The 57,671-nt window shown below is 33.6% G+C and carries 51 protein-coding genes and 1 riboswitch (2 of these 52 cut by a window edge); of the genes, 7 read left to right on the forward strand and 44 right to left on the reverse strand.

The genetic code is table 11. The features are described 5' to 3' along the window. From LNP27_RS01820 to LNP27_RS01855, 8 genes are all read right to left on the reverse strand, one after another. Window positions 1-191 carry the beginning of a 7-carboxy-7-deazaguanine synthase QueE gene (locus tag LNP27_RS01820; RefSeq protein ID WP_229942818.1) on the reverse strand. 442 nt of this gene lie to the left of the window's left edge, so 191 of the gene's 633 nt are visible here — the first part of the coding sequence; its start codon is at window positions 189-191; the stop codon falls past the left edge of the window. Window positions 192-407: 216 nt separating this feature from the next. Continuing rightward, window positions 408-2,084, reverse strand: a complete 1,677-nt coding sequence (locus tag LNP27_RS01825) for a tetratricopeptide repeat protein (protein ID WP_229942819.1) — start codon at window positions 2,082-2,084, stop codon at window positions 408-410. Between the two features lie 10 nt (window positions 2,085-2,094). Continuing rightward, on the reverse strand, window positions 2,095-3,024 hold the full coding sequence (locus tag LNP27_RS01830; RefSeq protein ID WP_229942820.1) for a PstS family phosphate ABC transporter substrate-binding protein: 930 nt from the start codon (window positions 3,022-3,024) through the stop codon (window positions 2,095-2,097). 2 nt (window positions 3,025-3,026) lie between these two features. Beyond that, window positions 3,027-3,257, reverse strand: coding sequence for a hypothetical protein (locus LNP27_RS01835; RefSeq protein ID WP_229942821.1), 231 nt, complete (start codon window positions 3,255-3,257; stop codon window positions 3,027-3,029). Continuing rightward, a complete protein-coding gene (locus LNP27_RS01840) occupies window positions 3,257-4,057 on the reverse strand; it encodes an energy transducer TonB (protein WP_229942822.1) in 801 nt (266 codons plus the stop codon). The genes LNP27_RS01835 and LNP27_RS01840 overlap by 1 nt, the downstream gene beginning before the upstream one ends. 33 nt (window positions 4,058-4,090) lie before the next feature. After that, complete coding sequence (locus tag LNP27_RS01845; protein ID WP_229942823.1) at window positions 4,091-4,660, reverse strand: ExbD/TolR family protein; 570 nt, start codon at window positions 4,658-4,660, stop codon at window positions 4,091-4,093. Between the two features lie 18 nt (window positions 4,661-4,678). Beyond that, entirely contained in the window at window positions 4,679-5,290 is a 612-nt protein-coding gene (locus LNP27_RS01850) for an ExbD/TolR family protein (protein WP_229942824.1), read from the reverse strand. Window positions 5,291-5,326: 36 nt separating this feature from the next. Continuing rightward, entirely contained in the window at window positions 5,327-6,145 is an 819-nt protein-coding gene (locus LNP27_RS01855) for a MotA/TolQ/ExbB proton channel family protein (protein WP_229942825.1), read from the reverse strand. A gap of 373 nt (window positions 6,146-6,518) precedes the next feature. Between LNP27_RS01855 and LNP27_RS01860 the strand changes: the two genes are divergently transcribed. Together LNP27_RS01860 and LNP27_RS01865 are read left to right on the forward strand one after the other, a co-directional pair. Continuing rightward, window positions 6,519-8,039, forward strand: a complete 1,521-nt coding sequence (locus tag LNP27_RS01860) for a helicase HerA-like domain-containing protein (RefSeq protein ID WP_229942826.1) — start codon at window positions 6,519-6,521, stop codon at window positions 8,037-8,039. A 59-nt stretch (window positions 8,040-8,098) separates the two neighbouring features. Continuing rightward, window positions 8,099-8,458, forward strand: a complete 360-nt coding sequence (locus LNP27_RS01865; RefSeq protein WP_229942827.1) for a cupin domain-containing protein — start codon at window positions 8,099-8,101, stop codon at window positions 8,456-8,458. Between the two features lie 129 nt (window positions 8,459-8,587). Here LNP27_RS01865 and LNP27_RS01870 read toward each other — a convergent pair whose 3' ends face one another. Next, complete coding sequence (locus LNP27_RS01870; protein WP_229942828.1) at window positions 8,588-9,925, reverse strand: FAD-dependent oxidoreductase; 1,338 nt, start codon at window positions 9,923-9,925, stop codon at window positions 8,588-8,590. 62 nt (window positions 9,926-9,987) lie between these two features. Beyond that, entirely contained in the window at window positions 9,988-12,378 is a 2,391-nt protein-coding gene (locus LNP27_RS01875; protein ID WP_229942829.1) for a penicillin acylase family protein, read from the reverse strand. A 166-nt stretch (window positions 12,379-12,544) separates the two neighbouring features. Between LNP27_RS01875 and LNP27_RS01880 the strand changes: the two genes are divergently transcribed. Together LNP27_RS01880 and LNP27_RS01885 are read left to right on the forward strand one after the other, a co-directional pair. Next, window positions 12,545-13,186: a flavin reductase family protein gene (locus tag LNP27_RS01880; RefSeq protein ID WP_229942830.1), complete on the forward strand. Its 642-nt coding sequence runs from the start codon at window positions 12,545-12,547 to the stop codon at window positions 13,184-13,186. Between the two features lie 2 nt (window positions 13,187-13,188). Then, a complete protein-coding gene (locus LNP27_RS01885) occupies window positions 13,189-14,721 on the forward strand; it encodes a cryptochrome/photolyase family protein (RefSeq protein ID WP_229942831.1) in 1,533 nt (510 codons plus the stop codon). Window positions 14,722-14,787: 66 nt separating this feature from the next. Here the strand turns inward: LNP27_RS01885 and LNP27_RS01890 are convergent, their stop codons facing one another. Further along, window positions 14,788-15,237: a YMGG-like glycine zipper-containing protein gene (locus tag LNP27_RS01890; protein ID WP_229942832.1), complete on the reverse strand. Its 450-nt coding sequence runs from the start codon at window positions 15,235-15,237 to the stop codon at window positions 14,788-14,790. A gap of 190 nt (window positions 15,238-15,427) precedes the next feature. On the opposite strand from LNP27_RS01890, the gene LNP27_RS01895 reads away from it, so the two are divergent. After that, window positions 15,428-16,990: a hypothetical protein gene (locus LNP27_RS01895; protein ID WP_229942833.1), complete on the forward strand. Its 1,563-nt coding sequence runs from the start codon at window positions 15,428-15,430 to the stop codon at window positions 16,988-16,990. A gap of 73 nt (window positions 16,991-17,063) precedes the next feature. On the opposite strand, the gene kynU is transcribed toward LNP27_RS01895, so the two are convergent. Next, window positions 17,064-18,344 carry a kynureninase gene (gene kynU, locus LNP27_RS01900; RefSeq protein WP_229942834.1) on the reverse strand — a complete coding sequence of 427 codons (1,281 nt, stop codon included), beginning with the start codon at window positions 18,342-18,344 and terminating at the stop codon, window positions 17,064-17,066. A 149-nt stretch (window positions 18,345-18,493) separates the two neighbouring features. Between kynU and LNP27_RS01905 the strand changes: the two genes are divergently transcribed. Further along, a complete protein-coding gene (locus tag LNP27_RS01905) occupies window positions 18,494-19,228 on the forward strand; it encodes an SIMPL domain-containing protein (protein WP_229942835.1) in 735 nt (244 codons plus the stop codon). A gap of 194 nt (window positions 19,229-19,422) precedes the next feature. Here LNP27_RS01905 and queA read toward each other — a convergent pair whose 3' ends face one another. The 15 genes from queA to LNP27_RS01980 all read right to left on the reverse strand — a co-directional run bounded on the left by queA (window position 19,423) and on the right by LNP27_RS01980 (window position 34,385). Beyond that, complete coding sequence (queA, locus tag LNP27_RS01910; protein WP_229942836.1) at window positions 19,423-20,472, reverse strand: tRNA preQ1(34) S-adenosylmethionine ribosyltransferase-isomerase QueA; 1,050 nt, start codon at window positions 20,470-20,472, stop codon at window positions 19,423-19,425. A gap of 180 nt (window positions 20,473-20,652) precedes the next feature. Next, a complete protein-coding gene (locus LNP27_RS01915; protein ID WP_229942837.1) occupies window positions 20,653-21,882 on the reverse strand; it encodes a 3-phosphoshikimate 1-carboxyvinyltransferase in 1,230 nt (409 codons plus the stop codon). Window positions 21,883-21,981: 99 nt separating this feature from the next. Continuing rightward, on the reverse strand, window positions 21,982-22,308 hold the full coding sequence (locus LNP27_RS01920; RefSeq protein ID WP_229942838.1) for a nucleotide pyrophosphohydrolase: 327 nt from the start codon (window positions 22,306-22,308) through the stop codon (window positions 21,982-21,984). A 198-nt stretch (window positions 22,309-22,506) separates the two neighbouring features. After that, on the reverse strand, window positions 22,507-23,748 hold the full coding sequence (locus LNP27_RS01925) for an ATP-binding protein (protein WP_229942839.1): 1,242 nt from the start codon (window positions 23,746-23,748) through the stop codon (window positions 22,507-22,509). Between the two features lie 100 nt (window positions 23,749-23,848). Next, entirely contained in the window at window positions 23,849-23,995 is a 147-nt protein-coding gene (locus LNP27_RS01930) for a hypothetical protein (RefSeq protein ID WP_229942840.1), read from the reverse strand. After that, window positions 23,983-24,399 carry a DUF7793 family protein gene (locus tag LNP27_RS01935; RefSeq protein WP_229942841.1) on the reverse strand — a complete coding sequence of 139 codons (417 nt, stop codon included), beginning with the start codon at window positions 24,397-24,399 and terminating at the stop codon, window positions 23,983-23,985. The genes LNP27_RS01930 and LNP27_RS01935 overlap by 13 nt, the downstream gene beginning before the upstream one ends. Then, a complete protein-coding gene (locus LNP27_RS01940; protein WP_229942842.1) occupies window positions 24,396-24,797 on the reverse strand; it encodes a DUF7793 family protein in 402 nt (133 codons plus the stop codon). Before LNP27_RS01940 ends, LNP27_RS01935 begins: the two co-directional genes overlap by 4 nt. A 39-nt stretch (window positions 24,798-24,836) precedes the next feature. After that, complete coding sequence (locus LNP27_RS01945) at window positions 24,837-27,119, reverse strand: aminotransferase class I/II-fold pyridoxal phosphate-dependent enzyme (protein ID WP_346432401.1); 2,283 nt, start codon at window positions 27,117-27,119, stop codon at window positions 24,837-24,839. A gap of 271 nt (window positions 27,120-27,390) precedes the next feature. Beyond that, on the reverse strand, window positions 27,391-27,843 hold the full coding sequence (gene dtd / locus LNP27_RS01950; protein ID WP_229942843.1) for a D-aminoacyl-tRNA deacylase: 453 nt from the start codon (window positions 27,841-27,843) through the stop codon (window positions 27,391-27,393). Between the two features lie 37 nt (window positions 27,844-27,880). Beyond that, a complete protein-coding gene (rsgA, locus tag LNP27_RS01955) occupies window positions 27,881-28,858 on the reverse strand; it encodes a ribosome small subunit-dependent GTPase A (RefSeq protein WP_229942844.1) in 978 nt (325 codons plus the stop codon). A gap of 220 nt (window positions 28,859-29,078) precedes the next feature. Further along, a complete protein-coding gene (locus LNP27_RS01960) occupies window positions 29,079-30,161 on the reverse strand; it encodes a bifunctional 3-deoxy-7-phosphoheptulonate synthase/chorismate mutase type II (RefSeq protein ID WP_229942845.1) in 1,083 nt (360 codons plus the stop codon). Between the two features lie 60 nt (window positions 30,162-30,221). Continuing rightward, entirely contained in the window at window positions 30,222-31,073 is an 852-nt protein-coding gene (locus LNP27_RS01965) for a prephenate dehydrogenase (RefSeq protein WP_229942846.1), read from the reverse strand. Next, window positions 31,074-32,222: an aminotransferase class I/II-fold pyridoxal phosphate-dependent enzyme gene (locus tag LNP27_RS01970; RefSeq protein ID WP_229942847.1), complete on the reverse strand. Its 1,149-nt coding sequence runs from the start codon at window positions 32,220-32,222 to the stop codon at window positions 31,074-31,076. It lies immediately after the preceding gene. Window positions 32,223-32,262: 40 nt separating this feature from the next. Further along, window positions 32,263-33,090, reverse strand: a complete 828-nt coding sequence (locus LNP27_RS01975) for a prephenate dehydratase (RefSeq protein WP_229942848.1) — start codon at window positions 33,088-33,090, stop codon at window positions 32,263-32,265. Between the two features lie 371 nt (window positions 33,091-33,461). Further along, window positions 33,462-34,385, reverse strand: a complete 924-nt coding sequence (locus LNP27_RS01980; protein ID WP_229942849.1) for a M20/M25/M40 family metallo-hydrolase — start codon at window positions 34,383-34,385, stop codon at window positions 33,462-33,464. A gap of 161 nt (window positions 34,386-34,546) precedes the next feature. Between LNP27_RS01980 and gldA the strand changes: the two genes are divergently transcribed. Further along, the gene (gene gldA / locus LNP27_RS01985; RefSeq protein WP_229942850.1) at window positions 34,547-35,446 is read left to right on the forward strand and encodes a gliding motility-associated ABC transporter ATP-binding subunit GldA; all 900 of its coding nucleotides are present in this window, start codon (window positions 34,547-34,549) and stop codon (window positions 35,444-35,446) included. 4 nt (window positions 35,447-35,450) lie between these two features. Here the strand turns inward: gldA and LNP27_RS01990 are convergent, their stop codons facing one another. From LNP27_RS01990 to thrA, 17 genes are all read right to left on the reverse strand, one after another. Next, the gene (locus LNP27_RS01990) at window positions 35,451-36,758 is read right to left on the reverse strand and encodes a TIGR00341 family protein (protein WP_229942851.1); all 1,308 of its coding nucleotides are present in this window, start codon (window positions 36,756-36,758) and stop codon (window positions 35,451-35,453) included. A 317-nt stretch (window positions 36,759-37,075) separates the two neighbouring features. Next, window positions 37,076-38,032: a methylenetetrahydrofolate reductase [NAD(P)H] gene (metF, locus tag LNP27_RS01995; protein ID WP_229942852.1), complete on the reverse strand. Its 957-nt coding sequence runs from the start codon at window positions 38,030-38,032 to the stop codon at window positions 37,076-37,078. Between the two features lie 81 nt (window positions 38,033-38,113). Then, window positions 38,114-40,792, reverse strand: a complete 2,679-nt coding sequence (metH, locus tag LNP27_RS02000) for a methionine synthase (protein ID WP_229942853.1) — start codon at window positions 40,790-40,792, stop codon at window positions 38,114-38,116. Between the two features lie 368 nt (window positions 40,793-41,160). Continuing rightward, window positions 41,161-42,162 carry a homocysteine S-methyltransferase family protein gene (locus LNP27_RS02005; protein ID WP_229942854.1) on the reverse strand — a complete coding sequence of 334 codons (1,002 nt, stop codon included), beginning with the start codon at window positions 42,160-42,162 and terminating at the stop codon, window positions 41,161-41,163. A gap of 245 nt (window positions 42,163-42,407) precedes the next feature. Then, a riboswitch (SAM riboswitch) is annotated at window positions 42,408-42,527 on the reverse strand. 92 nt (window positions 42,528-42,619) lie between these two features. Then, window positions 42,620-43,672, reverse strand: a complete 1,053-nt coding sequence (locus LNP27_RS02010) for an NAD(P)/FAD-dependent oxidoreductase (protein WP_229942855.1) — start codon at window positions 43,670-43,672, stop codon at window positions 42,620-42,622. Between the two features lie 224 nt (window positions 43,673-43,896). Further along, the gene (locus LNP27_RS02015) at window positions 43,897-44,475 is read right to left on the reverse strand and encodes a precorrin-2 dehydrogenase/sirohydrochlorin ferrochelatase family protein (protein WP_229942856.1); all 579 of its coding nucleotides are present in this window, start codon (window positions 44,473-44,475) and stop codon (window positions 43,897-43,899) included. Continuing rightward, window positions 44,462-45,253 carry a uroporphyrinogen-III C-methyltransferase gene (gene cobA, locus LNP27_RS02020; RefSeq protein WP_229942857.1) on the reverse strand — a complete coding sequence of 264 codons (792 nt, stop codon included), beginning with the start codon at window positions 45,251-45,253 and terminating at the stop codon, window positions 44,462-44,464. The genes LNP27_RS02015 and cobA overlap by 14 nt, the downstream gene beginning before the upstream one ends. Then, window positions 45,243-47,336, reverse strand: coding sequence for a nitrite reductase (locus LNP27_RS02025; protein ID WP_229942858.1), 2,094 nt, complete (start codon window positions 47,334-47,336; stop codon window positions 45,243-45,245). The genes cobA and LNP27_RS02025 overlap by 11 nt, the downstream gene beginning before the upstream one ends. 125 nt (window positions 47,337-47,461) lie before the next feature. Continuing rightward, window positions 47,462-48,706, reverse strand: coding sequence for a sulfate adenylyltransferase subunit 1 (locus tag LNP27_RS02030; protein WP_229942859.1), 1,245 nt, complete (start codon window positions 48,704-48,706; stop codon window positions 47,462-47,464). Between the two features lie 88 nt (window positions 48,707-48,794). Further along, entirely contained in the window at window positions 48,795-49,529 is a 735-nt protein-coding gene (locus tag LNP27_RS02035; RefSeq protein ID WP_229942860.1) for a DUF2490 domain-containing protein, read from the reverse strand. Between the two features lie 3 nt (window positions 49,530-49,532). Further along, window positions 49,533-50,432 (reverse strand): sulfate adenylyltransferase subunit CysD, encoded by a 900-nt coding sequence (gene cysD / locus LNP27_RS02040; RefSeq protein WP_229942861.1) that lies wholly within the window; start codon window positions 50,430-50,432, stop codon window positions 49,533-49,535. 74 nt (window positions 50,433-50,506) lie between these two features. Continuing rightward, a complete protein-coding gene (locus tag LNP27_RS02045; protein ID WP_229942862.1) occupies window positions 50,507-51,208 on the reverse strand; it encodes a phosphoadenylyl-sulfate reductase in 702 nt (233 codons plus the stop codon). 14 nt (window positions 51,209-51,222) lie between these two features. Beyond that, entirely contained in the window at window positions 51,223-52,125 is a 903-nt protein-coding gene (locus tag LNP27_RS02050; RefSeq protein ID WP_229942863.1) for a sulfite exporter TauE/SafE family protein, read from the reverse strand. 107 nt (window positions 52,126-52,232) lie between these two features. Then, on the reverse strand, window positions 52,233-52,643 hold the full coding sequence (locus LNP27_RS02055) for an RrF2 family transcriptional regulator (protein ID WP_229942864.1): 411 nt from the start codon (window positions 52,641-52,643) through the stop codon (window positions 52,233-52,235). A gap of 130 nt (window positions 52,644-52,773) precedes the next feature. After that, entirely contained in the window at window positions 52,774-53,946 is a 1,173-nt protein-coding gene (locus tag LNP27_RS02060) for a trans-sulfuration enzyme family protein (RefSeq protein WP_229942865.1), read from the reverse strand. A 72-nt stretch (window positions 53,947-54,018) separates the two neighbouring features. Then, complete coding sequence (locus tag LNP27_RS02065) at window positions 54,019-54,453, reverse strand: OsmC family protein (RefSeq protein WP_229942866.1); 435 nt, start codon at window positions 54,451-54,453, stop codon at window positions 54,019-54,021. Window positions 54,454-54,572: 119 nt separating this feature from the next. Beyond that, window positions 54,573-57,671 carry the 3' portion of a bifunctional aspartate kinase/homoserine dehydrogenase I gene (gene thrA, locus LNP27_RS02070; RefSeq protein ID WP_229942867.1) on the reverse strand. Its footprint extends 288 nt past the window's final position, so 3,099 of the gene's 3,387 nt are visible here — the last part of the coding sequence; the start codon falls outside the window, past its right edge; it ends in the stop codon at window positions 54,573-54,575.

The raw sequence follows: 57,671 nt of genomic DNA on the forward strand, positions 1-57,671 counted from the left end.
GGCGGATGCAGCTCCGCGTTCCAACTTTCCTTAACATCACACCAATGACAACCTACATCACACCCACCAATTCTAATGAAGTATGCCGCTGTACCAGTGTGAAATCCTTCACCTTGAATAGTATAGAACTCTTCCATTAAGGGTAACATTGCTCCTTTGTTAACTTCTAACTGTACTTCTTTTGATAACATTTATTAAATTTAAAGTGCAAAGATAGTTAATTAGAAAAGGAGAGAAATTGAAAACACTGAGTAATTTGATAAATTTTAGTATGAAGTGAAGTAAACTTACAAATACTAATGTCCCACAACTCTAAAAAAGACAAACAAAGTTACCCTTGAAAACAACAGACATAAAAAAAACCGGTAGTTAGACAACTACCGGTTTTTTAATTATAAAAAATTATATTATTTTAAAATCTTGATTGATTCATTAGCATAAGTATTAGCAGCATCTAGTGCTAATGTTTTGTTGAAATATTCAATAGCCTTAGCTTTATCAGTATTAGCATAACTAGCAGCTATATTATTGTAAGATTCAATTATTTTTGCCTTCACTGCATCTTTCGCTACCTCTTCAGCACCTGCCTCCATTGTTTTAGCAACGTAATCTTCATAGTTTTTAACCATTGCATCATCTTTGTCAAGCAATCTGTTTGTTCTTGCTAAATACAGATAAGCTTCTAAGTAGCTTGGAGAAGCTTCTAAAACTTTATTGAAAGCAACAATTGATTTTTCCAACGCTACTGTATCTACTTTAGCATCTTTTGCCTTATAAACATTTGCATAATAATACGCTAGACCATAGTAAATATTGTCATCAAGAAAAGTTGTAGACTCTTTAGTATTTGCTCCAAACTCAAATAAAGCAGCAGCTTCGCTATAAAGTTTTTTAGAGAACATATTTTTACCCACTTCACTAAGATCTTGCACTGCTAACGGTTCCATTTCGATAGCTTTTTTAATATCAACTAGACCTGCTTGCAAAGCAGCAGCCTCGATTGATGATCCATCAGCGCTTGTTCCTTTTTTTATTTTAGTCAAACCCAAATATAAATAATCTAATGCAATTGCCTTATTTCCTGGTGAATTAATAAAATTTTCAAGCGACTTAATAGCCAAATCAACATTGCCGTTTTTGTATGCTGCGTAACCTAAATAACGATAGATTCTTGGATTAACTTTGTCCAATTCAATCATCTTATTCGCTTCAACCTCTAACGCTACATAATCCTCCACTAGAATCATAAAGTCAGCACGACGCATTCTTGAATGAATAGAATAATCCGTTAATGACATGTATTTATCATAATACCCCATTGCAGTTTTATAATTAGCTGCGGCTTGAGACGGTTTATTACGTGCAATCTTATAATACGTTTCAGCTAGCTCTCTATAAACAGGGCCGTAATTAGGATTAATTGCGATCACTTCGTTGTAAGCTTTTAAAGCTTCATCGTATGATTTAGCACCTTTTAACAAAACACCTAATTGCATTTTAGCTCTTAACAAAGTATTATCAGCTTGGAATGCATTCCTGTAAGCCACATAAGCCTCATTTTGCTTTCCATTACCGTAATAAGCATCACCCAAAGTTAATTGTAATTGAGCATCAGATGAATTAATTGCTACTGCCTTATTCAAAATGTCAATAGCACTTTTATAATCAGGTTTTTCAGCATTAATATAAGCTCTACCTATATAAATATATTCTTGAAAATCCTTTTTTCTCATTTCTTTAGTTACCAAAGCAAATTTAGCTTGAGCTGCAGCACTGTTATTAGCGTCTAGATCCATTTGACCAAGACCGATATTGTTCAAAAGACCTTTATCCGAAACACTTAGCCCATTTTGAAAATATAATTTTGCTGAATCCTGTACTTTTTGCGTTAAATATACATTCCCCAAAGTAAAAAACGCCTCTCCATTTGAAGGCTTTTCTTTAATAATTGATTTCAATAATGATTTTGCACTTTCATATTGCTCAGCATCAATTGCTCTTTTAGCTTGGTTAATATCTTGCGCTTGAACTGATATTGCAGAAGCAAATAATGCAACACCTAATGTAAATTTACTTATATTCATTGTATTTAATTTAATTTTCATCATCTTTAGATTTTGTCTTTATTAAAAGTTTTCTTCCTGGAGTTCTAACAGGTACCAACCCTGATTTCAAAATTATTCTTTGTCCAATATCTCCCCCTATAAAAGAGGCGAAACCCATACCTAAACCAGAATAACCCTGACAATTTATTATATACAAATCACGTGCCAAAGGATATTTCTTTTCTGCTATATCATTTTGTGTTGGCAAAAAAGATGCGTCACCTGAAAGACCTTTTACTCTTAAAGTATTTACTTTTTCAACATATTTTTTCATTCCTGGTTTTGGCTCATAAAGCCAATTAACACCCACAACCCCAATCATATTATCATTTTCTGATACGTACTTTATAACTTCATCATTAGTTTTAAAGGAGAATATTCCTTTTTGACTACTTCTTTCTATTCCAGCAAGTGCATTAACATATCTCAATGTACTTGAATTAAGATTATCAAACACCAATCCTTTAATTGAAGGAGTGTTTTTTCCTTGCACAAAACTAATAATATCCTTTAAAGCTACCAGAGAATCTGCACTATTTTTATTAATTATAAACGCTACTCCATCGGTAGCAAAAGGAGTTATTTTAGGATTAATTTTTCTTTGTTCAAATATCTTAATCTCCTCTGGAGTCAAATTTCTGGACAAAATTGCAATGGCACTCTTTTCATTAAACAAGGAATTAAGCGTTTCAGATTCTGACTTTGAAACTAATTTTATCGTAGCTGGATATTTATTTTCAAACACCTCCGCTTGAGCTTCAATAATTGGAGTCAATGTTTCATCTACATAAATAGTTACATTCCCTTTCAAAACAGTTTCCTTTTTCTTTGAATTTTCTTTTTGATTACAAGAAAAAATAAAAACGACAACCGCCATTAAGATTAAAGCAAAATAAGGAAGATTAGTAAATTTTCTCATACCTAGTTTTTATTATCATTAATTATTCTGAAAAATCGGAACGCTGCATAAGTGATTAATATAATTCCAAAAGCTACTCTATACGGAAACGTCATTGCTAAAGGAAAATTATCCATAAATATAATAAATAAACCTAAAACGAAATAAACTAGAAAAAACAAAATTCCTAAAACAAGAAGAAATCGCTCTTTAAGCGATTTCTTCTTACTATTATTTGATATTTTATTCAACATTATTCTGCAGATTGAATCGTAATAGGTAGTGAATAAAGTACTCTTACCTTTTTACCGTTCTGCTCTCCCGGTGTCCATTTTGGACATTTTTTCAAAACACGGATTGCTTCTTTTCCAGTTCCGTAACCTATATCTCTAATAACTTTGATATCTGTTAAAGAACCATCCTTTTCAACAACAAAAGTAACGTAAACTTTACCTTTAAGACCTTCTTCTTCTGGTGTTTGATAATTACTACCCACAAATTTATAGAATTTCTCAATACCACCTGGGAAATCAGGTTTAACCTCAATTCCTGCTGTGTTATAGATTTGATTATCATCAGCAGCCTCAACTACTGCAGCCTTACCAGTTCCAACTGGCTCAACAGTTAATACTGCATCAGGATCTCCTTTAGTATTATCAGCACCAATTGTTTTGTTTTTAACTTCAACAATTTTTGGCGGCTCTTCCGTAACCTCATTTGCTTTTGCCACTACTGGCTTCACAAACTTAACCACATCAACTTTAGGTGCTGGTGGTGGCGGTGGCGGAAGGTTTAATTTAGGCTTCTCTTCCTTAGGAGGCAATTTAATTGCAGTTATCTTAATGTCCCTGTCAATTTCTTTTTCCTCGCCTTTCGGAATCAAGTTTATGATAAGCGGCGCAGCAACAGCAACACTAAAAAATATTGCACCAATGATAAGCGCTTTAATAGTGGTTTTCCTGTTGGTTTGTCTTAATTGATAAGCCCCATAACTTTTGTTACGCCCCTCAAATACGATATCAAGCCATTGGTTTTTTAATATGTCTAATTTCATTTTTCTTAATTATTAGGTTATTAGGAAATAAGATTACTCTTTTTTTCCTTCTAACAATTTTTGTTCTTCAGGAGAAAACTCAGGAACAATTGCGTAATTACCAAAATCTCCAACACCAACAATTGCCATTTCATCAAGTATGTCAATTAAATTCTTGTAATTTGCTTTCTTACTTGGTTTAATAATTACAATCAGTCCGTTTTTAGGTTTACCTAAACCTGCAGAATATGCCAAAACTGATTTTTGCCTAGACAACAATTCTTTACGAATTCCATCTTTTCCGTAAGTTAAATCTTTAGGCCCCGCAATTGGAGTAGCTAATAAACCTACGTAATAAACCAACTTATTGTTATCACCTAATAGAATAGTCATGGTACGATTTTCGTCCACTTTCATATCCACATTATCTTTAGTTGGATCTTTATCTGGCAAACCCAAGCTCATCGATTGAGGTTTAGACAAGGATGTGGTTAACATAAAGAATGTAATTAGTAAGAAAGCTAAATCCACCATAGCAGTTAAATCTACTTTAGAGTTTAGTTTTTGACTTCTTACTTTACCACCTTTCTTGCCTCCACCGTCGCCGGTATTTAATTCAGCCATTTTAGTGTATTTTTTTTATTAAAAATCTTTTCCTCTTAAACCAGTAACTAAACTAAAGCTATTGATTTTTTGATCTTGCAAAATATCCATCACTTTTCTAATGGCTGGATATTCTTCTTTTGCATCCCCTTTTATAGCAATTTGCAACTCTTTATCGTTAATCTCGATATTTGCTAATCTTGCATTACGAACCCAATCCTTCAATTGATTGTTGAGAGAGTCTGTAGGAATTCCAGGTTGACCTGCCTTGCTTCTATCTGAAGCCTTCATTTCGATGATTTGCTTTAGATTAAGAATTGGCACACCAAAATCATCCATCCTTGAAAACGTAAGTTTATCCTCTTCAGTAAAAGTAACACCATACTGTGTAGCCATCAACTCTAAAGTTTTTGCGCGCACTTCTTTTCCTTTCAAATCAAAGAACACTTTCCCTTTACCTACAGTTAATGTAGCCAAATCAGTTTCAGGCAATTTAGTCTGAACTGTTGAAGCAGGAGTATCTACAGGCAAAGCTTCGGGAATTTTTGCCGTTGAAGTCATTACAAAGAAGGTAAGTAAAAGGAACGCTACATCACACATCGCTGTCATATCTGTAGATCCCGGATTTTTCTTTATTGCTATTTTAGCCATTCTTTTTGTTTTTTATTTGATAAAAATTATCAAAAATTATTGCTTCAAACTTCCTCTGAATCTTCTGTAAGTACTTACGATAGATACCGCAGCCTCATCAATTGAATATGTTAAATCATCAATTTTAGATGTAAAGAAATTGTAAGAGATAATTGCTACAGCTGAAGTTCCAATACCTGTTGCAGTATTAATAAGTGCTTCAGAAATACCACTTGCAAGTGCAGCTTGATCTGGAGTTCCAGCAGAAGCTAATGCACCAAACGCTTTAATCATACCTGATACTGTTCCTAACAACCCAATAAGTGTACCTAAAGAAACTAATGACGAGATAATTGTCATGTTCTTTTGTAACATTGGCATTTCAAGAGAAGTTGCTTCTTCAATTTCTTTGTGAATAGTCTCTGAAGCTTCTTCACTATTAAATCCTTCTTTTTTAACTTCTTGATATTTGATTAGAGCTGATTTAATTGCATTTGCAACTGAACCTTGTTGTTTATCACAAGCCTCGATAGCCTCTTCAATTTGACCAGATTTGATACTAGCCTGTATCTTAGTCATAAAGCTATCTAATTTAGTTTTACCAGCTGCTTTAGAAATTACAGCATATCTTTCAATAGAAAATACAAGAACCATTAATAACATCCCTAATAATACTGGCACAATCGCACCTCCATGATAAACTTGACCTAAAGTATTCAATGGTACCCCTGTCTCGATATTACCGCCTTCAAAGTTTGAAGGATCACCCATCACAAATTTCCAAATTAATACCCCAACTAGAATACAAGCAACAATAATGATTCCAGAAACCATTCCTCCACCGTTTGTACTTTTTTCTTTTTTAACGTTTGCCATTTTTTTTAAATTTTAATAGTTTTTTAATAAATTATCTTAGTTATATAAAACTTGTAGTGGAGCAAATTTATATTTTTAGTTCAAATAAAAAAACTTTTTTTTATTTAATTACAATTAATTTTTTTTTCAGGATCCCATTTCAGGTATTTCCATTACACATATAGCAATATATATAAAGCAATCTAATAAATCACAAAATTTAATTTACTAATTTATGAGTAAATTACATAATAATCTAATATCAGCAACTCAAATCAAGAAACTATTAATTTATCATATAAGTAATAGAAAAGCATTAAAACTGCAGTATGCACTAAAATTGTTACTTAAAAAAAAATATAATATCTTGCGTGTATTATAAAATTAAGCAATTATGAGCAGAAAAGAGGATTTCGTTACATATATTTCAGATGGATATAATTTCAAAGGTGAAAGCATTATTTTGGGTGGGGCCATACTAGAAGGAGAAGCTTTACCTAATGCGACAGTGAAAGTTCCATTAAAAACACTGAATCGCCATGGCTTAATTGCGGGTGCTACTGGAACTGGAAAAACTAAAACCATTCAAGTACTTTCAGAACAATTGTCTAGTTTTGGAATTCCTGTTTTAATGATGGATATAAAAGGAGATTTTAGTGGAATTGCGATGCAAGGCGAAGAAAAATCTTTTATTACCGAACGTCATGCTAAAATAAACATTCCTTACACTACAGCTAGTTTTCCAGTCGAGCTGTTGACGCTATCTGAACAAAATGGAGTTCGTCTTCGTGCTACGATATCTGAGTTTGGACCCATATTGTTTTCAAGAATCTTAAATCTTAATGATACTCAAGCGGGTGTGATTTCTGTCATTTTCAAATATTGCGATGACAACAAAATGCCATTACTCGATTTAAAGGATATAAAGAAAGTTATCAATTATATTACTGAAGAAGGAAAAGCCGAAATTGAACAAGATTACGGTAAGATTTCTACTTCGACAACCGGAACAATTCTTCGAAAAATAATCGAACTCGAGCAACAAGGCGCTGATCTTTTCTTTGGGGAAATGTCATTTGATATTGATGATTTAATGCGAATTGACAGAGACGGAAAAGGGTACGTAAGCATCATTAGACTTACTGATATCCAAGACAAACCGAAGTTATTCTCTACATTTATGCTTAGTTTGTTAGCTGAGATTTACCAACAAATGCCTGAAAAAGGAGATTCTGACCAACCGGAACTTGTTATTTTCATCGACGAAGCCCACTTAATTTTTAACGAAGCTAGCAAAGTTCTATTGGAACAAATAGAAACTATTGTAAAATTAATTCGTTCGAAAGGAATAGGAATATACTTTATTACTCAAAACCCAATGGATATACCCAGTGGTGTATTAGCGCAATTAGGTTTAAAAATCCAACATGCATTAAGAGCTTTTACTGCCAATGATAGAAAAGCAATTAAGCAAACAGCAGATAATTATCCTACGTCTCAATATTACAAGACAGATGAAGTACTGACTAGCCTCGGAATAGGAGAAGCACTGGTGACTGCGTTGAATGAAAAAGGAATACCAACTCCGCTTGCAGCTACAATGATGCGAGCTCCTATGAGTAGAATGGATGTTTTAACTGAAAGTGAGATTCAGGAAATTAACAACAAATCGAAATTAGTAAAAAAATATAGCGAACTCATTGATCGCGAAAGTGCTTATGAGATGCTTAATAAAAAAATCTCCCTAGCGGAAGATGAAGTTGCTGAAGAGTTAGAAAAAAAGCAGACTGAAAAAAAACAAACTCAAGAGCCAAGTACGGCAACTGTAGTTGGAAAATCAGTTCTAAAAGTATTAACTAGTGCCACTTTTATTAGAGGGGCTTTCGGTGTATTAAGCAAAATGTTTAAAAAATAGAATTTTTAATGCCTTTATACAATCAAATTTCACGAGGGTATTAATGAAAATAATATAAAATGAAAAAGTATTTCATACAAAAAAGTCCTTTTATAGTTCCTACCACCGATGGAAAATTAATCGAAGAATATCATGGAATTCCTACGACAGGAAATAAAGAAATATCTATTGCTCACATGATTGCACCGCCAAACTGGTCAGAACCGTTTCAAACACCCGAGTTTGCAGAATATACTTATATTATTTCCGGTAAAAAACAATTTATAATAGAGGATGAAATAATTGTTTTAGAAGCAGGTGAATCCATAAAAATTGAAGCTCAAACTCGAGTTCAATACTCTAATCCTTTTGAAAACCCTTGTGAATATATTGCTATATGCACACCGGCTTTTGATTTTAATAAAGTTCATAGAGAATAATCTCTCCTAAAAGCAATTTTTGTGCTTCATAAATACGTTGTTAAAATAAAATGAGCGCGATAGGTTGTCGCGCTCATTTTATTTATTGAAATACTTAATCATTTGATTCTATTATCGTCAATCTACTTTCTACTTTAATAATTCTAAAATCTTGTTTTCAACTGCTTCTGAATCCCAAATTTTATCAATATCCTTCAATTTCAAAACCTCCTCCATTATTTCGTTTTGATAATCTCCTATTGCTAAAGCCTCAGAATAAGGACGATCACTAAAGGTTACGCGACTGTATAACGGAATCCACTTTTCTGGATGTTTATCTGAGAATAACTTTTCGATTTTCTTTTGTAAAAGAAAATTTTCATCAGCAGTTTTAGAGCTCATTTCCATAAAATTGCGATACGAAAGCTCTGCAATGGCATCAGCGTTTGGTTTGCGTGATTTTTGATATTCAGAGAAAATAGTTTCCCAATCGTCTCCATACTTTTCCATCATTTCATAAATCACTGTAATATCTTCAAAACCGGCATTCATTCCTTGACCATAAAATGGAACAATGGCGTGGCTAGCATCGCCTATTAAAGCTACTTTATCCTTGTATGTCCATGGAAAACATTTCATAGTTACCAATGTACTTGTTGGATTTTTGAAGAAATCATCAGCTAATTTTGGAATTACATCAATTGTATCCGGTAGATTTTTTACAAAAAAAGCTTCCACCGCTGCTTTATTACTCAACGATTCAAAGGAGTTTTCACCCGTGAATGGCATAAATAAAGTACAGGTAAAACTACCGTCTAAATTAGGTAAAGCAATTAACATGTACTCACCGCGAGGCCAGATATGAAAAGAGTTTTTATCTAATTTATGAGTTCCGTCAGCATTAGCAGGAATGTTTAATTCTTTATAGCCAATAGGTAAAAATTCCTGAGAGTAATCAAACATACTTTGACGTTGCATGCGATGACGAATTCTTGAAAACGCACCATCAGCACCAAAAACGATATCGTATTTTTTATCTTCCCATGCACCACGCTCCGTTTCACCGCTATGTAGTGTGGCATCATCAAGAGAAACATCCCAAATTTTTTGTTCGAAAAAGAATTCAGCTCCTGCGGCTTCCGCCAAATCAATCATTTTTCTATTCAAAATTCCTCTCGAAATAGAATAAATTGATTCTCCTTCTTGCCCGTAATTTTGAAAATTAAGCTTGTCAACAAGATGAATAGCACGCTTATCCATAGGAATTGCTATTTCACGTATAGTATCCCCTATTTCCACAGCATCTAATGCTTTCCAACCACGGTTTGACATTGCTAAATTAATCGAACGACCCGAAAACTGTATTTTTCTGATGTCTGGACTTCTATCATAAACGTGTACTTGATGTCCAGCTTTACGAAGATAAATAGCGAGTAATGAACCGACTAAACCAGATCCTACAACAGCTATTTTTTTTGAATTTTGCATTAATTTACTTTAAAAAGTTATGCGAAAGTACTAATTAATTAATTTACAGACTTTAAAAGCGATTACTTTTTACTAGGTTTAAACACCAATTTTGTTGAAGTCCTAACAATCTCTTCTTTATTCAACATCATGCGCCTGAATTTACCAGCATTATACAAATCAGCTTGATCCTTGTAATGCGCACTAAATGGGTTTCCAGATTGTCCCGTAGGTAAAACACTCCAACTGTTTTCAATATCTGAGAAATCTACAATTCGCCTCGTTGATGGACCACCTTTTACTTTGTAATTTCCATCCGCTGTAAAATCAAAAAACAAGTTGTTGATTACCTCCATAGATCCTGAAACCTCAAAAGGACCAACATTAAAAATGCTTCGTAAAGCAGCAACTTTCCCTAATGGATGTTCATGCTCTAGTGTATGAACTTTGTTCCAAGTCCAATCAGTTACTTTATCTCCTAATTGCTTATCTAACGCTACAATCGATTCAGTGAACGATTTTGATATGATTTGACTTCTCGTTTCTTTACTATTTTTGGTATTTATATCGTCCCACCAAGGTGATTTTTCGTTTTTAATTTGATTTGCTATTAACTGTTTTACAACATGCGTTCCTAAAAATTGTTTAAAATTCTCAGCAACTAATTCATCTTCAAACGTGTTTTTTAAATAATTAAAAATCCATTTATTGTAAATTGTAGGCGCTATATCGTACAAATTATTCGAACCTTTCCAATTTTTTAATATCTCTACTGCTTGTTTTTCGTTTTGAGAGAGTGATTTATCATTTAAATTTTCGAGTAAATTTTTAACAACATCTGGAGCAACTGGTGATGTATTATCATAAAGCATCTTTCCTACTGCAGCTATGTCCCAATCTGATTTTGGATTTAATAATTGAGTAATTCTTTTAGCACGATCTTCTGGAAGGTAATAGCCGGGATAATTAAAACCATCGATAGCTTCAGGCTGATTATTCGCAGAGTAGACATAATTCCAGCTTGGGTTTTCAGCCGAAGGATTTTTGGAGAAATCCAAGTATTCCTTAATATCATCTTTGCCACTAGCACCATCTAAAATAAAGTTAGTGTTTACACCTTGGTCATGTTTGTACAATTTTCCAGTTGCCCACCAAGCGACATTTCCTTTAGCATCGCCGTACATAACATTCAGTCCAGGAGCGGCAATTAATGAAACTCCTCTGTGAAAATCTGAAATACCTTTAGCGTGCGACAGTGTGTAAACTGCTTCTAAAATATGTATGGGTTGTTGCGTGTAAATCCATGACATAGATACAGGTTTATCCTTTTTTAAACCATCGATCAAATCATTCATAACTGGGCCATGTCTTGTTACTTTTACGTTAAAAACGACGTCAGTAGAATCCTTTACCTTAATTGTTTTTTTACGAATCTCATAAGCACTATAACCTTTAGGCGTTTTGTAGGAGTTACTATCCTTAGGATTATTTTGTTCTTGGTACATATCAACATCATCGTTTTCAAACATTGTCAAACCATACGCATAGTCACGATTATGCCCTAATAAAGGATAGGGAGTTCCCGCTAAATACGAACCGTACAACTCAAAATCAGGAGTTACAATATGTGCTTCGTACCAAGTTCCGGGTTGAGAAAAGCCAATATGAGGATCATTAGCAAAAATCACTTTTCCATTTTTAGTTTTCTTAGGACTTATTACCCAACTGTTGCTTCCAACAAAAGGAGAAACTGGCGATTGATCTAAAATTGCAGCTACTGTTTTTGAAATAGCGGCATATTGCTGCGAACTATTCTTTGCATTTTTGATTTTAGTGGTATTAAATGATCCATCAATTCCTAGATCCTTAAGATATTCAATTCCGTATTTATTACGAATATCAGTCATTAGCGGATCTGATTTTTGAGCCATGGCAAAACTGAAAGACATGTAACCAAAAATATTGTAAACGTCTTTTATAGAAAATTTTTCTTTTGTAATTCCAAGAATACTAAACTCAATTGGAGTTTTTCCTTCGTCGAGATATTTATTGATTCCTTCTAGATAGGACATTGCTAATTGATATTCAGGACTATTTGTATCTAATGAAGCAATTGCTTTTGCAGAAGCCTCTTCTATTCCGAGTCCAGCAAAAAACTGATCGTTTTTTAAAGTGACTGATCCAAAAATTTCTGAAAGTCTTCCGGGCGCTATACGACGCATCACTTCCATTTGCCACAATCTGTCTTGTGCATGCACATAACCTAACGCCACCATTGCATCCTTAGAATTATTAGCGTAAATGTGTGGCACTCCAAATTCATCAAAGTACACTGTTGTCTCCTTCTGAATCACATTTAATTCTAATTCGCCTTCATATTTTGGTTTTAAATATAGTGCGTAGGCAAATACAGTAATACATAAAATAATTACTAATAAAAGTACAAGGAGAAGTGCTCTTTTAAATATCTTCATCTTTAAATAAATTGAAAAACAAATATATAGGATTTTAAAGTATTAACTATAATGCCCAAAAAAGAAACAAAAGTAAAAAATTATTCATAATAGCTGCATTATTTTTTGTTTAATTTATTTTAAAATTAATTAAACAAAAAGTATATTTGCTTTAAATTAAAAAATTATGAAACACATTTCTAGAGATGGTATTTCTCAGATGGAGAAAATCGAAAGATTAAATTTAATCAATTCTTGCACAGGTTATAAATCTGCCAATCTACTTGCTACAAAATCTGTTGAGGGAAACTCAAATGTTGCTATTTTTAGCAGTGTAACACATTTAGGAAGCAATCCGGCGATGATAGGATTTATTATGCGTCCTACAACGGTACCAAGAGACACGTACAAGAATATAAAAGAGACTGGCTTTTTTACAGTAAATCACATTACGGCTGATATGATTGAGGATGCGCATCATACATCAGCAAATTATGAACTGGGGATTTCTGAATTTGATAAAACAAACTTACAAGAAGAATATAAAAACGGCATTAAAGTTCCATTTGTAAAAGGCAGTCCTGTGCAATTGTATTGCAAATATGTGAATGAATATTACATTAAAGAAAATGATACTATTCATGTCATTGCATCCATTGAAAATTTATTTTTCGAGGAAGAATTAGAGCATAAAGATGGTTGGCTACAAATTGACAAAGGAAATGTTGTGGCTCTAAATGGACTTGATGGGTATTGTTTACCCAAATTAATAGAGCGTTTTGAATATGCTCGTCAAGAAATCCCAACTACACCATTTCCTAAAAAGTAAAAATGAGAAAACTGCGATTAATTCTTGGTGATCAGTTGAATTTACAGCACTCTTGGTTTCAACATATCGACGAAAACACCATTTATGTTTTAGCCGAAATGCGTCAGGAAACGGATTATGCGAAACATAATATCCAGAAAGTTGTTGGTTTTTTTCTATCAATGAGGAATTTTTATACAACCATAAAAAAATTAGGACATCAAGTAACTTATTTTCATATTAACGATACTAACAATCCACAGGATTTAGAAAAAATTATTTTTTTGTGCATTGAAAAATATAAAATCGAGAAGTTCGAATATCAACTTCCAGACGAATATCGATTAGACGAACAATTAAAATCAATTTGTAGTCGTTTAAAAATTCATTGTGAAGTTTTTGATTCGGAGCACTTTTATACCACTCGAAACGAACTAACGGATTTTTTTAAAGGTAAGAAATTATTATTAATGGAAAATTTCTATCGAAACATGCGTAAAAAGCATTATGTGTTGATGGATGATTCAGCTCCATTGGGGAATCAATGGAATTTTGATGCTGATAATCGTAAAAAATATAAAGGAGAAGTTCCAGTTCCTTCCGAGAAAAATTTTCATACAGATGTTTCGGAAGTAGTTTCACAAATCAAAAAAGCTGGCATTCTCACTTTTGGCAATGTTGATTTACAAAATTTTAGCTGGCCCACATCTCGCGAACAATGTTTGGTTGTATTAGAGTATTTCTGCAAAAATTTACTAAAACATTTCGGCGACTACGAAGATGCCATGCATACTGACGAAAAATTTCTTTTTCATTCCCGTTTGTCATTTGCCATGAATACGAAAATGCTTTCGCCAAAGGAAGTTATTCAATGCATAATTTATCATTTTCATGAAAATGAAACAGAAATTTCTATTTCCCAAGTAGAAGGATTTGTTCGCCAAATTTTAGGTTGGCGAGAATACATTCGTGGAATTTATTGGAAAGAAATGCCGAATTATGCCAAAATTAATGTCCTGAATAACACCAATAAATTACCTCAATTTTTCTGGAATGGAAAAACAAAGATGAATTGTTTGAGCCATGCTATCAATCAAAGTTTAGATGACGCTTATGCGCACCACATTCAGCGTTTGATGATAATTGGGAATTTTACACTATTGACACAGATTCATCCTGATGAAGTGGACGCTTGGTATTTAGGAGTGTATATTGATGCTATAGAATGGGTTGAAATGCCTAATACGCGAGGCATGTCACAATATGCAGATGGTGGAATTATTGCAACTAAACCGTATGTTTCGTCAGGAAGTTATATTAATAAGATGAGTAATAATTGTAGTAAGTGCTACTATAATGTGAAAGAGAAATTTGGAGACAAAGCTTGTCCTTTTAATAGCTTATATTGGAATTTTCTAGATGATAAAAAAGAATACTTTAAAGGGAATCAAAGAATGGGAATGATGCTTAATTTATTACATAAAATGAGTCCTGAAGAATTATATAAAATCAAGGTAAAGGCAAATGAAATAATCAACAATATGGATTCCTATTGAGCAAAAAAAAAGAGTGTTTGAATTACTAAGTAATTCAAACACTCTTTATATCGTATTACTCTAAACTTAATTGTTTTTCTTTCCATCAATTATAGCTCCAGTTCCAGCACCTACTCCCGCTCCTGCAAGACCACCTATTATAGCTCCTTGTCCTTTTTTCTTACTAATAATTGCGCCCGTTGCAGCACCTACTCCAGCACCAATTACTGCGCCTTTCGCTGTGTTACTCCAACCCTTCTTTTTGGTAGTAGTAGAACTTGTAGTTGTTGTAGTCGAAGCTGGCGCTTGCTGATTAACAACAATAACTTCTCTTTTAGTTTCGATTTTTGCTTCTTCAACACGAGCTTCTTCAACTCTAGCCATTTCAACTTGCATAGAATCTATGACTCTTTGTTTTTCTAAAACAACTTTCATAGAATCTACTGTAGCCTCTTTAGCTGCTTGAACATCCATTTTCCCAGCATTTTGACAAGAAACAATAGCTAACGATAGTAAGGCAAAATATAATGCTTTCATAATTTAAATATTTGATAATAATTAGTAGAGCAAAGTAAAACAATTACTAGTCCACAAAAGTTATATAATTAAATCAAATGATTGTATAATTTGTGCTTGTTCCTAAATACATTAAAAAATAGTTGTTATTTTAAATTCAAAAATAAAAAGCTCATTTTTCTACCTTAATAAAAAGCTAAAAAATCATTTCATGGGTAAATTAAAAAAAATACTAATTATAATCGCTACTATACTATTGCTCATCCTTTCCATTAATTTTGGATTGAATTATTGGGTGAACAAAACGCTACCAAAGATTATTGCTGATAGTAACCCAACTGCATATTCCTTCACCTACAAAGATTTAGATATTGATCTGCTTTCAAAAAATATTAAAGCATCACAACTAACTGTAAGTCCTAAAAGCAAGTCAAAGGACAGTTTAAAAAAAATTGGAATATATGCTAAGATAGAATCTATCGAAATCATCGAATTTAAAATCTGGAATCTGGTTTTTAGTAATCGTATTGAAGCGAATCTAATTAAAATAAACAAACCGGAAGTGTATTTATATAAAAACACTCCAAACGCGATCAATAATTCTAAAAGTGTAGGGTCAGACGTTGTTAAACCGTTTCAAGAAATGATTTTAGTAGAAAACATTTCATTGAATGAAGGAACGCTCAAAATCATACATAACCAGAAAAATGAAGCAATTCTTGATCTCAATAATCTGAATTTACAAATCGACGGTATTGTTATAACAGATGATATTTTAAAACAAAAAATTCCCTTTAAGTACAAAACTTACAACTTAAGCGCTGATAGCATATATTATCGGGTAAGCAATGAATACCATCTTAGATCAACTAATATAAAAGCTACTACAAAAAATATAAGTTTAAAAAAATTTGAATTAATTCCAGAATATAGTCGAAGAGAATTTATTAAAAAACTAAACAAAGAAAAAGACCTGTTTACATTACATTCCGAAACTGTTAATATTAATAATATGGATTGGGGCTTTAACGAAGAAAAAATGTTTTTTAACGCCAACTCCATTAAAATTGACCAACTAGTAGCAAATATTTATAGAAACAAATTACCTGCTGATGACATCAGCAAAAAACCATTGTATAGTAAGCTTCTTCGGGATTTAAAATTCCCATTAAAGGTAGATACATTAGCGATACGTAACTCTGTTTTAGTTTATGAAGAAGAATTAAACTTTCAGAAAGGTCCTGGTATTCTTAAATTTAATGATTTTAATCTAACCGCTACTGCTATTCAAAGTGGTTACGAGCAAAAAAAACTTGCCAATATCAACATTGATATTAACTGTAAATTCATGAAAGACTCTCCTTTTAAACTTAATTGGAGCTTTAATGTTTTAGATAAAAAAGACAATTTTACGATGCGTGGCGTGATTGCAAATTTAAATACCAATGATTTATCTCCATTTACTAGACCTTATATCAACGCTACTACAAAAGGAATATTTGACGAATTAAAATTTACCATTCAAGGAAATGATTTTAACTCTACTGAAGATGCTTCTCTGAAATATCATGATTTAAAAGTGACGCTATATAAAAAAGGATCTCCTGAAAAGAAGAATAAAATAAAAAGTGCGCTGGCAAATTTAATTCTAAAAAACGACTCCAACGGAAAAAAGGTTTTTATTAAAGCGACTGTCGAGCGTGAACAAGATAAGTCATTTTTCAACTTTTTATGGCTCAATATGGCAGCCATTCTAAAGCAGGTTTTAATATAAAAACTGATTTAGTAATAAATCATTATTCCTAAATCAGTTTCAACTTTATTTTACCTTTAAAAAGTATATAGAATTATTTTACTTGTTGAATCCCTCTTTTCAAAATTTGTCCAAACTCATACATATCAGCGAAAGAGCTATATAATGGCACAGGCGCTAAACGAATAACGTTAGGTTCACGCCAATCTGTAATGACTCCATTTTTCATAAGATATTCAAACAAACTACGTCCTTCACCATGAAGCAAGACCGATAATTGCGATGCTCTTTCTGCTGGATTTGAAGGTGTAATTATTTCAAAAGTACTATCCACCTCTTTATCAATTTCCTTCAGAATAAATTCTAAATACGAAGTGATTAGATCTCTTTTTTGAATTAAAACATCCATTCCAATTTCATCAAACATTTCTACAGATGCTAAATAAGGAGCTAATGAAAGAACCGGAAGATTGCTAATTTGCCAACCATCGGCACCATGAACAGGATCAAATGTAGGTTCCATTTTAAAACGACGTTCTTTATTATGTCCCCACCAACCTGCAAATCGTGGTAAGTCAGCGTCTTTATGGTGTTTTTCGTGAACAAAGCACCCAGAAGCATTTCCAGGTCCTGAATTCATATATTTATAACTGCACCATGCAGCGAAATCTACATTCCAATCATGTAGTTCTAATTTAACATTTCCTGCCGCGTGAGCTAAATCCCAACCTACATAAGCCCCTACTTTGTGACCGGCAGCAGTTATTGTTTTCATGTCAAAAACTTGACCGGTATAGTAATTCACTCCACCAATTAAAACCAGAGCCAACTCTTCACCTACTTCTTCAATTTTGGCCAACACATCTTCTAAACGAATATTATGTTCGCCTTCCCGGCGCTTAATTTCAACAATTACATCTTCAGGATTATATCCGTGAAAATGAACTTGACTTTGAAACATATATTGATCCGAAGGAAAAGCCTTCTCCTCACAAATGATTTTACACCTCGTTTTTGTAGGTCTGTAAAAAGAAACCATCAGTAAATGAAGATTTACTGTGAGTGTGTTCATCACCGTAACTTCAGATGGCAAAGCACCAACTATTTTACTTAAAGGATTTGCGAAACGTTCGTGGTAATCCCACCATGGTTTTTCAGCGTAAAAATGTCCTTCCACAGCGAGATTCCCCCAATCATTCATTACTTCATCAACATAAGCTTTGGTTCGCTTAGGTTGTAAACCCAATGAGTTTCCTGTAAAATAAATTACTTTCTTATCGTTTACTTTAGGAAAAATAAACTCCTGCTGGTACTTATTTAATTTATCTTGTGAATCTAATTGTTGTGCAAATTCAAGCGTATTTTCGAAAGTCATCTTTTAAATTTTGATTTGTAAAAATAAGAAAAAAGAAAATAGAGAAAAGAACATTCCGAAGTGAATAAAAAAAATATCCAATAGTCAATCTGCACAACAATTCTTGGCCTAATAATTGACTATATTTGATAGAATAAAAACTTTCAATTATGCTTAAAAATAGCTTAAACGTAATTATTATTGCAATCGCCGTGGTAATTTCCTCTTATTTATTTTCCAATGCCTTTCAAAATCGAAACAAAAGTAGTGATACCATTAGCGTGACCGGTTCTGGTAAAAAGGATTTTGTCTCCGATTTAATCGTTTGGAGTGGTTCTTTTTCTAAAAAAAGCATGACTTTGAAGGAAGCTTATGCTGAATTAGATTCGGATCGTGAGAAAATAAAAGGTTATTTGTCGAGCAAAGGAATTGCAGCTAATGAAATGGTGTTTTCAGCGGTAAGTTTCAACAAAGACATTGAAACTACATACAATGAAAACGGAACTACTAGACAACAAATCTTTACGGGATTTACTTTAACGCAAAGTGTCAGCATCCAATCTAAAGAAGTAAATAAAATTGAAAACCTATCACGACAATCCAGTGAGTTAATTAATTCAGGTGTCGAATTTTACTCTAATGCTCCTGAGTATTATTACACCAAATTAGCGGAGTTAAAAATTAAGATGATTGCCGAAGCCACTAAAGATGCCAGTGTAAGAGCTAAAAGCATTGCTGAAAATGCAGATGCTAGTTTAGGAAATCTAAAGAAATCAGACATGGGTGTTTTTCAGATTACGGGACAAAACTCATCTGAGGATTTCTCATATGGAGGCTCATTTAACACGCAGTCTAAAAACAAAACAGCAAATATCACCGTGCGCTTAGTCTATCAAGTGAACTAAATAATTTACAATTCTGTGAATTACTAAATGTGTTTTGCAACGTACGTTGTGTGAGTGATGGAAGCGGCATCCTTTATTTTCTTGAGAAAGAAAATAAAGATATAGCGGACAGCACGACCCTTGGGGCACACCCAAAAAAAAACTCGCCATTGCTGACGAGTTTTTTTATGCATTAAATTTGAACTGCTTTCAAATTATATAATTAACATCGCATCACCGTAAGAATAGAATTTATATTTCTCTTCAATAGCTTCTGCGTACGCTTTTTTCATTAAATCGTGTCCACAAAAAGCAGAAACCATCATCAACAACGTTGATTTTGGCGTGTGGAAATTGGTGATCATACAGGTTGGGATTGCAAAATCATGTGGAGGGAAAACAAATTTGTTAGTCCATCCATCAAAAGGATTTAGCGTGTCATGTGAAGAAACTGAGCTTTCAACAGCACGCATAGAAGTAGTTCCTACGGTACAAATACGTTTCTTTTTAGACTTAGCCTCATTTACAATATCACAAGCTTCTTGAGTAATTTTCAATTCCTCAGAATCCATTTTGTGTTTTGATAAATCTTCAACCTCAACCGGATTAAAAGTTCCTAAACCTACGTGAAGAGTAACTTCAGCAAATTTAATTCCTTTAATTTCTAGTTTTTTCAATAAATGTTTAGAGAAGTGCAAACCTGCAGTAGGTGCCGCAACAGCTCCTTCTTCTTTAGCATAAATCGTTTGGTAACGCTCTGCATCTTCTGGAGTCACGTCTCTTGAAATGTATTTTGGTATTGGAGTTTCTCCAAGTTCTGTCAATTTATTTCTGAATTCTTCATACGAACCGTCGTAAAGAAAACGCAATGTTCTTCCACGAGAAGTGGTATTGTCGATAACCTCAGCTACTAGTGAATCGTCATCTCCAAAATATAATTTGTTACCAATTCTTATTTTACGTGCTGGATCAACTAAAACATCCCAAAGTCTTTGCTCAGAATTTAATTCTCTAAGTAAAAAAACTTCGATTCTTGCTCCTGTTTTTTCCTTGTTTCCGTATAAACGAGCTGGAAAAACCTTAGTATTATTTAAGATTAAAACATCGCCTTCATCGAAATAATCGATAACATCTTTGAACATTTTGTGTTCAATGGTTTGCTTTTTACGATCAATAACCATTAGACGTGCTTCGTCTCTGTTTTCAGCAGGATATTCTGCAAGCAATTCTTTTGGCAAATCGAATTGAAAATGTGATAATTTCATTTTTGTTTTTTGTTTAAAAGATTAAATCCCTCGGCAAAAAATGCCCCAAATTATAAACTTATTTAAGACTGCAAATATACGACTGTGAGATAGGCGTTGTCAAGTGTTTTGATGTTTAATTTAGAAACTAAGTCACAAAGTCACAAAACGCCAGACAATTAACCCCGCAAACATTGAGAATTATGCATTAATTTGTGAAATAATAAATCCTAAACTTTTCATATCTTCCCAGAAATCAGGGTATGATTTTGAAACTACATCAGCATTTTCAATTATAATTGGCACTTTTAAAGCTAAAGGAGCAAATGCCATCGCCATTCTGTGGTCATTATATGTAGCAATTTTCACATTTTGATTGATATTGGTTGATGCTACCAGTGTTAGACTATCATTAGTTACAGTAATATTTGCACCTAATTTAGTCAACTCGATTCTTAGCGCTTCCAATCGATCTGTCTCTTTGATTTTTAAAGTATGTAAACCCGTCAAATGACAACCAATTCCTAAACCAAGACATGTTACCACAATGGTTTGAGCAATATCTGGAGTATTATTCAATTCGAAATTTACATCTTCTAATTGAAAATTTGATTGTTTTGTAAGCGTGATTTTATTATTTTCAAACTTAGTTTCAACGCCCAGTTTTTTATAAATGGAAACTAATTCTGAATCACCCTGCAGACTATTTTCTTTGTAGCTGGTCAGTGAAATAGCAGCTTCATTTGCTAAAGCAACCAAGCTGAAAAAGTAAGAAGCAGAACTCCAATCTGATTCTACCACCATTTCTTTAGTTGTCACTTCGTGCTTTGGAAACACTTTAATTATATTCCCTTCAAAACTTGTTTGAATATCTAAATCATTCAGCAGAGCTAATGTCATTTTGATATACGGAATAGAAGTGATTTCGCCTTCCAATACTAATTCTAAACCGTTTTCTAATTTTGGAGCAATTAATAACAATGCTGATATGTATTGGCTACTTACATTTGCAGCCATTGTCACTTTAGAAGCCGTAACTTTCTGTCCTTTAATTCGTATTGGCGGATAACCTACTTCTTTTTCATAAGTGATTTTTACTCCCAACTGCGCTATGGCTTCCACCAAAACTTTTATCGGGCGTTCTTGCATTCTGCTGGAACCAGTTAAAACTACTTCGCGTCCTTCTTGAGTAGCTAAATAAGCAGTTAAAAAACGCATTGCAGTTCCTGCATGATGAATATCTACTATTTCGTCATTTCCTTTCAATGCTTTTTGCATCACTTCGCTATCATCAGAATTTGAAGTATTTGCTAAAGTTATATTTGGAAACAAAGCTTGTAATAGTAATAATCGGTTGGTTTCACTTTTTGAGCCAGTGACCGCAATTTGAGCTTTTAAATTAGAATGGGTGGTTTGTAACAGTAAATTCATGTTGTAAATATCAATTGTGAAGTAGTATATATGTTCAGTATAATTCAAGCTTGCAATTTACCACTCCTACATTATAATTCATAATTTATAAACTACAAATTATTTCAATTTATCATTGTTTTTGTGACGATCTTTATCTCTAATTGACTTTAAATTCATCTTTTTATCAAAAGCAGCTTGTAAATCAATTCCAGTTTGATTTGCTAAACACAAAACCACAAACACCACATCGGCTAATTCCTCACCCAGGTCTTTATTTTTATCGCTTTCTTTCTCGGATTGTTCCCCGTAACGTCGCGCGATGATACGGGCTACTTCACCTACTTCCTCAGTCAGTTGCGCCATATTGGTCAATTCGTTGAAATAACGAACACCGTGTTCTTTAATCCAGTTATCTACTTCTAGTTGGGAATTTTTCAGATTCATATTTGGTTTTAATTATTTTATGAAGAATTGCAAAGGTAGCAGAAAGATTCCTTTTAAATCTTTTCAAAAATTCAACTTGTACATTTAGACAACTATTCTAGCTGTAAATGGTGATTATAAAGTCTTTGAAATAAAACGAAAATTTATCTTAACACATTGAAAATAAAACGCTCAAAATTTCTTTCCTTTATGAACCAATTAAATTATGACATTATACAATTCTTCTGATTCGAAAGGTTTGGATAGATACTTATTTAATCCTGTAGAAGAACAAGCTTCTACAACTGAGCCAGTCACTACTGCACTTAATGCAATAATTGGGATGTTTCTTTTAGTCTGATCTTCCAAATTACGAATGATGGAAGTAGCCTCATAGCCATTCATTATCGGCATCATTATATCCATCAAAATAACATCAAAATCTCCATTAATAACTGCCTCAACTGCTAAGCTCCCATTGCCTACAGTGACACATTCAAAATTAAATTTTGAAAGCACTTTTTCTACTAAAATTTGATTAATACGATTATCTTCGGCTAAAAGAACTTTTATTCTTTGGCCAGTATCAGTAGGGAGAACTGACTTACAGTTATTTTCAATTGCTTTTACATTAACTCCATTGGGAGTTCCTTTAACAAAGGGTAAGTTTACTGTAAATTTAGTACCCACATTTAGCTTACTTTTGACCTGAATATCACCATTCATGATACTGATAATTTTCTTAATGATAGTGAGTCCTAATCCCGTTCCATCATATTTCCTAGTCGTATCATTGCTGACTTGAATAAATGGCTCAAAAATAGCTTTGATCTTATCCGGAGGAATTCCAATTCCGGAATCTTTTACTGATACTGCAATATAATAAATCCCTTCCTTTTCTTTCTTAACCTTAATTTTTAATCGGATTTTTCCTTTTTCAGGAGTGAATTTTATGGAATTACTTATTAGATTAAACAATATTTGGGAGACTCGAATGGAATCACCATTAAGTATTGCCGGGACTTTTTTATCGATTGAAATTTTAAAATCAATTTCTTTTCCTTGTATCTTGCTCGAAAAAGTGTCGTAAATAAGCTGGGTGACTTTTGATAAATCGAAGGGTTTTTCATAGAGAGTAATTTGTCCCGACTCAATTTTTGCCAAATCCAAAATATCGTTGATAATCACCAGTAAAATATCTCCAGATATCTTTATATAATCCAATTGTTTTTTACTCTCTGCATCTAAAGAAGAATTCCCTAGCAACAAATCCGTAAATCCCAAAATGCCGTTAAGTGGCGTGCGAATTTCATGGCTCATGCTAGACAAGAATTGGTCTCTTGCCATGGCTAATTGTTCTGAACGTTCCTTTTCTTCAACTAATTTTTTATTAATCGTTTCCAATGATTTTTTAGAAACCATCACTGCTTTTAATTCTTCTATATAGGTATTAAATCCCATACAGAAAACATCTAATTCATCCTGCGAATCTGAAATGGGTAAATAATTAAAAAAATCTCCGGAATAACAATCGGAAATATGCTCAATAATACCATTGGTCCTAATTCTTTTTGGATTCTATTTTTTCTGCCAAAAAAAGCAATTCTTTATGCACATCATCTAAACTGTTTCCATAGGTCAATTGTTCCTGAAACTCATCTTCATTAATGGAACGAACTAAAGTTAATATTTCTTCTAATTTAGACATCCTATACTCGTTTTATAATCTTTGTCTTTCTGCTCTTTCATCTCATTGAGCCATTTTACAGCAGCGGTTTCTGAGGAAAATATTTTAACAGGAATTTTTCGTTTTTTCATTCGATTAAAAACGTTAACCAAAAACTTCATTAAATGGGAATTTACAATCATAGCGCAAGCATACAAGAATTCCTCTCCATATTCATCGATATACTTCTTAGCTTCATCAGATGTATCTTTTAGATTTCTGAGATCCATGCACCAATATTGATGTTGATTATTTGAGATACTGTGCCTTAATTCTATTGCACCTTTCGCAATCTCTAAGGTCATATCAATAGGTTTTTTAAAAACACTAAATAGTAGTCCACTATCAACCCAAAGTTTATAATCCTCATTTTCAATCATTGTCATTCTTCAATACTATTAATTTCATTCTTCGCTTTTATCTCCATGAGCCATTCCGTTGCTTTTTCTTTGTCTGTAAAAAACAAAACAGGAAAATCCGGTTTATTTAATTTTAAATAGGAATTAAATATGAATTTGGTAGTATGGGAATTTACCAATGCAGCTATACAATACAAGTAGTCTTGACCATGTCTTTCAGCATAATCCCTAACCTCTTTTGGTACAGTTTTTATGTTTGTAATGTCATAAAGCCAATATTGCTTTTGTTTGCCTGAGATTTTTTCTCTCATTTCTATTGCTTGCTTTATACGGTCAAGATTCAAAACTGTATCTTTCTGAAATTTTGAAAATAGAATGCCATTTTCAAACCAGAATTTTACAAAATTATTTTCTAATTCTTTCATATTCAACATTTATTTTTTTGGCATCTTACTATTATTCAACTATATATTTGAATATGCATCTATTAATTCTAAATTATATGTTTCATCTACTTTCATATATGCCCATATAGGAACAGTCAAAGCTAAATATTTTTGTTTTTCAAAATCAGCAGTCAACCCTAAATAAGTATTTTTTTTATTCAGATCGTTTCCTCTTTTCACCATTTGAAACATGGCTTGCTTATATATGTGATGAGTATCAATATAGTCATAATCTAATCCAACGATCAAAGGAGAATAGTGATCATCCCCAATATAACCAAAAACAACGGCAACTACCTGATCATTTTCTTTTAGACTAATTTCAATAAATTCCCATTCATCATATTGAGAAAGAATTTTAGCCATTTTTTTGGGATAACTAAAAAAGTTGAATGAGTAATTTGCTTTTTTGACATTTGTAAATAAATCAAAATATTGAATTGCCTCCTCATCTGTTATTTGATTTTTGATTTTAATATCAAACTTATCAAGATGTCTGATAGCATATTGTTTAATGTTATCTCGTTTTTTACGAGATTTTATTAATTCCATTAAATCATTGGTGGTTTCCCACTTTGGATTCTTAATGATATTGGTGTTTGGCATACTCACTTTTACGAAGCCTTCATTCTCAAAACATTCATTGAATTGAAAATGGGATTGAAAATCCCTCAGAATAACAACCGTTGAGTCGGTGGCTTTTTTTAATTTTTCTATCTCAATAAAAAACTGATTAAAGGTTTCATTTATTAAAGAATGCTCGCCCTTAACATACAAATGCTCGCCTTCGGTAAACAAGGAACCCATTGTCAAAGTTTTTGAACATAAATAATATGGTTCTTCTTCTCTTTGCTTTTCTATTTTTCGTGAAATATTTTCTAAGGCAAACATATCATCTTTACAAAGCGCGCTAGTAAAAAATGTGGCCAATAGTATTTCATTATTTTCATCCTTAATGATTAAATAATGAAATCCCCAATTTTCTTCTACTTTTTCATTATTCGAAAATATTTCTTCTATGCAACGTAAACCGTTATGCGAATAGTTCCCATTATCCTTAAAAAGACTATCCCATAATTGGGAATCTACTTCATTGATACTATTATAGTTTTCGACAAAAATATTTTCTGACTCAGCTGGTTTTAAGGTCTTTTTACCTTTAAAAGGAAGATTAAACGTCTTATAAATTTTCTCTAAATCTTCATTTTCTTCATCAACTGCAATGTGGAAATTTCTGCCTATAGAATCAACTAATTGATCAATATGTTCTTTTGTATTGTGTCTTGTGAGCGTAAATCGTAATCCTGTTTTATCGTTTGGCACAACTGGGAACGTCGCCGTATTGACATACAATCCATCAGCCAAAACACGCTGAACCAGATTTTGAGCCACCTTCACAGAACCAGTGCCTATGAAATAAATTGGCGTTTCGCTCGAAGAGGTGTTGGTCAAATTAAGCTCTTCTAATTTCACATTCAAATACTCCATCGAATCCTTTAACTCTTTTTGAAAAGTATGAATTTTATCTGAGAGTAAAAGTTCTGCCGATCCAATGGCGGCGCCAACATTAGATGGAGACAAAGGGTGTGTATAGGCCAGAATTCCTCCATAAATATTAACTTTTCTATGCATTTCAGCATCATTAAAAACGGCAATTCCTCCGATACATCCAAAACCTTTGGCCAAAGTACTCATTAAAATCACCCTTTCACTATGCTTGAAGTGCTCAAACACACTTCCACATCCATTTACGCCAGTCCATCCCACACCATGGGCATCATCAAAATACAAATGAAGTTTTGGGTATTTTTCTAGCAAATATAGAAGCTCCGTTTTATGGGGCAAATCCCCATACATAGAATACACTCCGTCGGCCATATACCAAATCTTATCGTATTGGTTATAGCCTCTTTTGATAAACTCTTCCAGCATTTCCATGTTATTATGACGAATCATTTTTACCATGGTGCCCTGTAATTTTGCAAATTGACAAGGATATTGAACGCTATAATGTACTTGTTGATCTAGAATAATTAAATCACTAGGTTGTATAATAGTTCCTATTACCGATTGATGGGCAACCGATGTGGAAGTAAATGTTATAACAGGATGATTGTCAAAAATTTTACTAATTAAATTTTCTAATTCATCTTGATATGATGCCTTAACATAGGTTCTTGAAATGGAGAAATGAGAGCCATATCGATCTAACAAATTACGACTCTTCTCTAAAATATGCGGATGCTTTTCTAATCCTAAATAACCACAAGTACCAAAATTGATTAACTCTTCATTATTTATTTTTTAAAATTCTCCATTAAATTCTTCTTCCTGAGAAGAAAGGTGCATTACATTCTTTTTTTTTGCTGTTGTAGCTACATGATCGATTACATCATAAGCACTAGTGTGTTTGATTTTTGCCAAAATTCGAGGTTATTAAGTTAATAGATTTGGGAATCTGACCTCAAAAGTAAACAATAAAATAAAATTCAAGAAGTTCATTAAAAGCTAAATCTAGTTTTTTGTTAAAATAAAAAAAAACGTTAAGAATAGTCGTATTAAACTAAAATTATCACTCCCTGTTTTTACTATCAATTCCAATGGTTACTGGACCGTCATTCAATAAAAGCACTTTCATATCGGCACCAAAAACTCCTGTTTGCACTTTCTTACCCAGGTCTTTTTCTAATTGTTGCACAAAGTTTTCATATAATGGAATAGCAACATCTGGTTTTGAAGCTTTTATGTACGATGGACGATTTCCTTTTTTGGTATTGGCCTGAAGCGTAAATTGACTCACTACAATCACATCACCATCTACATCTTTTACAGAGAGATTCATTACTTCATTTTCATCTCCAAAAATGCGAATATTGGCGATTTTAGCAGTTAACCAATTGATATCTTCTTGATTATCTGCATCTTCAATACCAACCAAAACCAATAATCCTGTTTGAATATCGGCTACTACTTTTGAATCAATCGTTACTGAGGCGCAGGAAACTCTTTGAATTACTACTTTCAATTTTTGAAATTTAAAATTTGGAACCTTCGATAGGATTCTACTCCCTACTTTTATCGCTAATTATTCGATCTTCATTATGAATATCGGTACGATAATGCTCATCGTCACCTTCTAGTATTTTAAGATAACTATTGTATCGAGACCATGCAATTTCGTCTCTTTCCAAAGCTGCTTTTATAGCACAATGCGGTTCTTCTTTATGCAAGCAATTATTGAATTTACATTGGTCTTTCAATTTGAAAAACTCAGGGAAATAGCCACTAATTTCTTCTTTTTCCATATCAACAATCCCGAAACCTTTGATTCCAGGAGTATCAATAATTTTAGCATCAAAAGACAAATCATACATTTCGGCAAAAGTCGTGGTATGTTGTCCTTGTTTACTGGCTTCAGAAATCGTTTTTGTTTTTAGATGTAAAGAAGGTTCCATTGCATTAACCAATGTCGATTTTCCAACACCAGAATGCCCTGAGAACATACTTACTTTGCCAATCATCATTTCTTTTAACGCATCGATTCCCTTCATTTCAGTTGAAGAAACACGCAAGCATTTATATCCTATTTCTTGGTAAACGTGTTGCATGTACAATTGTTCATCAAGTGTAGCATCGTCAAAAGTGTCTATTTTATTAAAAACTAAAACCGTTTCGATTCCATACGCTTCGGCAGTCACCAGAAAACGGTCGATAAAATTGAAAGTAGTTGGTGGATTATTGATGGTTATCAATAAAAATACACGGTCAATATTAGACGCAATAATATGCATTTGATGCGATAAATTCACCGATTTTCGAACGATATAATTCTTTCTCTCGTGAATGTTATGAATCGTTCCCGTAACAGTATCTGATGATTCTTCTAGTTCATAATCCACAATATCACCCACTGCAATAGGATTAGTACTTTTTATTCCCTTGATTCTGAATTTCCCTTTCATACGGCATTCTATAAAATCTCCTTGTTCTGATTTTACGGTGTACCAACTTCCTGTAGATTTATATACGAGTCCTGTCATGTAGGGTTTTTGATTGAAGATTAACTATTATAGATTTCAAAATTAAAATCTATTATTTTGCAAAGATAAATGATTTATGATTGAGGACTAACAATTTTAGAATTATGATTTTATAAGTGCTCCTAAATAAAAAAATCCCAAAACTTATGATTTTGGGATTTTTAAAGATTCAAAAAAAAGTTAGCGAGATCTAAAATCTGAAATCGCTACTCTTTACTATTTAACCATTTACAATTTTTTCTTGGTGACCAATACTTTCTTGGTGGATAGCTTTGAACATTCTAAGCACAAACTCTTCTGTCAAACCTTTCTTTTCACCTTCTAGGATCATTTTTCCAAGGATTTCATTCCAACGTGTATTTTGTAATACTGCAACGTTAGCATCTTTCTTTACTTGACCTATTTGGTCAGCAACTTTCATACGTTTTCCAAGTAATTCTAATAAATTACCATCTAAAACATCAATGTTCGCCCTTAACTTGGTCATTTTTTGAGTGTACTCATCTGATACATCATCATGCTTTCTTACTCTTAAATCTTTGAAAATTTGTTTCAAAGCATCAGGAGTTACTTGCTGTGCAGCATCACTCCACGCATTATCAGGATCAGTATGTGTTTCTATAATCATACCATCATAGTTTAAGTTCAAAGCTTCCTGAGTTACTTCAAGAATCATATCTCTGTTTCCAGTAATATGCGATGGGTCAATGATTAAAGGCAAATCAGGAAATTTATTTTGCAAGTCAATTGCAATTTGCCATTCTGGAATATTTCTGTATTTCGTTTTTTCGTAAGTAGAAAAACCTCTGTGAATTACTCCTAATTTTTTGATTCCAGCAGCATATAAACGCTCTACACCACCTAACCATAAAGCCATATCAGGATTTACTGGGTTTTTTATCAAAACAATTTTATCAGTTCCTGCTAAGGTGTCAGCGATTTCCTGAACAGCAAATGGATTTGCAGTCGTACGAGCACCAACCCATAAAACATCGATATCATATTCCAAAGCTAATTTACAGTGAGCAGCAGTTGCAACTTCAGTTCCCATTAATAAACCAGTCTCTTCTTTTGCTTTTTTCAACCATTTTAATCCAATTTCTCCAACACCTTCAAATCCTCCTGGACGCGTTCTTGGTTTCCAAATTCCAGCTCTAAAAATACTTACATCAGAATCTTTCAATTCATGAGCAATTTTCAATACTTGCTCTTCTGTTTCTGCACTACAAGGACCAGCTATTACTAACGGATGAGTTAAATTAAAATCTTCTAACCACGCTCTCATTTCTTTCTTATTTTCCATCTTTTCTAATTTTATTTTTTGTGTTGTGTTATTGTTATTACAATTGATTTTTTCAATTGACTACTTTTTCATTCCGTTCAAAATTTCCTTTATTCTATTAACGCTTTCCATTTCTTCAAAAATGGCGTTATAATCTTCATTTATCAGTAGATCTTTAAACTGAGTCAAATTCGATATATATTCCTCTAGCGTTTTTACTACTTGCTTTCTGTTTTGTTTAAAAATTGGTGTCCACATCGCTGGAGAACTTTTAGCTAATCTAACAGTACTTTCAAAACCAGAACCCGCCATATCAAATATATCCTGCTCATGTTTTTCCTTATTAATCACTGTTTTCCCGAGCATAAACGAACTAATATGTGATAAATGTGAAACATAAGCAATGTGTTTATCATGTGATTTCGGCTCCATATAACGAATTCTCATTCCCAATTCTCTAAACAATTCTAATGCTTTCTCCTGCAGCTTAAAAGCTGTTTTTTCAACCTCACAAATAATGTTGGTTTTGCCTTGAAATAAACCATGTATTGCTGCTGATGGTCCAGAAAATTCAGTTCCTGCAATAGGATGAGTAGCAATAAAATTTCTTCTTTTAGAGTGATTCGCAACTGCATCGCAAATAGGCATTTTTGTCGAACCTACTTCAAAAACTATCGTATCATCTCCAATTGCATCTAAAACAGTTGGTAAAACTACCATTGCTACATCAACGGGAACGGACAAAATCACAAAATCAGCCGAAACTAAATCTTCCATTTTTCCAACTACATCCACAACGCCTAATGCAATCGCTTCTTTCAAATGATTTTCATTAGCATCAATTCCACAAATCGTAGCATTAGGATGCAATGCTTTAATGTCCAATGCCATTGAACCACCTATTAATCCTATTCCTATTATATATATTTTCATTTAATTAAATCTATCAATTGCTTCTTGTACTTTCTCCTCTTTCACACACAATGCAAATCTGATGTATCCCTCTCCATTACTTCCAAAAATTGTTCCCGGTGTAATGAATATTGATTTCTCATGTAAAATTTGATCGATAAACTTTTCTGCAGATGTGACTCCTTCGGGTAATTTCGCCCAAACGAATAATCCAACTCCTGCTTTATAAACTTTGCAACCTAATTTTTCAGCTAGTTGCTCGGTAAGTACTCTTCTTTTTCTGTAAATGCTATTCATTTCTTCAAACCAGGAAGCATCACTTTTCAAAGCTTCGATTGCTCCTTTTTGGATTCCAAAAAACATTCCGCTGTCCATATTGCTTTTTACTTTCAAAACAGCATCTATACAAGCGGCATTACCTAGAACCATTCCTACTCTCCATCCCGCCATATTGAAAGTTTTACTCAAGGAATTCAATTCCAAAGCTACTTCTTTCGCACCTTCCACTTGCAACAAGCTCATCGGTTTGTCATTCAAAACAAAACTATACGGATTGTCATTGACCAATAATATCTGATGTTTTTTTGCAAAAACCACCAACTTTGCGAACAATTCCAAACTTCCTCTGGCTCCTGTTGGCATATGTGGATAACCTATCCACATAATTTTTACTTTCGAAAGATCTAGTTTTTCCAAAGCTTCAAAATCAGGTTCCCAATTCGTGCTTTCTTTCAAATCATAATAAACTGGAGCCGCTCCTACTAAATTAGTCACCGACGTATAAGTAGGATATCCGGGATTTGGGATTAAAACGTGGTCTCCTTCATTCAAGAAAGCCAGTGAAATATGCATAATCCCCTCTTTTGAACCCATCAATGGCAAAATCTCCGTGTTTGAATTCAAGGCAACATCAAAATTGTTCTTATAAAAATTAGCCATTCCTTGACGTAATTCTGGCAAACCCTGATAACTTTGATACTGATGCGCATTTTCCTCTTGCATTGCTAGAACTACCGCATCAACTACTGCTTTTGAAGGCAGTAAATCAGGACTTCCAATTCCCATATTGATAATTGGTTTCCCCTCTGAGGCCAGTTGTCTTACTTCTCTCAATTTAGAGGAGAAATAGTATTCTTCAATTATATCTAAACGTTTCGCTGTTGTAATCATGGTTTTATTTTAAAATCTTTCTTTATTCTGATTCGGGAAATTATTCTTTTGTGTTTTTATATTCACCTAACACTTTAAAATATTCTGCCATAATTACTAATAAGGATTTTGCTTTAGCGTAATCTTCATATTTTTCGAAAGTAACATCTACAAAAAAGGAGTATTTCCAAGGTGTTTCTATTTTTGGCAACGATTGAATTTTAGTTAGATTCAGTTTGCAATCGCTCATCGCATTCAAAACCGCAGCTAAACTGCCACGTTTGTGATCCAATTCAAATTTGATAGAAGCTCTTCGGATTTCATTTGCTGGCACAAATGAATTTTCTTTTTTTATGATAACAAAACGAGTCATGTTATTTTTAATCGTCTGAATTTCCGGGGCCAAAATCTCTAAGTCATACATTTCGGCAGCCGTTTTACTAGCAATTGCAGCAATTCCTTTTAGTTGCTTTTCTTGAATTCTTCGAGCTGTTTCAGCAGTATCTTTATCTTCAACTAACTTAATATTTGGATATTTCTTTAAGAAATCCATACATTGTAAAATAGCCATTGGATGTGAATGTACCTCCGTTATATCCTCCATTTTCTGACCTTTTAATGCCATTAAATTTTGGTGAATCTTTAAATAATGTTCGCCTATTATGTGCAAATTATTTTTATCGATCAAAGCATAATTTGGAATAATTGGCCCCGCTATAGAATTTTCTATCGCCATAACTGCCTGATCCGATTTACCTGAAAGCAAGCTATCTACCAATTCCTCAAAAGACATACACTCGTCTACCATTACATTTTGCTCGTAATATTCTTGTGCTACCTGATGATGAAAAGATCCTTTTATTCCTTGTATTGCAATTTTATTATCCATTTTGTAAAAATTAGGCAAAAAAAAATCCCGATTCACATCGGGATTGTATATTTATAATTATCAATTTAATTTTTGAATTAAATAACCATACGACAATCCCTACCCTGTTCCCAGAAGAAATAATAAGAATTGCTAAAATAAAATCGGTTACTCAACATTGTGTGACGTGTTTTTGTATTAAACTCTTTGCGAATGTATAAATTATTTTCAGCTCACCAAAAAAAAAAATACTTTTTATGAAACAAAAAAAGAATTCTCGATAAAACATACATTAAATTATACAATCATTAAAAAAGCCTTAATTAAATGACATATAAATAACTGCATTTCAAACAGTAGGTGTACAATAAATGCTTCTACAAAAAATATTTTTAATTCTTTACCCTTGAAGGCGTGTCCTCACCGCTAATAATACTTTGCGAACTAATGGCTATTGCCTTAATAATTTGGGTCATATTATTTAAGTCCAGAACACCTACTTCGTCACTTACTTTATGATAATAAGGCTCTGAATCCATTTTGGATGTAGAAATAGTATGCGCAGGAACTCCTTGTGCAGCTAATCTTGCATTATCAGAACGGTAAAAAAGTTTTTGCTCCGGATAAGGATCTTGATAAAATTTGAAATTCGTACCTTTTAAATTCTTCTGTAAAATAGTCCCAAAATCTGTTTTCTCAAAACCAGTTATGTACGCTGAATTTTCACCCCATTTACTTTCAGTACCAATCATTTCGATATTGAACATAGCAACTACCTTATTAGGATCCATTTTTGCAGAGAAAAATTTAGCGCCAAAACCTCCTATTTCCTCACCAGTAAAAGCAACAAAAATGATTGTTCTTTCGTTTTGACCTAAATCCTTAAAATATTTTGCTAGTGTAATTACAGCAGTTGTTCCTGAAGCATCATCATTAGCTCCATTATATATTTTATCAGTTCCGTCTTTCGCCATTCCTAAATGATCATAATGTGCTGAAAAAATCACATATTCATCTGGTTTTGATTTTCCAGGCAGTATTCCAATCACATTATTAGCCGCTTTCCCTTTAACCTCAAATTCCTGACGGTAATTTGTCAGGTCATCAAAATAAGCCAGATTTATTTTTTTGAACTCCTCTTCGATAAAAGCAGAAGCTAACTCAATTCCGGGCGAAAAAGTAGCTCTTCCTTCCATTTTATCAGAAGCTAGTTCTGTTTCTATTCGTACTACTTCTTGTTTGTTAATGACTACTTTTTCTTGTGCTTGAACGAAAAATCCAAGAAAAAGAAACAATAAGATGCTTTTGTTTTTCATAATTCGTATGACTTAGTTTACATGGTATAAAATTGTAAAAGTTGCAATTTAAAAAACTGGTTTATAATTTGACTTCTATTTTTATAAAATTACTGAATTGGCAAACAAAGAAACAACAAATCAATCCTTTTTCTGTTTACTTTTGCAACAAATAATATGTCATGTCAATAGAAGTAAAAAATATATCCAAAAGTTACGGTGCTCAACGCGCCTTAGACAACATCTCGTTTTCTGTAAATAAAGGTGAAATCGTAGGTTTTCTTGGTCCAAATGGAGCTGGAAAATCTACTTTGATGAAAATATTGACTACTTATATCAATGCTGACGAAGGTTCAGCCATTGTAAACGGGCATGATGTAAACTCAGATCAGAAAGCGGTGCAACTATCTATCGGCTATTTGCCAGAACATAATCCGTTATATTTAGAGTTGTATGTGAGGGAATATTTGGCTTTTAATGCTGATGTCTATAAAGTAGCTAAATCCCGAATTGAAGAAGTGATTCAACTTACTGGTTTGTCTAGTGAAAGTCATAAAAAAATTGGTCAATTATCTAAAGGGTATCGTCAACGTGTAGGACTTGCAAACGCTTTATTGCACAATCCCGATGTTTTGATTCTGGATGAACCAACAACTGGTCTAGATCCTAACCAATTGATTGAAATACGAAATGTAATAAAGAATGCAGGCAAGGACAAGACTATTTTCCTTTCTACTCACATCATGCAGGAAGTTGAAGCTATTTGTGACCGTGTCATTATCATTAATAATGGTAAAATTGTAACTGATAAAAAGTTAGATAAATTAATTTCTACCGACAAAGAACAAGTAATCGAAGTAGAATTTGATTATAAAATAGAAGAGCAGGCAATTGCCAAAATAGAAAACCTTACTTCCTATAAAAATACTCACGATATGATTTGGGAATTAACTTTCCTAGCTGACAAAGACATGCGTCCTGCCGTTTTTGACTTTGCTACGGCAAACGGATTGAAGACCCTTCAACTTAATCAGAAAAACAAAAACTTAGAAGCTGTTTTTAGAGAAATAACTAAGAAATAATTCTTTACAACTGTCTATAAATCTCTATTTTTTCTTTTGATAGCCTTTGCTGCAACCATAAAACTAGTTTTTGTTTTGAGCTTTTGGAAAGTTCTTTTTTACTCTTATAAATCATAACTGGAACTACTACTGGATTTTCCGTTTTTTCATCATAGATGTGATTTGAGATCGATAGATTTTCAATTTCGGGAAAAATAATTTTAGCCTCAGCTAAGATGATTGCGTTATTATAACTGTTTTTCTTTAATCGTTTTTCTAATTCTATTATTGTCAAATCTTTTTTATTTAAAATAGATTTTTCATTATTGATTTGGCTCGAAATATACTTTTTAATATCCGTGGTATCTTGTCTTATTTTCAATTCGGTATTTTGAATGCCGTACGCTTTTAATCTTTGATTCAATATTTTCAACTCTTCATTAGTAGTTTTTTTAGCTAGAAAAACAAGTTCTATTTTTTTTGGACTTACGTTTGTTTTAATTTTTTTATAAAGTATTGTATATCCTTTATTGGTAAATTCATCCGTGATGAAAAATTCGATTTTTTGATTGAATTTTTTGTCCTGAATTAACACATAGGCGAAATACACACTTGGAATAATCATCACCAAAATTAATGAGGTCATTGCATACCGAACCTTTTTTTCGCGGCTCTCATCAATTTGCTTCACCGGTGGATATTTCAGGTATTTCACTATAAGAAAAGTAGCAATACATATAAAAACACAGTTAATAATATAGAGATAAATAGCACCGAAAAAGAAACTAAAATTACCTATTGCTAATCCGTATCCCGCAGTACACAAAGGAGGCATCAAAGCTGTAGCAATAGCAACACCTGGAATTGGATTTCCTTTTTCAACTCTTGTTATAGCAATAACCCCCACTAATCCTCCAAAAAAAGCAATGAATATATCATAAATATTAGGAGAAGTTCTAGACAATAATTCCGATTGTGTTTCCTTGAATGGGCTCAAATAAAAATAAACTGTGGACACTACTAATCCAACAATTGTAGCAATCAACAGATTTTTTAAAGCTTTCTTTAGCAAATTGAAATCATAAATCCCCAATCCAAATCCGGCTCCTACAATAGGTCCCATCAAAGGAGAAATAAGCATTGCTCCAATAACTACAGCGGTTGAATTCACATTTAACCCAACTGAAGCGACTACAATTGCACAAGCTAAAATCCAAAAATTAGAACCTCTAAAAGAAATATTAGATTTCACATTTTCTAATACTTTAAGTCTGTCCTCTTCACCTGAATGAAGGTTAATGAAATTTATAATTTTATGAAAAATATCGTTCATTTACGCTGTATATGTTAATAATTATAAAAAGCTCTATCAAAAAAAATTGATTACTTGCCCTAGCAAACCAGACAAATTTAATGTTATTTCTTTTTAAAATTAAGTTATTTAAACCAGTTAATTGCTGTTCCCGCAAAAAGACATCATTTTTAGTTCCATTCTGTTTTGGGAAACATTAGGATACACTTTTACTTCATAATCTATTATTAGACGTTTTTTTTGTCTATCGCTAGTTTCGTGCATGCACATCTTATGAAATAGAAAACCCTCGTTCAAGAAAATCAAACGAGGGCAACTATAGATTAGGATTTTAATTCCTAGAAAATGGCACTTGCTATTTGTCTGATATTTTCTGATTTTCCCATAGAATAATAATGCAGTACAGGAACTCCAGCCGCTTTCAATTCTTGAGATTGTTGAATTGCCCATTCAATTCCTACTTGTCTAATCTCAGTATTGTTTTTGCATTGATCAACCGCATGAATTAAATCTTCTGGTAAATCGATTCTAAAAATTTGTGGTAAAACTTGTAAATGTCTTTGCACTGCCAAAGGTTTAATTCCAGGAATAATCGGCACTGTGATTCCCATTTCTCTGGCTTTGGCAACAAACTGAAAATACTTCTCGTTGTCAAAAAACATTTGTGTCACCACATAATCAGCACCAGCATTAACTTTTTCTTTTAGTCTTTTCAAGTCGGAAAGCAAGGATGGAGATTCCAAGTGTTTTTCTGGATAACCCGCAACACCAATACAGAAATCAGCTTTATTATCAACATGCATTACATCATGCAAATACTTCCCCTCATTTAACTGATAGATTTGATTTACTAAATCAACCGCATAATTGTTTCCTCCTACTTTTGGGACAAAAGATTGTTCGTCTTTCATGGCATCACCACGTAAAGCCATTACGTTGTTTATGCCTAAATAATGACAATCAACTAATAAATACTCCGTTTCCTCTTTTGTAAATCCACCACAAAGCACGTGAGGAACCGTATCTACATTGTATTTATGTTTTATTGAAGCACAAATACCTAGCGTTCCAGGACGCATTCTAGTCAGTTTCTTGTCTAATAATCCATTGCCTTTATCAACATAAATATATTCTTCTCGAGAAGTTGTTACATCAATAAATGGTGGCTTAAACTCCATCAACGGATCAATATTGTCATATAACTCTTGAATACTTTTGCCTTTTTGAGGCGGAATAATTTCAAACGAGAATAACGTTTCTCCTTTTGCACTATTTATATGTTCTGTTACTTTCATTATTAAGTCTTAAAGTTTTAAAGTCGAAGGTCGAAAGTCATGCCCTTTGGACTTTTTGACTTTTGACTTTATGACTATTTTTTAATCTGCTATATTTGGGTTTAACCATTTCATTGCATTATCGGTCGAGGTATTGCGTCGCTTCGCATAATCCACCACTTGATCTTCTTTTATTTTTCCTAAACCAAAATATTTACTGTCCGGATTTGCAAAGAAATAGCCTGAAACGGCCGAAGCTGGCCACATTGCCATGCTCTCTGTTAATGTCACTCCTATCGCTTCTTCCACCTTAAGCAATTTCCAAATCGTAGGTTTTTCCAAATGGTCTGGACAAGCGGGATAACCTGGTGCAGGACGAATTCCTTTGTAATCCTCGGCAATCATTGCTTCGGTACTTATGTTTTCATCAGGCGAATAACCCCAGTATTCTTTACGTACTTTTTCATGTAAATATTCGGCAAAAGCTTCTGCCAAACGATCTGCTAAAGCTTTGACCATTATCGAATTGTAATCGTCTAAATTATCACGAAATTCATCAGCCCATTCGTCAACTCCAAATCCTGTAGTTACACAGAAAGCGCCCATATAATCGGTTTTGCCTGAATCTTTTGGAGCGATAAAATCCGCTAAAGCGATATTGGGAGCTCCTTTTGTTTTTTGTGCTTGTTGGCGTAAGGTCAAGAATTTCTCAATTGCTTTTCCGTTTTCATCGTACAACTGAATATCGTCGTCGTCTACTTGATTAGCTGGGAAAATTCCAAAAATACCTTTGGCAGTGAATTTCTTTTCTTTCAAAACAACCTCCAGCATCTCTTGTGCGTCTTTGAAAACAGCTTGTGCTTGTTCACCTACTACCTCATCAGTAAGGATTGCAGGATATTTACCGTGCAGTTCCCAAGTTCTAAAAAACGGAGTCCAGTCAATATAAGGAACCAAAACATCGAGTTCAATATCGACCAATTGGGCACCAATATGTTTCGGTCTGGTAAATTCGTAGGAATTCCAATCCAATTGTAATTTATTTTTTCGGGCCTGTTCAATCGTCAAGAAATTTTTATCTCTCGAACGACTCAAAAAAGTTTCTCTAAAAGCATCGTATTCTTCTCGAATCGAAGCCATATATATTTTTTTATCACTATTCAACAAACTTCCAGCAACTGTAACCGCTCTTGAAGCATCATTAACATGAATTACTGTTTGTCTGTATTGTGGAGCAATCTTCACAGCGGTATGTGCGCGTGATGTAGTAGCTCCACCAATCATTATTGGAATTTTGATATCGCGTTTATCTAATTCTTTTGCCAAATAAACCATTTCGTCAAGCGAAGGAGTAATCAAGCCGCTTAACCCAATAATATCGACGTTGTGTTCTATGGCAGCTGCAATGATTTTCTCTGGAGCAACCATCACACCTAAATCGACAATCTCATAATTATTACAAGCTAAAACTACTGAAACAATGTTTTTTCCAATATCATGAACGTCACCTTTTACAGTAGCCATCAAGATTTTTCCATTCCCTTGTTTGTCTCCAGCTTGTTTTGAAGCTTCTATAAATGGCAATAAATAAGCAACCGCTTTTTTCATCACACGAGCTGATTTTACCACTTGTGGCAAGAACATTTTACCAGAACCAAATAAATCACCCACGACATTCATTCCTGCCATTAAGTTGATTTCTATAACTTCAATTGGTTTAGTAGCGGCTAATCGTGCTTCCTCAACATCTTCTTCTATAAATTGATCCACTCCTTTCACAAGCGAGTGCGTAATTCTTTCTTGAATTGTTCCCGAGCGCCATTCTAGTACAGCCTTCTCGTTATTTTTCACATCCCCTTTTACATTTTCAGCAAAATCCAATAAACGCTCCGTTGCATCATCACGCCTATTTAAGATTACATCTTCAACATGCTCTAATAAATCTTTTGGAATTTCGTCGTAAATCGTAAGCATTTCTGGATTTACGATCCCCATTGTCATTCCATTTTTAATGGCATAATATAAGAATACAGAATGCATCGCTTCGCGAACCGTATCATTTCCTCTAAATGAAAACGAAACATTACTTACTCCACCACTAATATGTGCATGCGGTAAATTATCACGAACCCATTTTGTTCCTCTAAAGAAATCCAAAGCGTTCAGGCGATGTTCTTCCATCCCTGTAGCTACGGGAAATATATTCAAATCGAAGATTATGTCTTGAGCAGGAAAACCAACTTTATCAACTAAAATATCATACGAACGCTGGCAAATCTCTATTCTGCGCTCATAGTTATCAGCTTGACCAACCTCATCAAAAGCCATCACAATTACTGCAGCTCCGTAACGCTTTATTAATTTAGCATGATGAATAAAAGCCTCTTCGCCTTCTTTCAAAGAAATAGAATTCACGACACTTTTCCCTTGAACTACTTTCAAACCCGCTTCGATAATATCCCATTTTGAGCTATCAATCATGATTGGCACACGAGAAATATCAGGTTCGGCAGCGATTAAATTCAGGAATTTTGTCATAGCATATACGCCATCAAGCATCCCTTCATCCATATTAATATCGATGATTTGGGCGCCACCTTCCACTTGCTCTTTTGCAATACTAAGTGCTTCTTCGTATTTTTCCTCCTTAATTAATCGAAGGAATTTTCTAGAACCCGTCACATTTGTTCGCTCACCAACGTTGATAAACAAACTCTCTGGAGTTATAATCAAAGGCTCTAATCCCGATAATACAAGGTTCTTTCTTGTTTCTTGTGCCATTTTTTATTTTATTTGTTCTGCAAGGCTTTAAAAACCTTGTAGATTTAACTTATTATTTTGGGCGTGACCCAAAAGGGTCGGGCTATCCGTTCCCGCTCTTTTTTATTGAATTGCCTCGGTTTTAAACCCGAGGCAATTCAATAAAACGGAGCTCCACTACTATCCCTCACGCGGTTTTGTGCTTTCTATGACATTGCGGGGAACGGAAGCAATCTCGAAGGAATGACAAAATCATACAAAATATTTTTATTCCCTTTGTGGGCACGGATTGCAAATCCGCGCTAGCGGGGTTTCGAGTCACGAAGCAAAGCAATCAAACTAATTGCTCACTGTATGCGATTCCTTCGTTCCTCGGAATGACTTTCGTATTACATCACCGCAGTAGAAACTCTCCGCTTATAATTCTTTGCAATATCGGCAATCAACTTGATGTGTTCTGGGGTTGTTCCGCAACAACCGCCTATGATATTGATTAAATTATCTTCTAAATACTCTTTGATAAATGCTTGTGTTTGCTCAGGGGTTTCATCGTATTCTCCAAAAGCATTTGGCAATCCTGCATTAGGATGTGCTGACACGTTGAAAGAAGTGTTTTGCGATAAAGTTTGTAAATAGGGCTTCAATAAATCGGCGCCAAGGGCACAATTGAATCCTACGCTTAATAATGGAATGTGTGAAACCGAAATCAAGAACGCTTCTACTGTTTGACCTGAAAGTGTTCTTCCCGATGCATCAGTGATTGTTCCTGAAACCATGATTGGGATATCAATATTGCGTTCGTCTTTAACTTCTTCAATTGCAAAAAGTGCTGCTTTAGCATTTAAGGTATCAAAAATAGTTTCTACTAATAACAAATCGCAACCTCCGTCCATTAAAGCTTCTACTTGTTGCTTGTATGCTTTGCGCAAATCATCAAAAGTTACGGCCCTGTAACCTGGATCATTTACATCTGGCGACATACTTGCTGTTCTGTTTGTTGGTCCAACTGAACCCGCTACAAAACGAGGTTTTTCTGGATTTTTAGCTGTAAATTCATCAGCTACTTCACGGGCGATTTTTGCTGATTGGAAGTTCATTTCGTAAACGAAATCTTCTAGGTGATAATCAGCCATACCAATAGTAGTGCTCGAAAAAGTATTGGTTTCTACAATATCTGCTCCTGCTTCAAAATATTTGGCATGAACCGCTTTGATAGCTTGTGGTTGCGTAAGCGACAATAAATCATTATTCCCTTTTAGTGAATGCGGAAAATCCTTGAAACGCTCTCCACGAAAATCTTCTTCGGAGAAATTGTAGCGTTGCAACATGGTTCCCATTGCGCCATCTAAAATAAGAATTCTTTCTTTTATGGCCTTTTGAATATTTGACATACTATTATATTTCTGTACAATCTCGATTTCTCAGGACATGTACTTTTGATTACTAATTACAAATGTTCGCTATAATGGCTCTTTAGCCCTGAAGGAAGCGATATCCTATTGTGCCGGCGTTCGGTGCAATAGATATAGCGTACAGCAGGAAGATTATTAGCTAAAAAAGCACCAATAATTCGCTCTAAAAAGATATTAAAATGTTGTCAGGAAAAGTTTTTGAGAAATACTGTGGAAGTATTCTTGTGTTATCTATCTTAGGTACTGAAATAAATACAGCATAAAGTAGAATGTAGCACCTTCTTTAAAGATAAAGGGTTGCTAAGGTTTCATCGGGTCTTTCCCTCCGCCTTTCGTGATAACTTTCAATAAATATAGGAACAGTGCAAAGTAAAGACATAGCGCTAATACTTGCAAGTATTAGCGCTACATTTTTTAACTAGTTTATAGTAAGTTGTTACAGTATGGCTTTTACAACTGCTTTAGGAGCTTCTTTACGTGTTCCGTCAAAGCCATCAACACCTGAAACTGTAGTATATTTCAAAACATACTTTTTGCCCGGATTAATGATTTGGTAAGCTGCTTGGCACATTAAAGTGGCTTCGTGGAAACCACAAAGTATCAATTTCAGTTTTCCTGGATAGGTATTTACGTCACCAATGGCGAAAATTCCAGGAATATTGGTTTGGTAATCTAATGCATTATTTACTTTAATTGCATTTTTTTCTATTTCTAATCCCCAGTCTCCAATAGGACCTAATTTAGGTGTAAGACCAAAAAGTGGAATAAAATAATCAGTTTCGATGGTTCTTGTAGCACCATTTTCTTCCAGCACAACTGATTCTATGTGCTCTGCTCCATTGATTCCAATAACTTCTGCTGGAGTTATTAATCTAATTTTTCCAGCATTTTTTAATTCTTGTACTTTATCTACAGAATCTAATGCACCACGGAACTCGTTTCTTCTGTGTACCAAAGTTACTTCGGAAGCGATATTTGAAAGGAAAATACTCCAGTCTAAAGCGGAATCTCCTCCACCTGCTATTACTACTTTTTTATCTCGGAATTTCTCCGGATTTTTGATGAAGTATTTAATTCCTTTGTCTTCATAAAAATCAATTCCATCAATAAGCGGTTTTCTAGGCTCAAAACTTCCTAAACCGCCTGCAATTGCAACTACAGCGGCATGAAATCTCTTTCCTTTATTTGAGGTAACAATAAAACTTCCGTCTTCTTGCTTATCAATTGTTTCAGCGCGTTCTCCTAGTGTAAATCCAGGTTCAAACTGCTTGATTTGTTCCATTAAATTATCTACTAAATCTCCGGCTAATACTTCTGGAAATCCGGGAATATCATAGATTGGTTTTTTAGGATACAACTCTGAAAGTTGTCCACCTGCTTGTGGCAATGCATCTAAAATATGACATTTTAGTTTTAATAAACCTGCTTCAAAAACTGCAAATAAGCCAGTAGGCCCAGCTCCTATTATAAGAATATCTGTTTTAATCATTTTATATTAATTAGCTCCTTCCCCCGATCCGTTCCAAATGATGGAGAGAATAGGTAGAGATTAGTTATTTCTATTGTAAAATTACTTTTTTATGACGCAAAGTAACTCTAGTTTTTTTTATTTTTCAATGATAAATATCATTTTTTTCCTTCCCGCTGCTGCTGATCCGGCACCTTCTTAGGGAGTGCAAGCAATTGAGGAATTTCTATAATCTATTCTGTTTGTTATTTATTCTTCAACAACTCGGTAATAACATTCATTTTTTGGACTTTTTCTTCAAAATTTCCTTTTAGGGTTTTACGATATTCATTTAAATTTTGAACCATTTTATTAATATCCTCTGGAATTACTTCTTCGAAAAACTCTCGTAATCTTTTGGCAGTTGTTGGTGATTTTCCGTTTGTTGAAATTGCAATTTTTACATTTCCTTTGGTTACAATTCCACCCAAATAATAATCACATAAATCAGGCGTATCAGCTATGTTACAAATCAAATATCTTTTCCGAGACAAGTCGTAAATCTTTTTATTTACTTTTAAATCATCCGTACAAGCAATAACCATGTGCCTTTTCTTAAGCATTTTTTTCTTGAATTTTTTCATGGTCAATTGCACCGACTCATGTTTACTAACTAAGTCCACTAGTTCTGGAAGAAATCTTGGTGCAACTACTTCAACAGTAGCATTAGGACTGGATTTTAAAAGAAAAGATAATTTCTCTAATCCTACATTTCCGCCACCTACAATAAGTATGTTAAGTTGATGTACTTTTAAAAAAATCGGGTATAATTCATTCCTTTCCATACGCCAGTACCTTTTGGTTTGATTTTAATTCTTTATAAAAACAAACTCTCCTCTTACTGTCACCCACTACTTCTCCAATAATGATAATCGCTGGTGAACTCAAATTTTTGTCAGCTACTATTTTTTGAATAGTATCTATAGTACCCATTCCTGTTTTTTCTTCTGGAGTTGTTCCGTTTTGAATAATAGCAACTGGCATTTCTCCTTTAGATTCATTTTGGAATAAAGCTACAATTTCATCTAGTTTACTCATTCCCATCAAAATCACTACTGTTGCCGTAGATTGTGCGGCCAAAGCTACATCAGTTGACAATTTCCTTGCAGAAGTTGTTCCCGTAATTACCCAAAAACTCTCTGAAACTCCTCTTTTTGTCAAAGAAATTCCTTGAGAAGCCGGAACGGCAATTGATGATGAAATTCCAGGGACTACAAATGTAGGGATTCCAAAACTTTCTACGAATTCAATTTCTTCGCTTCCTCTTCCAAAAATAAACGGATCTCCCCCTTTTAATCGAACCACATGACCATAAGTAAGTGCATTATCTACAATCAATTGGTTAATTTCATCTTGGGTGTAAGCATGACTGCCTTTTCTTTTTCCAACAAATATTTTAAGTGCTTTTTTAGGTGCATAAGACAAAAGTTCGTCATTTGACAAAGCATCGTACAAAACCACATTGGCTTCCGCCAAAGCTTTTGCTCCTTTGATGGTAAGTAAATCTGGATCGCCAGGACCAGCGCCTACTAAAGTAACTTGAGGTTTTATTCTATTTTTCATCTTTTAGTTCTTTAGCTCTGAATGCTTCGATAGTATCGAAAAAAGCGATGGCTTGTTCTATGTATTTTTTGGCGAAAGCCTCAGTCGGTTCGTTCTTATTTATTTGGAAAACTAATTCTTTAAATGTGGTTTCAAATGGAATTTTGTTTGTTTCCACAAAAACAGTATCGAATAAGTCTATTATACCCGCTTGATGATTCGTCTTTTGGTTTTCCGAAAGTAATAATGCTTTGGCACCATTTACAAATCCTGAATAGGCGTGATAAATAGCATCCGACCATTTTTTGTCATGGAATGCTTCTTGTGCAAATGTCAATTTATCTTTGGCTTCCAATAATAAAGTCGCTACTAAATCAATAACAACTCCAGCACATTCTCCTACTCCAACCGCTTTTACATAGTTATCCGCATTTCCCCAATCTACAAAATCAGCTTCGGTAAGGTTTGTTATGTTAGCTAGCGGTTTTAGAATTTCGTAGAAATATTTCTCTCCTTTTTCTTCGTAATAATTTAGAAATGAAGTTCCCTTCCCATTTGCATCGAAATCATTTAAAATATATCGCAATGCTTCAGGTCCTCTGCGGCTAGGGATTTTGATAACTTTATCAGCAAAACGACCATTTCCATTTCCTAGATTTCCTCCTCCCAATAAAACTTGCAAGGCAGGAGCAACTAATTTTCCAGCATTTATTGACATTCCTTGAAAACCAATAGCTGACATATTGTGTTGACCGCAAGCGTTCATACAACCGCTAATTTTTATCTCAATTTCACTGTTGTTTTTATATTGTGGATATTCGGCTTCAATAACTTTTTCAAGTTCTTCAGCAATTCCAGTACTGCTAGCAATTCCTAGGTTACACGTATCAGTTCCAGGACAGGCGGTAATATCAGCAGTTGAATTATACCCTAGAGCAACCATGTCTAATTTAGCTAACTCTTGATAAAAGAAAGGAAGATTTTCCTCTTTTACATTCCGAATTACAATATTTTGACGCAGTGAGAAACGCAATTCATTAGCCGCATAATTTTTTATTAAGTCTGCTAAAACTCTCGCTTTATCGGTATAAAAATCTCCTAAAAGTACTTTGATACCAATAGCGACATATCCTTTTTGTTTTTGACGAATTACATTAGATGCTTTCCAATCTTCGTAGGCGTCGGCATCAGTAATAGTAACTTTTGGAACTTCTAATAAAGGTTCAGGAATGGCTTCATCAAATCCCGTAATGTCAATTTCGTATGTTTCAAAAGCAATTGCTTTTTTCTCTTTTTCAACCAGTTCTAGAAAAGCTTCTTTCCCAATATCTTTGATCAAAAATTTCATACGCGCTTTCATTCTTTTATTGCGTTCTCCATGTCTATCAAAAACTCGAATGATACCTTCCGCCGTTGGCACAATTTGATTTGCAGGAATAAATTCGCTCAGTAATTCTGCGTGTATGGGTTGTGAACCTAGCCCGCCACCTAGCATAACTTTAAACCCTCTTTCGCCATTTACAATTTTTGGAATAAATCCTAAATCATGCAAATAACTTAAAGCGGTATCTTCGTCAGAAGAAGAGAATGAAATTTTAAATTTACGACCCATCTCTTGACAAATTGGATTTCGCAAAAGATATTGAAACATTCCATGTGCATAAGGCGAAACATCAAAAGGTTCATTTACATCAACTCCTGCTAATTCACTTGCTGTAATATTACGAACGGTGTTACCACAAGCTTCACGTAGCGTAATATCATCTTTAGCTAAATTTGCCCAAAGTTCAGGAGTTCTGTCAAGACTCACATAGTGAATCTGTATATCTTGACGTGTGGTAATATGCAAACGACCTGTAGAATATTCATCAGAAACTTTTGTAATACGTACTAATTGTTCGCTAGTTACTTTACCGTACGGCAATTTGATACGAATCATTTGTACGCCTTCTTGACGTTGTCCGTATATTCCTCTTGCTAAACGAAGACTGCGAAAACGCTCGCCATCAATTGTTCCTCCACGAAAAGCATGAATCTTTTTTTCTAATTCAATTATTTCTTTTTGGACGATTGGATTTTCTAATTCTGTTCTAAAACTTTGCATTTCCTAGTATGATTTTCCCTCTCCCTGAACCCGCCTAAATGAGGGGAAACATGACGAGTTTGATTATTTTTCAATATAGTGTTACCCCTCGAGGGAGTCCTGATAGCTATCGGGAGTGTTGCGGATTATTTTATAAATCCAACTCCAGCTGTAGTATTAGTCGATGCGTCAATTAAGATAAAAGCTCCGTTTGATTTGTTATCATTATAAGCATCGAAATAAAGGGCTTTACTTAATTTAATAGTGACTTCCCCAATTTCATTAATAGACAATTGTGATGCTTCTCTAGTTCCTGAATAATCGGTGGCAATTACATTTTTAACACTGTCAATTTTCGCTAAAACTCTATTTGTATTATGCTGCACATAATATTTAGCTCCAGCTACTAATTTTTTGCTATCCATCCAGCAAACGGTTGTAGTAATGTCTTTTTCTATTCTAGGAAGTTCATCTGATTTTACAATCATGTCTCCTCTAGTTACATTTATATCATTTTCTAATTCGATTGTAATGGAAGAACCAACAGTGGCCTCGTCAAATTGCTTGTCAAAAAAGTGAATGTTTGTCACTTTAGATTCGGTTAAAGAAGGAAGCACCGTTACCGCATCTCCAATTTTGATATTATTCCCGTATAATTTACCAGCATATCCTCTAAAATCGTGGTATTCTTCCGTTTTAGGACGAATTACCGTTTGAACTGGAAAACGTGCTTTTCCATTATCATAAATATCCTTTGATTCTAATCCTTCTAAATGTTGCAGAATAGTTTGTCCGGTGTACCAAGGCATTTTTCCTAATGTCTCCACCACATTATCTCCTGTTAATGCACTCAATGGAATGTAACTTACATTTTGTTCTTTGTATGCACTTTTTGCATTTAACGCATGAAAGTCTTGCTTGATTTTGTTGAACACTTCTTCCGAATAATCAACTAAATCCATTTTGTTTACTGCAACAATCACATCTTTTACTCGTAATAAATTATTGATAAAAAAGTGACGGTACGTTTGCTCAATAACTCCTTTTCGAGCATCAATCAAAATGATAGATACTTGAGAAGTCGAAGCGCCTGTAACCATGTTTCTAGTATATTCTACATGCCCTGGAGTATCAGCGATGATGTAACTTTTCTTAGCTGTCGAAAAATAAATATGTGCTACATCAATTGTAATTCCTTGTTCTCTCTCAGCAACTAATCCATCCGTAGCCAATGAAAAATCAAGATAATCGTATCCTTTTTGCTTGCTACTTTTTTCTATTGCTTCTAACTTATCTGTTGTTAATGACTGCGTATCATACAATAATCTTCCAATTAATGTACTCTTTCCGTCATCTACACTTCCTGCTGTTGCTATTTTTAAAACTTCCATATTATATTTTTGTTTAAAGCTGAAAAGTTTAAGTTTCGAAATTTCCTAAACCCCTGATCTCCTTTTAAATTCTGTAACTTAATTTCTTTTATATTTTTAATTTATGATAAAAGCTGATTCTAACAATGTCTCTACTAAAATAATCGACTCCATTTGCCCTTTGCTGAAAGCTATTCAAATAACCCAACTCAGCGGCTAGAGCAGCATTAATCCCAAACTGTAATCCAGCATAAATTCTGTTTTGATCAAAAGTGTTTTTTATAATCTTATTCCCTCCGTTGATCATTATTTCATTTGAAACTATCGCTTTCAGATATTGTTTATCGCTTTTCCATAAATTACAATCCCCTTGAATTCGATATCTAAATCTCAAATAAAATATACTTCCTTCAATTAATCCTAATTTATCAGCTTTGTGAATAAATCGCTCCTCTAACTGATATCTATGGCTAAAATTTATTTTTCCAATGCTGTGCTTTAATGTCACATCCTGCTGTCCCCTATATTCAGGAACATTAAATTCCATTTGAATTTCAGGTTCTTGGGTTGTGACTGAAAAATAAGCAAACCCAGCTCCTAGCTCTATTTGTTCAGTAATTTTATGTCTTGCCTGAACTCTGATCACAAACAAATTTTGTGTTAGCGGTTTTACAAAAAGTCTATTGTCTAATTCTGAATGAACTGCCCATTTATCATTTAATGTTAACTGATTATAATACCTTGTCCATAGCAAACTTTGATGATTAATGTTTTTTTCTGTTTGCGCTATTACAATAGGATTCCCAATTATTATTAAAAAAACTATTATATATATCCTTTTCAAATTTTAAAAGTACCCTTGTTGTTTTCTTTTTTCCATTGCAGCTTCAGAACGTTTGTCATCAATTCTAGCTCCTCTTTCTGAAATCGTAGAAGATCTAATTTCGCCAACTACTTCTTGAATAGTAGCGGCATAAGACTCTACTGCTGCCGTACAACTCATATCTCCGACGGTTCTGAAGCGAACATTTTTTTCTTGGATTTGTTCGTCTTCTTCTTGGTACACATAAGGAGAGTGTGACCAGATTAAACCATCTCTCAAAAAAACTTTACGTTTGTGTGAAAAATAAATTGATGGAATCTCGATTTGCTCTTCTTCGATATAACTCCAAACATCCAATTCTGTCCAGTTTGAAATTGGAAAAACACGTACATTTTGACCGTTTTCAATTTTTCCGTTCAAAAGATCAAACAATTCCGGACGTTGGTTTTTTTCGTCCCACTGACCAAAATCATCGCGAACAGAAAAAATACGCTCTTTCGCTCTTGCTTTTTCTTCATCTCTGCGTGCACCACCAATACAAGCATCAAATTTGAATTCTTCAATAGCATCCAAAAGTGTTGTGGTTTGCAGACTATTCCTACTAGAATACTTACCCGTTTCTTCTATTACTTTTCCTTCATCAATAGCGTCCTGAACATTACGAACGATTAATTCCAGTCCCAATTCTTTAACCAATCGATCTCTAAACTCGATAGTCTCAGGAAAATTATGCCCTGTATCCACATGTAAAAGCGGAAAAGGAATTTTGGCAGGGAAAAATGCTTTTTGTGCCAAACGTACCAATGTAATCGAATCCTTCCCTCCAGAGAAAAGCAAAACCGGCTTGTCAAACTGAGAAATTACTTCTCTAAATATGTATATCGCTTCGCTTTCTAAAGCGTTTGTTTTTAATATCGTACTCATTATACTTTGTTTATTTGATTGTTCGTTTATTTGTCTATTCGTCAAAACGATTAAACAAATAAACAGTTAAACTATTATTTTTGGTGCAAACCACATTCTTTATGGCTCGCTTCCCATGACCATCTTCCAGCTCTTATATCTTCTCCTTCTACTATCGCTCTGGTGCAAGGTGCACATCCAATACTTACAAATCCTTTTTTATGCAATGCATTTTGAGGCACATTATTTTTTTCTAAATATTCCTCCACTTCTTTCAAACTCCACTTTAACAACGGATTGAATTTGATAATGTCAAAATGAGCATCATATTCAAAAAAGGCTAATTCACTTCTGTTTTCTGATTGTTCCGCTCTTAAACCCGTAATCCAAATCGAGTTCCCTTTTAAAGCTTTGGTCAACGGAGCCACTTTCCTAATAAAACAACATTCCTTTCTGTTCTCTACCGATTCATAGAAGCTGTTTGGTCCTTTAGTATTCAATAATTCTTCAACCGCTGCAGCTTCGGGAAAATAGCTTTTAATGTCTATTTTATACTTTTTGATCGTTTTATGAAAAACATCATAGGTTTCCTGAAACATTCGACCTGTATCTAAAGTAAAAATATTGATTAGCAACTCCTTCTTTGCAATAAGCGCAGTAATCACTTGGTCTTCCTGTCCAAAAGAAGTTGAAAAAACCACTTTGTCCTTATATTCATTTGCCAAAAAAGAAAAAGTTTCTTCGATGGTGAAATCTTTTGTTTTTTCTAATAAAGTATTGGTTATTGCTATGCTCATAATTTCGTTTCTCTTTATAATAATTTAGACAGTGTTTTTAAACTGAGAATAATAATCAATATCCCTACTACAATCATCATTGGTTTTCTTTTGATTTTATTTACCAAAAGCGCTGCAATTGGTGCTGCAATTACTCCTCCTAAAATCAATCCTATAATTACCTGCCATCCGTGAATTCCTCCAAAAAGCATGAAAGTGATTCCGCTGGCAAAAGAAACTGCAAACTCCGCTGCATTCACTGAACCAATAGTATAGCGAGGATTTCTTCCTCTACCTAGCAATGTTGAAGTTACAATTGGCCCCCATCCACCTCCACCTACAGCATCCATAAATCCTCCAAAAGAAGCCAAAATATTGAGACGCTTGGTTTTCTTTTTCAAAATATTCTTTTGCATTGATTTCCTGATAATCAAACAAGCCAAAACAATCATATAAACCGCAATAAAGGGCTTTATTACTTCACCATCAATCACATCCGAAAGCAAATAAGCTCCCGTAATTGACCCTAAAACACCTGGAATCACTAAGTGTTTCACTAATTTTTTATTAATATTCCCAAAATGATGGTGCGAAATTGCCGATGCCCCAGTAGTAAACATTTCGGCTACATGTACTCCGGTACTGCTGATTACAGGAGGAATTCCATAAGCCAATAAAAACGAAGTTGAAGTCGCTCCATATCCCATTCCCAAAGTACCATCAACTAATTGTGCAAAAACACCAATGGCAAAAAATACCAAAAACTCTTGATTAAAACCCGAAACAAAACCGTCCCATGTAAACTCAGCATGATGGCTATAAACCAAAGTACAAATTAAGCCAATCAACAAAACTATAGGCACAACTACCCATAAGCGTTCTTTGAAAGTAACTTCCTGTTTTACCGCAATACTATCTCCATCTAATTCTGAATTCATCTTCAATTATTTTTTATTAAATCTATTACCCCATCGACTTAATAGATTAAAAGGCAAAAGTAATACTTTAAATTAAATTTCAAATTTTTTTTTAAATAATTTGTAGATTAAAAAGCAATATCTGCGAGCGTGTTATTCTCCAGTATCATCAAGGTATTGTCTCGTACTTCGGTCATTAGTTTTCGCACCGCACAACTAACTTCATCACTACAGTCGTCACATTTCTCATAGAAATTATGACTGGCACAAGGCAAAAGTGCTATCGGACCTTCAAGAATACGATAAACATGAGCCATATTAATATCTTTTGGCTCCTTAATTAGGTAATAACCGCCTCCTTTTCCTTTCTTGGCACCTAAAAAACCTGAATTACGCAATAGTAACAAAATACTTTCTAAAAATTTCAACGAAATATTTTCACTCTTTGCTATCTCAGCAATCTGAACTGGCGTGTTATCTTCTTGCCGAGCCAAAAAGGTCAAAGCCTTTATGCCATATTTTGTTTTTTTGGAAAGCATAATTAACGTTTTTTGAATTAAGAAAGGTAATTAATGATTTTTGACTAAAAAAAATCTATAATTGTTTTGAATTCGAACACCAAATCTACAATCTTTTTTATCGAGAACCATAAAATCTAAAATCTAAAATTTAAGACAATGCTTGCTCTAAGTCAGCTATTACATCTTTTACCGTTTCTAATCCCACAGAAACACGTACTAAACCATCTGTAATACTTACTGCTAGACGCTCTTCAACAGATAATTTACTGTGTGTTGTTGATGCTGGATGCGTAACAATTGTTCTAGTATCTCCTAAATTAGGGGATAACGAACATAATCTTATTTTATCAATAAATATTCTTCCTGCTTCTAGTCCGCCTTTGATTTCAAATGCTACAATATTACCTCCTAAAATCATTTGCTTTTTGGCAATTTCATGTTGCGGATGAGATTTCAAAAAAGGGTATTTTACCTGATTTACATTAGGATGTTTTTCTAAAAACTCTGCTACTTTAAGTGCATTATCACAATGTTTCTCTACGCGAACGGCCAAAGTTTCTAAACTTTTTGACAATACCCAAGCATTAAATGGGGATAATGCAGGACCTGTAAGTCGGGAAAACAAATAAATCTCTTTGATTAAATCAGCATTCCCAACGGTTACTCCTCCTAATACTCTTCCTTGTCCATCAATTAATTTAGTAGCAGAATGCACCACTAAATGTGCCCCCCATTTTATAGGTTGTTGAATATAAGGTGTTGCAAAACAGTTATCAATTATCAAAATCAGATTGTGCTTTTTTGCAATAGCACCTAATAACTCCAAATCAATAATATCAACCGCTGGATTAGTAGGCGATTCAGCAAACAGAATCTTTGTATTTGGCTTTATAAAACTCTCAATAGTTTCCGGTTTATTAATATCAAAATAAGAAGTTTCAATATTCCATTTGGGAAAATATTTCATAAAAAGAGAATGTGTAGCCCCAAAAACACTACTTGCAGACACTATATGATCTCCTGATTGCAGCAAAGCTCCAAAAGTAGAATATACCGCTGCCATGCCTGATGCAAAAGCAAAACCAGCCTCAGCACCTTCCATATTACAAACTTTATCTACAAATTCGTTCGTATTTGGATTGCTATATCGGCTATAAATATTTCGTTCTTTTTCCTCAGCAAAAGAGGCACGCATATCTTCTGCATCTTCAAAAATAAAACTGGATGTTAAATATAAAGGAACCGAATGTTCTAAATATTGAGTTCTTTCTAATTGACTTCGTATTGCTTGGGTTTCAAACCCAAATTCTTGTTCGTTCATTTTATCAAGCTTTTGGCCATTGGCTCAAAGCGTTTAGCTAAGCAACAATGGCATATTGAATTGTTTTTTTCTTTAAATCTTTACTAACTCCACACCATTCAGAATCACTTTATAATGAATGGTTGCTGTTGGCTCTAATGTTTTAGAAACCGAACAATATTTATCAAAAGATAATTGTGCTGCTTTTGCTGCTTTTTCTTCATTGATATTTCCTTCTAGAGAAAAAACCACATAAATATCCTTAAATGGTTTTGCTTCTCCTACTTGAACTCTCTCTCCATCAACCTCAGCTTTAAAAGAAGTGATTTCCTGACGTTGCTTTTTCAAAATTGAAATCATATCAATACCGCTGCAACCAGCAACTCCCATTAACACTAATTCCATAGGACTTGGTCCCATATCATTACCTCCAAATTCTGGCCGGCTATCTACATTTACTATGTGTCCACGTTCGTTTTTTAATTCGAAATGGAAGTTATCGTTTAATCTGTTTAATGTTACTTTCATAATTTTATTTTATATGAACGTTGATCCTAATTTTCTGAACGCGGATTACGCAGATTAAAAAACGATTTCAACGAATTTTTTATTTTATCATTCTGAATACTCAAAAACTGATTACTTTTCTATCCTTTATCCGACAATCTTAAAATATCTCCAAAAACTCCTCTCGCAGTAACCGCTGATCCAGCCCCTGCTCCTTGAATTACAATTGGTCTATCTCCATAAGACTCCGTATAAATTTCGAAGAAAGAATCAGATCCTTTTAATCCACCTAAAGCGGTATCCGAAGGTACGGAAACTAATTTTACTTCTAATATTCCTTTATCATGTTGCAAATCACCTGACAATTCACCTATGTATCTCAATACATGATTTGGTTTTTGATCTGCCTTTATTTTATCATAAATAGGATCAAACTCTTTTAGTTTATTTAAAAAATCTGCAACATCTCCTTCACGTAAATGTTCCGGAATAAGATTTTGAATTGCAATTTCTTCAAATTCATTTTGCAAATCTAACTCTCTTGCTAAAATCAATAATTTTCTACCTACATCATTCCCACATAAATCTTCTCTTGGATCTGGTTCTGTATAACCATTGTCAATGGCTTCTTTCAAAATTTCACTAAAAGGGACATCCTTAGCAGAGAAATTATTGAATAAATAACTCAAAGTCCCGGAGAAAACACCTTTGATTTTGGTGATATTTTCACCTGAAAGATGTAATAATTTTATAGTATCAATCAATGGCAATCCAGCTCCAACATTAGTTTCATACAAATAATTTTTCTGGTTGTCAGCTAAAGATTTTCTTAAGTCTTTGTAAAATCCGTAACTCAAAGTATTTGCTACTTTATTAGAAGAAATTAAATCGAAACTGTTTTCAACTAATGGGATGTAATTTTCAACAAACGCAGCACTTGCGGTGTTGTCTATAGCAATTAAATTCTCTAAGTGATGTTCATTTGCGTAAGCAATGACATCTTCAAAAGAATATGATATTCCATTGTTTTCAATTTCATTTTTCCAATTTGATGTAACACCATTTTTATTTAAAAGGATTTTTTTAGAATTGGCAATTGCAAAGACATTTAGTTTGATATGTTTTCTTTCATCAATAGCTTCAGCCGATTCTAAAATTTGATTAATAAGTGTTCCGCCCACTAATCCATGTCCAAAAACAGCAATATTAATTTTCTTTGAAACACCAAAAATCTCACCATGAATAACATTTAACGCTTTATAAAGTTCAGTTTTTTTAACGACCAAACTCACGTTTTTTCCTGTTACTGTATTATTAAAAAGAATTGGAACAATTTTATTCTTTATTAAAGCGGTGTATGGTTTATGAAAAGTACTTAAATCTTGACCAATGATTGAAATCACAGAAACATTATCCGTTACCGTAATTTTATTTACATCTTTAGAATAGAAATCATTTTCAAACTCCTTCTCTAATTGAATCATTGCTTTTGTCGCTTTATCAGCAGCAACCACAAGACCAATTCCTCTTTCGGAGGAACCTTGCGAAATGATACTTACACTAATATCATTATCACCCATTACTCTAAAAATTCGGGCATCAACACCGGTTTTTCCAAGTAATCCGCGTCCTTCCAGATTAACCAAAGCCACATTTTCTAATACTGAAAGTGTTTTAATTCCTGCTCCATTCGCATTTGAAGTGATTAATGTTCCTTCATTCTCGTGATTAAAAGTATTTAATATACGAAGTGGAATATTTTTCTCCAGCAAAGGAATTATGGTTTTCGCATGTAAAATCGTAGCTCCAAAATTGGCTAATTCATTTGCTTCGTTAAAAGTTAGATGATCAATTTTTTTAGCGTCAGGAACTAAATCAGGGTTAGCCGTGTAGATTCCGTCCACATGCGTGAAGTTTTGTAATTCTTCAGCATTAATGAAGTTCGCTATTAAAGATGCCGTATAATTACTTCCGTTTCTACCCAAAGTAGTAGTTTCGTGTTTAGCATTAGCGCCAATAAATCCTGTAATTACTAAAACAGCATTTTTATTATCATTAAAGATCTGGATAACATTCTTTTTAGATAGTACATCTAAAGGTTGTGCATCTCCAAAATTTGAGTCAGTCACAATTAAATCACGAGTATCCGCTAATTTTGCCAAAATCCCTCTTTCATTTAGCAAATACACTAATAGTTTAGCCGAAATAACTTCGCCTTGTGCTAAAATTTGGTCTTGAATTTTTGCGCTATAATCGCCAATTAAACTTACACCTTCAAAAAGCTTGTCTAATTTATCAAATTCTATAGAAAAATCAACTGCATCAAAACCATCTTTTTGATAGTCTTTAAAACTTTCTAAAAGTGGTTTGTAATTTCCGTTCTTAACCGCAATGGTAAGAATATCATCCAGTTCATCCGTTGCTTTTCCTCTTGCTGAAACTACAACCGCAATCTTTTGTTCTTGCTTTATTTTACTCTCAATAATATTCAAAACTGTATTAATCCCCTCGCCGTTAGCTAAAGATTTTCCGCCAAATTTTAGTATTTTCATCTGTTTTTTATTTTTGAAGACCACTTCTAATAAATTGTCTAATTGTTCATATTCCATCAAGAAAGCATCATGCCCATGTTGGGAGTCAATCTCACTATAGAATACATTATTTTTAAATTTTTTAATTTCGTTGTACGTTTCTTTATTCTCTTTTGCCGTAAAAAACAAATCCGAATTGATTCCTACAATGTAAATATTAGCTTCAACTTTAGAAATAAGTGATTCTAAAGACTCCTGATTACGAGTAATATCAATCGTCTTTAAAAGTTGGTTCATCATCTTATAAGCTGACAACTGAAACCTTTTTTCTAATTTTTCTCCATGATAATTCAACCAACTCTCCACTTGAAAAGTTTCTAGTTGTACATTAATATCTCTATTAAATTTCTCTTTGAAAGATTCTGGAGTTCGATAGCACATCATAGCGTGGATGCGTGCGTCTTCAATAGGTTTTTTAGAATTATTCAGGATTTTCTCTTGCAAATAACAATTGGCGATCAGCCAGTCTGTAGCTTTCCAATCCGTTGCAATAGGAATAAAATTTTGAGCTAATTTAGGTTCTAAAGCCAAAATTTCCCAACCAATTCCTCCACCTACAGAGCCGCCAATAAGCGCAAATAAATGATCAATCTTTAATATTCGAAGTCCTTCCAGAAAAATTTTAGCGATATCTCTTGCGATAAAATC

This window comes from Flavobacterium galactosidilyticum (assembly GCF_020911945.1).
In the GTDB taxonomy this organism is placed as follows: Bacteria; Bacteroidota; Bacteroidia; order Flavobacteriales; family Flavobacteriaceae; genus Flavobacterium; species Flavobacterium galactosidilyticum.

Coding starts and splice junctions, on each gene's coding strand:
- LNP27_RS01885 (WP_229942831.1), top strand. CDS start 13,189: ATGAGAAAACTGCGATTAATTCTTGGTGATCAGTTGAATTTACAGCAC.
- LNP27_RS01890 (WP_229942832.1), bottom strand. CDS start 15,237: ATGAAAGCATTATATTTTGCCTTACTATCGTTAGCTATTGTTTCTTGT.
- LNP27_RS02055 (WP_229942864.1), bottom strand. CDS start 52,643: ATGCTTTCCAAAAAAACAAAATATGGCATAAAGGCTTTGACCTTTTTG.
- LNP27_RS01840 (WP_229942822.1), bottom strand. CDS start 4,057: ATGAAATTAGACATATTAAAAAACCAATGGCTTGATATCGTATTTGAG.
- LNP27_RS01980 (WP_229942849.1), bottom strand. CDS start 34,385: ATGAAAAACAAAAGCATCTTATTGTTTCTTTTTCTTGGATTTTTCGTT.
- LNP27_RS01845 (WP_229942823.1), bottom strand. CDS start 4,660: ATGGCTGAATTAAATACCGGCGACGGTGGAGGCAAGAAAGGTGGTAAA.
- LNP27_RS01830 (WP_229942820.1), bottom strand. CDS start 3,024: ATGAGAAAATTTACTAATCTTCCTTATTTTGCTTTAATCTTAATGGCG.
- cysD (WP_229942861.1), bottom strand. CDS start 50,432: ATGAGTACGATATTAAAAACAAACGCTTTAGAAAGCGAAGCGATATAC.
- LNP27_RS01905 (WP_229942835.1), top strand. CDS start 18,494: ATGCTTAAAAATAGCTTAAACGTAATTATTATTGCAATCGCCGTGGTA.
- queA (WP_229942836.1), bottom strand. CDS start 20,472: ATGAAATTATCACATTTTCAATTCGATTTGCCAAAAGAATTGCTTGCA.
- LNP27_RS02050 (WP_229942863.1), bottom strand. CDS start 52,125: ATGAATTCAGAATTAGATGGAGATAGTATTGCGGTAAAACAGGAAGTT.
- LNP27_RS02065 (WP_229942866.1), bottom strand. CDS start 54,453: ATGAAAGTAACATTAAACAGATTAAACGATAACTTCCATTTCGAATTA.
- LNP27_RS02045 (WP_229942862.1), bottom strand. CDS start 51,208: ATGAGCATAGCAATAACCAATACTTTATTAGAAAAAACAAAAGATTTC.
- LNP27_RS02025 (WP_229942858.1), bottom strand. CDS start 47,336: ATGCAAAGTTTTAGAACAGAATTAGAAAATCCAATCGTCCAAAAAGAA.
- LNP27_RS01915 (WP_229942837.1), bottom strand. CDS start 21,882: ATGAATTTACTGTTACAAACCACCCATTCTAATTTAAAAGCTCAAATT.
- LNP27_RS01965 (WP_229942846.1), bottom strand. CDS start 31,073: ATGAAAATATATATAATAGGAATAGGATTAATAGGTGGTTCAATGGCA.
- LNP27_RS01865 (WP_229942827.1), top strand. CDS start 8,099: ATGAAAAAGTATTTCATACAAAAAAGTCCTTTTATAGTTCCTACCACC.
- cobA (WP_229942857.1), bottom strand. CDS start 45,253: ATGAAAAATAGAATAAAACCTCAAGTTACTTTAGTAGGCGCTGGTCCT.
- LNP27_RS01940 (WP_229942842.1), bottom strand. CDS start 24,797: ATGAAAGAATTAGAAAATAATTTTGTAAAATTCTGGTTTGAAAATGGC.
- LNP27_RS02030 (WP_229942859.1), bottom strand. CDS start 48,706: ATGGAAGTTTTAAAAATAGCAACAGCAGGAAGTGTAGATGACGGAAAG.
- LNP27_RS01835 (WP_229942821.1), bottom strand. CDS start 3,257: ATGTTGAATAAAATATCAAATAATAGTAAGAAGAAATCGCTTAAAGAG.
- LNP27_RS02060 (WP_229942865.1), bottom strand. CDS start 53,946: ATGAACGAACAAGAATTTGGGTTTGAAACCCAAGCAATACGAAGTCAA.
- LNP27_RS02005 (WP_229942854.1), bottom strand. CDS start 42,162: ATGTCAAATATTCAAAAGGCCATAAAAGAAAGAATTCTTATTTTAGAT.
- LNP27_RS01930 (WP_229942840.1), bottom strand. CDS start 23,995: ATGTCTAAATTAGAAGAAATATTAACTTTAGTTCGTTCCATTAATGAA.
- LNP27_RS01855 (WP_229942825.1), bottom strand. CDS start 6,145: ATGGCAAACGTTAAAAAAGAAAAAAGTACAAACGGTGGAGGAATGGTT.
- LNP27_RS01850 (WP_229942824.1), bottom strand. CDS start 5,290: ATGGCTAAAATAGCAATAAAGAAAAATCCGGGATCTACAGATATGACA.
- LNP27_RS01825 (WP_229942819.1), bottom strand. CDS start 2,084: ATGAATATAAGTAAATTTACATTAGGTGTTGCATTATTTGCTTCTGCA.
- metF (WP_229942852.1), bottom strand. CDS start 38,032: ATGAAAGTAACAGAACATATAAATAGTGCAAAAGGAGAAACGTTATTC.
- metH (WP_229942853.1), bottom strand. CDS start 40,792: ATGGCACAAGAAACAAGAAAGAACCTTGTATTATCGGGATTAGAGCCT.
- LNP27_RS01960 (WP_229942845.1), bottom strand. CDS start 30,161: ATGGAAAATAAGAAAGAAATGAGAGCGTGGTTAGAAGATTTTAATTTA.
- LNP27_RS01875 (WP_229942829.1), bottom strand. CDS start 12,378: ATGAAGATATTTAAAAGAGCACTTCTCCTTGTACTTTTATTAGTAATT.
- LNP27_RS01920 (WP_229942838.1), bottom strand. CDS start 22,308: ATGAATCTGAAAAATTCCCAACTAGAAGTAGATAACTGGATTAAAGAA.
- LNP27_RS01880 (WP_229942830.1), top strand. CDS start 12,545: ATGAAACACATTTCTAGAGATGGTATTTCTCAGATGGAGAAAATCGAA.
- LNP27_RS02010 (WP_229942855.1), bottom strand. CDS start 43,672: ATGATTAAAACAGATATTCTTATAATAGGAGCTGGGCCTACTGGCTTA.
- rsgA (WP_229942844.1), bottom strand. CDS start 28,858: ATGACAGGACTCGTATATAAATCTACAGGAAGTTGGTACACCGTAAAA.
- kynU (WP_229942834.1), bottom strand. CDS start 18,344: ATGACTTTCGAAAATACGCTTGAATTTGCACAACAATTAGATTCACAA.
- LNP27_RS01925 (WP_229942839.1), bottom strand. CDS start 23,748: ATGGGATTTAATACCTATATAGAAGAATTAAAAGCAGTGATGGTTTCT.
- LNP27_RS01975 (WP_229942848.1), bottom strand. CDS start 33,090: ATGGATAATAAAATTGCAATACAAGGAATAAAAGGATCTTTTCATCAT.
- LNP27_RS01870 (WP_229942828.1), bottom strand. CDS start 9,925: ATGCAAAATTCAAAAAAAATAGCTGTTGTAGGATCTGGTTTAGTCGGT.
- LNP27_RS02015 (WP_229942856.1), bottom strand. CDS start 44,475: ATGGAAAGGAATGAATTATACCCGATTTTTTTAAAAGTACATCAACTT.
- LNP27_RS01970 (WP_229942847.1), bottom strand. CDS start 32,222: ATGATTACAACAGCGAAACGTTTAGATATAATTGAAGAATACTATTTC.
- LNP27_RS01990 (WP_229942851.1), bottom strand. CDS start 36,758: ATGAACGATATTTTTCATAAAATTATAAATTTCATTAACCTTCATTCA.
- gldA (WP_229942850.1), top strand. CDS start 34,547: ATGTCAATAGAAGTAAAAAATATATCCAAAAGTTACGGTGCTCAACGC.
- LNP27_RS01860 (WP_229942826.1), top strand. CDS start 6,519: ATGAGCAGAAAAGAGGATTTCGTTACATATATTTCAGATGGATATAAT.
- LNP27_RS01935 (WP_229942841.1), bottom strand. CDS start 24,399: ATGACAATGATTGAAAATGAGGATTATAAACTTTGGGTTGATAGTGGA.
- LNP27_RS01895 (WP_229942833.1), top strand. CDS start 15,428: ATGGGTAAATTAAAAAAAATACTAATTATAATCGCTACTATACTATTG.